Source organism: Sphingomonas sp. P3_C5, assembly GCF_056402635.1.
Map to the genome: position 1 here is coordinate 113,385 of NZ_JBFUHA010000006.1, position 56,570 is coordinate 169,954.

57 protein-coding genes and 1 tRNA gene (2 of these 58 cut by a window edge) are annotated in these 56,570 nt (G+C 64.3%); 25 read left to right on the forward strand and 33 right to left on the reverse strand.

Annotation, left to right across the window (positions count from 1 at the left end):
• Positions 1–812: the 5' portion of a LysR family transcriptional regulator gene (locus AC1DVS_RS16070; protein WP_478024654.1), read on the reverse strand. The gene continues 79 nt to the left of window position 1, outside the view; only the first 812 of its 891 coding nucleotides appear in the window; it begins with the start codon at positions 810–812; its stop codon lies beyond the left edge, outside the window.
• 105 nt (positions 813–917) lie between these two features.
• On the opposite strand from AC1DVS_RS16070, the gene AC1DVS_RS16075 reads away from it, so the two are divergent.
• Together AC1DVS_RS16075 and AC1DVS_RS16080 are read left to right on the forward strand one after the other, a co-directional pair.
• Entirely contained in the window at positions 918–1,781 is an 864-nt protein-coding gene (locus AC1DVS_RS16075) for an SDR family oxidoreductase (protein WP_478024656.1), read from the forward strand.
• 36 nt (positions 1,782–1,817) lie between these two features.
• Positions 1,818–2,291 (forward strand): AtaL-like protein, encoded by a 474-nt coding sequence (locus AC1DVS_RS16080; protein ID WP_478024657.1) that lies wholly within the window; start codon positions 1,818–1,820, stop codon positions 2,289–2,291.
• Positions 2,292–2,350: 59 nt separating this feature from the next.
• Here the strand turns inward: AC1DVS_RS16080 and AC1DVS_RS16085 are convergent, their stop codons facing one another.
• Positions 2,351–3,370, reverse strand: coding sequence for a hypothetical protein (locus AC1DVS_RS16085; RefSeq protein WP_478024659.1), 1,020 nt, complete (start codon positions 3,368–3,370; stop codon positions 2,351–2,353).
• A 123-nt stretch (positions 3,371–3,493) separates the two neighbouring features.
• Between AC1DVS_RS16085 and AC1DVS_RS16090 the strand changes: the two genes are divergently transcribed.
• Entirely contained in the window at positions 3,494–3,976 is a 483-nt protein-coding gene (locus AC1DVS_RS16090; RefSeq protein WP_478024660.1) for a MarR family winged helix-turn-helix transcriptional regulator, read from the forward strand.
• Positions 3,977–4,022: 46 nt separating this feature from the next.
• Here AC1DVS_RS16090 and AC1DVS_RS16095 read toward each other — a convergent pair whose 3' ends face one another.
• Positions 4,023–6,023 (reverse strand): putative bifunctional diguanylate cyclase/phosphodiesterase, encoded by a 2,001-nt coding sequence (locus tag AC1DVS_RS16095; protein ID WP_478024662.1) that lies wholly within the window; start codon positions 6,021–6,023, stop codon positions 4,023–4,025.
• 151 nt (positions 6,024–6,174) lie between these two features.
• Between AC1DVS_RS16095 and AC1DVS_RS16100 the strand changes: the two genes are divergently transcribed.
• The gene (locus AC1DVS_RS16100; protein ID WP_478024664.1) at positions 6,175–7,233 is read left to right on the forward strand and encodes a 50S ribosomal protein L11 methyltransferase; all 1,059 of its coding nucleotides are present in this window, start codon (positions 6,175–6,177) and stop codon (positions 7,231–7,233) included.
• Between the two features lie 23 nt (positions 7,234–7,256).
• On the opposite strand, the gene AC1DVS_RS16105 is transcribed toward AC1DVS_RS16100, so the two are convergent.
• Positions 7,257–8,975, reverse strand: coding sequence for an asparagine synthase-related protein (locus AC1DVS_RS16105; RefSeq protein WP_478024665.1), 1,719 nt, complete (start codon positions 8,973–8,975; stop codon positions 7,257–7,259).
• 48 nt (positions 8,976–9,023) lie between these two features.
• Here AC1DVS_RS16105 and AC1DVS_RS16110 point away from each other — a divergent pair, with 48 nt between their 5' ends.
• Complete coding sequence (locus AC1DVS_RS16110; RefSeq protein ID WP_478024667.1) at positions 9,024–9,197, forward strand: hypothetical protein; 174 nt, start codon at positions 9,024–9,026, stop codon at positions 9,195–9,197.
• Positions 9,198–9,290: 93 nt separating this feature from the next.
• Here the strand turns inward: AC1DVS_RS16110 and AC1DVS_RS16115 are convergent, their stop codons facing one another.
• The 9 genes from AC1DVS_RS16115 to hisI form a co-directional block, all read right to left on the reverse strand.
• Positions 9,291–9,440 carry a hypothetical protein gene (locus AC1DVS_RS16115; RefSeq protein ID WP_478024669.1) on the reverse strand — a complete coding sequence of 50 codons (150 nt, stop codon included), beginning with the start codon at positions 9,438–9,440 and terminating at the stop codon, positions 9,291–9,293.
• Between the two features lie 123 nt (positions 9,441–9,563).
• Positions 9,564–9,824 (reverse strand): PqqD family peptide modification chaperone, encoded by a 261-nt coding sequence (locus AC1DVS_RS16120; protein ID WP_478024671.1) that lies wholly within the window; start codon positions 9,822–9,824, stop codon positions 9,564–9,566.
• 153 nt (positions 9,825–9,977) lie between these two features.
• The gene (locus AC1DVS_RS16125) at positions 9,978–10,895 is read right to left on the reverse strand and encodes a hypothetical protein (protein WP_478024673.1); all 918 of its coding nucleotides are present in this window, start codon (positions 10,893–10,895) and stop codon (positions 9,978–9,980) included.
• A gap of 139 nt (positions 10,896–11,034) precedes the next feature.
• A complete protein-coding gene (locus AC1DVS_RS16130) occupies positions 11,035–12,168 on the reverse strand; it encodes a nucleoside hydrolase (protein WP_478024675.1) in 1,134 nt (377 codons plus the stop codon).
• A 142-nt stretch (positions 12,169–12,310) separates the two neighbouring features.
• Positions 12,311–13,549: a GGDEF domain-containing protein gene (locus tag AC1DVS_RS16135; protein ID WP_478024677.1), complete on the reverse strand. Its 1,239-nt coding sequence runs from the start codon at positions 13,547–13,549 to the stop codon at positions 12,311–12,313.
• 112 nt (positions 13,550–13,661) lie between these two features.
• Positions 13,662–15,464 (reverse strand): acyl-CoA dehydrogenase C-terminal domain-containing protein, encoded by a 1,803-nt coding sequence (locus tag AC1DVS_RS16140; protein ID WP_478024679.1) that lies wholly within the window; start codon positions 15,462–15,464, stop codon positions 13,662–13,664.
• A gap of 4 nt (positions 15,465–15,468) precedes the next feature.
• Complete coding sequence (locus tag AC1DVS_RS16145; protein ID WP_478024681.1) at positions 15,469–15,897, reverse strand: MerR family transcriptional regulator; 429 nt, start codon at positions 15,895–15,897, stop codon at positions 15,469–15,471.
• A gap of 170 nt (positions 15,898–16,067) precedes the next feature.
• Positions 16,068–16,586 (reverse strand): hypothetical protein, encoded by a 519-nt coding sequence (locus AC1DVS_RS16150; RefSeq protein WP_478024683.1) that lies wholly within the window; start codon positions 16,584–16,586, stop codon positions 16,068–16,070.
• Complete coding sequence (hisI, locus tag AC1DVS_RS16155; protein ID WP_478024685.1) at positions 16,583–16,945, reverse strand: phosphoribosyl-AMP cyclohydrolase; 363 nt, start codon at positions 16,943–16,945, stop codon at positions 16,583–16,585. The genes AC1DVS_RS16150 and hisI overlap by 4 nt, the downstream gene beginning before the upstream one ends.
• Positions 16,946–17,071: 126 nt before the next feature.
• Here hisI and purF point away from each other — a divergent pair, with 126 nt between their 5' ends.
• Together purF and AC1DVS_RS16165 are read left to right on the forward strand one after the other, a co-directional pair.
• Entirely contained in the window at positions 17,072–18,529 is a 1,458-nt protein-coding gene (gene purF / locus AC1DVS_RS16160) for an amidophosphoribosyltransferase (RefSeq protein ID WP_478024687.1), read from the forward strand.
• Positions 18,530–18,644: 115 nt separating this feature from the next.
• Positions 18,645–19,355 (forward strand): SDR family NAD(P)-dependent oxidoreductase, encoded by a 711-nt coding sequence (locus AC1DVS_RS16165; RefSeq protein ID WP_478024689.1) that lies wholly within the window; start codon positions 18,645–18,647, stop codon positions 19,353–19,355.
• A 201-nt stretch (positions 19,356–19,556) separates the two neighbouring features.
• On the opposite strand, the gene AC1DVS_RS16170 is transcribed toward AC1DVS_RS16165, so the two are convergent.
• The 8 genes from AC1DVS_RS16170 to AC1DVS_RS16205 all read right to left on the reverse strand — a co-directional run bounded on the left by AC1DVS_RS16170 (position 19,557) and on the right by AC1DVS_RS16205 (position 28,807).
• Complete coding sequence (locus tag AC1DVS_RS16170) at positions 19,557–20,189, reverse strand: LuxR C-terminal-related transcriptional regulator (protein WP_478024691.1); 633 nt, start codon at positions 20,187–20,189, stop codon at positions 19,557–19,559.
• Positions 20,190–20,349: 160 nt separating this feature from the next.
• Positions 20,350–21,507, reverse strand: a complete 1,158-nt coding sequence (locus AC1DVS_RS16175) for a serine hydrolase domain-containing protein (RefSeq protein ID WP_478024693.1) — start codon at positions 21,505–21,507, stop codon at positions 20,350–20,352.
• Positions 21,507–22,775 (reverse strand): class I SAM-dependent methyltransferase, encoded by a 1,269-nt coding sequence (locus AC1DVS_RS16180; RefSeq protein ID WP_478024695.1) that lies wholly within the window; start codon positions 22,773–22,775, stop codon positions 21,507–21,509. The genes AC1DVS_RS16175 and AC1DVS_RS16180 overlap by 1 nt, the downstream gene beginning before the upstream one ends.
• A 54-nt stretch (positions 22,776–22,829) precedes the next feature.
• A complete protein-coding gene (locus AC1DVS_RS16185) occupies positions 22,830–24,197 on the reverse strand; it encodes a cryptochrome/photolyase family protein (RefSeq protein ID WP_478024697.1) in 1,368 nt (455 codons plus the stop codon).
• A 196-nt stretch (positions 24,198–24,393) separates the two neighbouring features.
• Positions 24,394–24,735: a ferredoxin FdxA gene (gene fdxA / locus AC1DVS_RS16190; RefSeq protein ID WP_478024699.1), complete on the reverse strand. Its 342-nt coding sequence runs from the start codon at positions 24,733–24,735 to the stop codon at positions 24,394–24,396.
• Between the two features lie 19 nt (positions 24,736–24,754).
• Positions 24,755–25,789: a 2-oxoacid:ferredoxin oxidoreductase subunit beta gene (locus tag AC1DVS_RS16195; RefSeq protein ID WP_478024701.1), complete on the reverse strand. Its 1,035-nt coding sequence runs from the start codon at positions 25,787–25,789 to the stop codon at positions 24,755–24,757.
• Positions 25,786–27,654: a 2-oxoacid:acceptor oxidoreductase subunit alpha gene (locus tag AC1DVS_RS16200; RefSeq protein ID WP_478024703.1), complete on the reverse strand. Its 1,869-nt coding sequence runs from the start codon at positions 27,652–27,654 to the stop codon at positions 25,786–25,788. The genes AC1DVS_RS16195 and AC1DVS_RS16200 overlap by 4 nt, the downstream gene beginning before the upstream one ends.
• A gap of 112 nt (positions 27,655–27,766) precedes the next feature.
• Positions 27,767–28,807 carry a cupin-like domain-containing protein gene (locus AC1DVS_RS16205; protein WP_478024705.1) on the reverse strand — a complete coding sequence of 347 codons (1,041 nt, stop codon included), beginning with the start codon at positions 28,805–28,807 and terminating at the stop codon, positions 27,767–27,769.
• A gap of 117 nt (positions 28,808–28,924) precedes the next feature.
• Here AC1DVS_RS16205 and AC1DVS_RS16210 point away from each other — a divergent pair, with 117 nt between their 5' ends.
• The 6 genes from AC1DVS_RS16210 (at position 28,925) to AC1DVS_RS16235 (ending at position 34,235) form a co-directional block, all read left to right on the forward strand.
• Entirely contained in the window at positions 28,925–29,896 is a 972-nt protein-coding gene (locus tag AC1DVS_RS16210) for an alpha/beta hydrolase (protein ID WP_478024707.1), read from the forward strand.
• 38 nt (positions 29,897–29,934) lie between these two features.
• Positions 29,935–30,414: an RNA pyrophosphohydrolase gene (locus tag AC1DVS_RS16215; protein WP_478024709.1), complete on the forward strand. Its 480-nt coding sequence runs from the start codon at positions 29,935–29,937 to the stop codon at positions 30,412–30,414.
• 185 nt (positions 30,415–30,599) lie between these two features.
• A complete protein-coding gene (locus AC1DVS_RS16220; protein WP_478024711.1) occupies positions 30,600–31,505 on the forward strand; it encodes a DUF481 domain-containing protein in 906 nt (301 codons plus the stop codon).
• 271 nt (positions 31,506–31,776) lie between these two features.
• The gene (locus AC1DVS_RS16225; protein ID WP_478024712.1) at positions 31,777–32,871 is read left to right on the forward strand and encodes a Gfo/Idh/MocA family protein; all 1,095 of its coding nucleotides are present in this window, start codon (positions 31,777–31,779) and stop codon (positions 32,869–32,871) included.
• Complete coding sequence (locus AC1DVS_RS16230) at positions 32,868–33,371, forward strand: cupin domain-containing protein (RefSeq protein ID WP_478024714.1); 504 nt, start codon at positions 32,868–32,870, stop codon at positions 33,369–33,371. Before AC1DVS_RS16225 ends, AC1DVS_RS16230 begins: the two co-directional genes overlap by 4 nt.
• A 126-nt stretch (positions 33,372–33,497) precedes the next feature.
• Positions 33,498–34,235 carry a hypothetical protein gene (locus AC1DVS_RS16235; protein WP_478024716.1) on the forward strand — a complete coding sequence of 246 codons (738 nt, stop codon included), beginning with the start codon at positions 33,498–33,500 and terminating at the stop codon, positions 34,233–34,235.
• A 53-nt stretch (positions 34,236–34,288) separates the two neighbouring features.
• On the opposite strand, the gene AC1DVS_RS16240 is transcribed toward AC1DVS_RS16235, so the two are convergent.
• Positions 34,289–35,179 carry an IS3 family transposase gene (locus AC1DVS_RS16240; RefSeq protein ID WP_478024718.1) on the reverse strand — a complete coding sequence of 297 codons (891 nt, stop codon included), beginning with the start codon at positions 35,177–35,179 and terminating at the stop codon, positions 34,289–34,291.
• On the reverse strand, positions 35,176–35,571 hold the full coding sequence (locus AC1DVS_RS16245; RefSeq protein WP_478024720.1) for a transposase: 396 nt from the start codon (positions 35,569–35,571) through the stop codon (positions 35,176–35,178). The genes AC1DVS_RS16240 and AC1DVS_RS16245 overlap by 4 nt, the downstream gene beginning before the upstream one ends.
• 157 nt (positions 35,572–35,728) lie before the next feature.
• On the opposite strand from AC1DVS_RS16245, the gene AC1DVS_RS16250 reads away from it, so the two are divergent.
• Positions 35,729–36,166 (forward strand): hypothetical protein, encoded by a 438-nt coding sequence (locus AC1DVS_RS16250; protein WP_478024722.1) that lies wholly within the window; start codon positions 35,729–35,731, stop codon positions 36,164–36,166.
• A gap of 16 nt (positions 36,167–36,182) precedes the next feature.
• Here AC1DVS_RS16250 and AC1DVS_RS16255 read toward each other — a convergent pair whose 3' ends face one another.
• The 4 genes from AC1DVS_RS16255 to AC1DVS_RS16270 form a co-directional block, all read right to left on the reverse strand.
• Positions 36,183–36,617: a nuclear transport factor 2 family protein gene (locus AC1DVS_RS16255; protein WP_478024724.1), complete on the reverse strand. Its 435-nt coding sequence runs from the start codon at positions 36,615–36,617 to the stop codon at positions 36,183–36,185.
• Complete coding sequence (locus AC1DVS_RS16260) at positions 36,604–36,924, reverse strand: 1-deoxy-D-xylulose-5-phosphate synthase (protein WP_478024726.1); 321 nt, start codon at positions 36,922–36,924, stop codon at positions 36,604–36,606. Before AC1DVS_RS16260 ends, AC1DVS_RS16255 begins: the two co-directional genes overlap by 14 nt.
• A 137-nt stretch (positions 36,925–37,061) precedes the next feature.
• Positions 37,062–38,450, reverse strand: coding sequence for a PI-PLC domain-containing protein (locus AC1DVS_RS16265; RefSeq protein WP_478024728.1), 1,389 nt, complete (start codon positions 38,448–38,450; stop codon positions 37,062–37,064).
• Between the two features lie 177 nt (positions 38,451–38,627).
• The gene (locus AC1DVS_RS16270; protein ID WP_478024730.1) at positions 38,628–39,260 is read right to left on the reverse strand and encodes an SGNH/GDSL hydrolase family protein; all 633 of its coding nucleotides are present in this window, start codon (positions 39,258–39,260) and stop codon (positions 38,628–38,630) included.
• Between the two features lie 1,188 nt (positions 39,261–40,448).
• Between AC1DVS_RS16270 and AC1DVS_RS16275 the strand changes: the two genes are divergently transcribed.
• From AC1DVS_RS16275 to AC1DVS_RS16310, 8 genes are all read left to right on the forward strand, one after another.
• Positions 40,449–42,386, forward strand: coding sequence for an ATP-dependent helicase (locus AC1DVS_RS16275; protein WP_478024732.1), 1,938 nt, complete (start codon positions 40,449–40,451; stop codon positions 42,384–42,386).
• 284 nt (positions 42,387–42,670) lie between these two features.
• Positions 42,671–43,063 (forward strand): hypothetical protein, encoded by a 393-nt coding sequence (locus AC1DVS_RS16280; protein ID WP_478024734.1) that lies wholly within the window; start codon positions 42,671–42,673, stop codon positions 43,061–43,063.
• Between the two features lie 226 nt (positions 43,064–43,289).
• Positions 43,290–43,967 carry a hypothetical protein gene (locus AC1DVS_RS16285; protein WP_478024736.1) on the forward strand — a complete coding sequence of 226 codons (678 nt, stop codon included), beginning with the start codon at positions 43,290–43,292 and terminating at the stop codon, positions 43,965–43,967.
• Positions 43,968–44,079: 112 nt separating this feature from the next.
• On the forward strand, positions 44,080–45,288 hold the full coding sequence (locus AC1DVS_RS16290) for a hydrolase (RefSeq protein ID WP_478024738.1): 1,209 nt from the start codon (positions 44,080–44,082) through the stop codon (positions 45,286–45,288).
• A complete protein-coding gene (locus AC1DVS_RS16295; protein WP_478024740.1) occupies positions 45,285–46,301 on the forward strand; it encodes an arginine N-succinyltransferase in 1,017 nt (338 codons plus the stop codon). Before AC1DVS_RS16290 ends, AC1DVS_RS16295 begins: the two co-directional genes overlap by 4 nt.
• A 183-nt stretch (positions 46,302–46,484) precedes the next feature.
• Entirely contained in the window at positions 46,485–47,738 is a 1,254-nt protein-coding gene (locus AC1DVS_RS16300) for an N-succinylarginine dihydrolase (protein WP_478024742.1), read from the forward strand.
• Between the two features lie 65 nt (positions 47,739–47,803).
• The gene (locus AC1DVS_RS16305; RefSeq protein ID WP_478024744.1) at positions 47,804–48,013 is read left to right on the forward strand and encodes a hypothetical protein; all 210 of its coding nucleotides are present in this window, start codon (positions 47,804–47,806) and stop codon (positions 48,011–48,013) included.
• A gap of 116 nt (positions 48,014–48,129) precedes the next feature.
• Complete coding sequence (locus AC1DVS_RS16310) at positions 48,130–49,479, forward strand: ATP-binding protein (protein WP_478024746.1); 1,350 nt, start codon at positions 48,130–48,132, stop codon at positions 49,477–49,479.
• Here the strand turns inward: AC1DVS_RS16310 and AC1DVS_RS16315 are convergent, their stop codons facing one another.
• Together AC1DVS_RS16315 and AC1DVS_RS16320 are read right to left on the reverse strand one after the other, a co-directional pair.
• Entirely contained in the window at positions 49,480–51,528 is a 2,049-nt protein-coding gene (locus AC1DVS_RS16315; protein ID WP_478024748.1) for a TonB-dependent receptor plug domain-containing protein, read from the reverse strand. It abuts the gene before it with no gap.
• A gap of 142 nt (positions 51,529–51,670) precedes the next feature.
• Positions 51,671–51,747: transfer RNA gene (locus tag AC1DVS_RS16320), tRNA-Arg, on the reverse strand.
• An 83-nt stretch (positions 51,748–51,830) separates the two neighbouring features.
• On the opposite strand from AC1DVS_RS16320, the gene AC1DVS_RS16325 reads away from it, so the two are divergent.
• Positions 51,831–52,346: a hypothetical protein gene (locus tag AC1DVS_RS16325; protein WP_478024750.1), complete on the forward strand. Its 516-nt coding sequence runs from the start codon at positions 51,831–51,833 to the stop codon at positions 52,344–52,346.
• A 329-nt stretch (positions 52,347–52,675) separates the two neighbouring features.
• Here AC1DVS_RS16325 and AC1DVS_RS16330 read toward each other — a convergent pair whose 3' ends face one another.
• Complete coding sequence (locus tag AC1DVS_RS16330) at positions 52,676–53,185, reverse strand: hypothetical protein (RefSeq protein WP_478024752.1); 510 nt, start codon at positions 53,183–53,185, stop codon at positions 52,676–52,678.
• A 111-nt stretch (positions 53,186–53,296) separates the two neighbouring features.
• Here AC1DVS_RS16330 and AC1DVS_RS16335 point away from each other — a divergent pair, with 111 nt between their 5' ends.
• Both AC1DVS_RS16335 and AC1DVS_RS16340 read left to right on the forward strand, forming a co-directional pair.
• Complete coding sequence (locus AC1DVS_RS16335; RefSeq protein ID WP_478024754.1) at positions 53,297–53,437, forward strand: hypothetical protein; 141 nt, start codon at positions 53,297–53,299, stop codon at positions 53,435–53,437.
• Positions 53,437–53,607, forward strand: coding sequence for a hypothetical protein (locus AC1DVS_RS16340; RefSeq protein ID WP_478024756.1), 171 nt, complete (start codon positions 53,437–53,439; stop codon positions 53,605–53,607). The genes AC1DVS_RS16335 and AC1DVS_RS16340 overlap by 1 nt, the downstream gene beginning before the upstream one ends.
• Positions 53,608–53,625: 18 nt before the next feature.
• Here AC1DVS_RS16340 and AC1DVS_RS16345 read toward each other — a convergent pair whose 3' ends face one another.
• The 3 genes in view from AC1DVS_RS16345 to hemB are tightly spaced (each overlapping or abutting the next) and all read right to left on the reverse strand, a layout consistent with a single transcriptional unit that may run on beyond the window.
• Positions 53,626–55,851 carry a spermidine synthase gene (locus AC1DVS_RS16345; RefSeq protein ID WP_478024758.1) on the reverse strand — a complete coding sequence of 742 codons (2,226 nt, stop codon included), beginning with the start codon at positions 55,849–55,851 and terminating at the stop codon, positions 53,626–53,628.
• Entirely contained in the window at positions 55,851–56,384 is a 534-nt protein-coding gene (locus tag AC1DVS_RS16350; protein WP_478024760.1) for a GNAT family N-acetyltransferase, read from the reverse strand. Before AC1DVS_RS16350 ends, AC1DVS_RS16345 begins: the two co-directional genes overlap by 1 nt.
• Positions 56,381–56,570: the 3' portion of a porphobilinogen synthase gene (hemB, locus tag AC1DVS_RS16355; protein ID WP_478024762.1), read on the reverse strand. Its footprint extends 803 nt past the window's final position; the window shows 190 of its 993 coding nt (coding positions 804–993); the start codon falls outside the window, past its right edge; it ends in the stop codon at positions 56,381–56,383. The genes AC1DVS_RS16350 and hemB overlap by 4 nt, the downstream gene beginning before the upstream one ends.

A 56,570-nucleotide genomic window follows, 5' to 3' on the forward strand; every position in this document is an offset into this window, starting at 1 on the left:
ACACGGGCACTCAACAGCCGGCGCGAGGGATAGAGTGCCCAAAGCGTGATCTCCGATCCGACGATATTGCCCCAGTCGACCAGCGTGCCACGGACAAGATCATTGCTGACCAGCGATATCGGCAGCCGAGCCGCGCCGACACCGGTGCGCACCGCATCCAGGACCATGATCAGCGAGGAAAGCGCGAGGACCGGCTCGATCGCAATGGTCGATCGGCCATCCGTCGTTTCAACGTCCCACGCCTGCCGGTCGCTCATCGTTCGAACGACGGCAGGAACCGCGATCTCGCCAGCGGGGCGCTCGAGGTCGGGGCTCGCCACGACCACCATATAGTCATGGAGAAAAGCACGGCCGATCAGGCTCTCGTCGCGCGCGGGATTGACCCGGATCACGAGATCATACCCCTCCTCCACCATATCGACCGCCCGATCCTCGGTCGTGACTTCAAGGCGAACCTCCGGGAATTTCATCGCAAAGCCGGCGGCGATCTTCCCCATCGCCGACTGCGAAAAGACCAAAGGCGCACTGACGCGGAGCCGGCCCCGCGGCCTCTCCCCGCCCGAGGCGATCGCTGCGGCCGTTTCTTCAAGCTCTGTGAGCAAATGGCCCGCCCGCTCGAATAGTGCCCGCCCTTCTTCGGTAAGCTTGAGCGCCCGCGCGCCACGCTCGAACAGGCGGAGGCCAAGGCTCGCTTCCAGGTCCGCCACGCGGCGCGACAGGGTCGCCTTGGGACGCCCGGCCGCGCGTGCGGCCTTACCGAACCCGCCATGGCGCGCAACCAGGTTGAAATCAGCAAGGGCTAGCAGGTCCATCTGTTCCACCAGTGAGACGTAGTGTCCATATATAGCGTCTATCGGCACGATTGTGGATCACTAATTTCCGGAGATGCCAATTGGCGCAACCCAGGAGTGACCCCAATGACCATCCTCGTTACCGCAGCGACCGGAAATGTCGGCCGCAATGTCGTCGAACAACTCGTGAAGCGCGGCGCCGATGTGCGTGCCCTGGTTCGGGATCCGTCAAAAGCCAGCTTTCCCGCCGGCGTGGAAGTCATGCAGGGCGACATGCTCGACGTCGATTCCCTGCGCAGCGCCGTCTCCGGCGTCTCCACGCTCTTCCTGCTCAACGCGGTTGTGGCGGATGAATTCACCCAGGCGCTGATCGCTCTGAACGTCGCCCGCGAAGCCGGGATCGAGCGGATCGTTTATCTGTCGGTGATCCACAGCGACCGCTATGTGAATGTGCCGCATTTCGCGGGCAAGTTCGGCGTCGAGCGCATGATCGAGCAGATGGGGTTCAACGCCACCATCCTCCGCCCCGCCTATTTCATGGACAATGAAATCACGATCAAGGACGTGGTGACCAGCTATGGCATCTATCCGATGCCGATCGGCGACAAGGGCCTCGCGATGGTCGACGCGCGCGACGTCGGCGAGATCGCGGCGATCGAACTGATCCGCCGCGAGCAATCACCCGTGCCGTTGCCCCTCGACTATATCAACCTGGTCGGCCCCGACACGCTGACCGGCGCGGACGCAGCGGCTGTATGGACTGAAGTACTCGGCCGCACGATCGCCTACCCCGGCAGCGACACCGCTCAGTTCGAACAGAATCTTCGCCAGGCCATGCCGAGCTGGATGGCGTTCGACATGCGCCTGATGGCCGAGCGCTTCATCACTGAAGGCATGGTGCCGGAGAGCGGTGACGTCGAGCGTCTCACCCGCATGCTTGGACGCCCTCTCCGCTCCTATCGCGACTTTGTCGCGCAGATCACGGGCTGATCGCCCCCTCACCCACTCGATGCAAGGACCATCGTTATGATTTATTCGACCGCCACCGTCCCCGTGAACCCAGAGGGTGAGACCAGGCTCACCCGCGCCCAGGTGTGGCGGGGCCTGGAGCTCAAGGCCCGCGACGCCCGCCTGTTCCTGCCACCCGGTCTCTGCACGCGCTGCGACGTCGTCGAGGAGAGTGAAACGCACTTCGTGCGCGAAGCCACCATCGCTGGCGCCGACCTGCGCGAGATCATCGCCGTCGAGCCGGAGCGCAAGGTGACCTTCTTCCAGACAAGCGGCCCGCGCGAGGGCGCGATCATCAACGAGCTGTTCGAGGACGAAGCCGGTGAGCTCCAGCTCAAATTCTACTGCTATCTCGGCCTGCGCGGCAAAGAGCCGAACGGCCCCGAGGAGCAGGCCGAACAGGCGCAATTCGACAGCGACAATGGCTACAAGGCCGCCCTCCTGTCGACGCTGAAGCGCACCCGTGAGCTGCTGGCCGAGGGCCGGCTCTGATCTTTAGCGCTGGATAGCGAGGCTGCCCTTCCCCGGGGCAGCCTCAGGACCTTACCTCATCATCCGGCAGAAGCGCTGAGCCGGTCGCTTTCCGGGAGACCGCCCACTTTCGGCAGGGCTGATGTGACCATCCGTCTCCAGGCAACGATCGCGAGACCGACAATCAGCGCTGCGACCAGACTATGGGGCAGCAGATCGGCGGTGCCATGGAGTTCCCGATCCGTCAGGAACCCGAACACGGTATAGACGCCGAGCCCGCCCGCCATCAGCACGAAACGCTGGCTGTCACGCCACTGCCGGCCCCGCGTGAAATAAATCATCAGCGCGACGAACATGGCCTCGACCGCGATCAGCATCGCTAAGGAGACCTGCCAGGGCCAGCCGCGCAGTGCCGACCCGAAATGCTCGAGAAGCATCACGCCCGATCCGGCTGCGAAGGCGAACGCGAACAGCGTTGCAGGGTGCGGCGCGGCTCGCTCGGAGGGCGCCGCGCGGAAGCGGGGCCAGGCGAACGCAGCGGCGATCAGCATCGCCACGATCACGCCGGTGCCGATAAATTGCCCGGGCGATGCCATGAACGGCAATGATTTATAGGTGAAGTTCGCCACAGCCGCCGAGCCCGCCAGGAACAGCAACCCAAAGACACCGATCCCGACTGGCCCGAGCCAGCTTCTGTCACGCCGCGCCGGAAAGAGCGCCTCGACGAAACCGATCGGCACGGCGATGCTCCAGACCGCATGGATCGTCACGACGAACACGAGCCATGGCAAGCCAGTGCCAAGCGCGGCGACATAGCCGAAGTCGAGCAGGCGCAGATGGAGGTAATTGGGATTGAACAGGGACTGCGTGACGAACCCCTCCTCGACAAACCCATATGCGATGCCGAGCAGCGCGATCGTTACCCATCCCCCACCGCTGCGCCGTGCCGCTTCGCGGATCAGGAGCGCGCCCGATCCATACATCGCCGCCATCAGCGGCAGGATCGCGATCAGCGACACCGGCAAAGAGCCAAGCAGATATTCGGCCACCAGCGGGGCCAGCAGCCACAACGAAATCACAGGAAGCAATCGACGCATCATGTCACATCTCCAGCTTGATGTGCCATATTAGTCTAATATTAGATGATCTGCAATTAGATAATCTAATCACCCTTGCTACCCCCTGCGCGGCCCGCTAAGCCCGCCCTGGAGGAGAGTTCGGAAGTGACACTGCCCCGCGGCCAGCACGATGAGATCCACGACTTTCATGCGCAGAGCTTCGGCTATGCGCTGGCGCGGCTCAACCAGCTTTTCCGCGACAGCCTCGCCAGAACGCTGGACGGCACCGGGCTGCATATGGGCCAGGTGCTGGTGCTCGCCACGCTGCGCGCTCAACGCGAGCTGCACGGCGAGAGCACGCTGACCCAGACACGGTTGGCCGAAAGCACGGGAATCGAGAAATCCTCGCTGGTGCTGTTTCTCGACGCGCTGGAGCGTGACGGCTGGGTCGAGCGCTGCCGCCACCCACGCGACCGCCGCGCCCACATCATCCATCTGACCGACGAGGGCGCCCGCCGTTTCGAACAGGTCGGGCTCGGCCTCTACCAGCAGCAGCAGGCAAACCTGGCCGTGCTCAGCGACACCGAGAAGACCGCGATGCTCGACATGATGAACCGCCTGACCGAGCACCTCTCCGCCGCCGAATGAGGAAGCGGCGGCCGCCTGTGCACACCGGCACCGAAATCAGTTGGGATCAGGCACCGGCCCTCTGAGCGACGGTCAGCGCACGACCCATGCCGGCCGGCCATTCGATGTCGTGACTCTTGACGACCACAGGAGAGGGTTTCCCGAAATAATATCCCTGGAACAGGTCGATACCCATCGCCGAAAGCCGCTCGAACTGCTCCTGAGTCTCCACCCCTTCGGCCACGACTGAAATACCCAGCCGCCGGGCGATGAGCAGCGTGCTTTCGATCACGGCACCACCATTGCCGTCAATCGCAGACACGAACGAGCGGTCGATTTTCACCGCCGTCACCGGCAAACTCAACAGGCGCGAAAGCGATGAATATCCAGTCCCGAAATCGTCGATCGACAGGGAAACGCCGATCGCCCGCAAGCTCTCGATCGATGATCTGGTCGCGTCGATATGCTCTTCGGCAAAGACTGACTCGGTCACTTCGAGTTCGAGACGACCCGCCGGCAAGCCGGTTTGTGCGAGTATCTGCGCTACGCGAAGTGGAAAATCGCCTTCGCGCAATTGCTTGACTGACACGTTGACCGCCACGATCGGTGCATGATCGGGTGTCGCCCAGCCTGCGGCATCGGCGCACGCCCCCCGCAGAACCAGATCGCCCAGGGCGATGATCCCGTCGGATTCCTCGGCGATCGGGATGAATTCATTGGGGCCGACCGAGCCGAGGATCGGATGATTCCAGCGCGCAAGCGCCTCATAGCCATGGATAGTGCCGGCGCGCGCATTGAAGATCGGCTGATAATGAAGGACGAGTTGCTCGATTTGTACTGCCTCGGCCAGCGCCCGCGAAACGTCGAAGCGGCGCTTTTGCGTGGCGGCATAGGACACGCAGAAGGAAAGAACCTTGCCGCGCCCCTGGCGTTTGACCTCGGCGACGGCAAGATCGGCCGCCAGAATGAGCGCTTCGTGCGTGGCCGCATCAGTCGGAAACATCGCAAGACCGGCTGACAGGCCGAGCGAAACACTCTGTCCCTGAATCTCGAAAGGCTCATTGACCGCTTCGATCAGCGCATTCGCGATTCGTTCTGCCCGGGGGAGAAGGTTGTCGCCATGCCCCAGCACCATGACGAACTCGTCCCCGCCCCACCGCGCAAGCAACGCGCCGTCGGGCACCAGCCTGTTCAGTCGGCCAACGACAGCCTGAAGGATGCGATCTCCAACATCATGGCCCATCGCATCGTTGATCTGCTTGAATCGGTCGAGATCAAGGAACAGTGCCGCCGCTTCGCGCCCATCATCGGGGTGAACATTCGCGTGCATCCAGGACAAGAGGCGCCGGCGATTGGGCAGGCCGGTCAGGCTGTCTGAATTTGCTGCACTGGCGAGTGCCTCGGTGCGCTCTTCGATCCGCTGCTCAAGGTCCCTGTTGAGTGCCTGCAGGTCGCGAACCAGATCGACATTCTCGTTCTTCAACTCGATGCCGCGACGAATGGTGAGATGGTTGCGGTGGTGCACGACAAGCATGACAACCACAAACACCAGGCCCAGAAATGTCATGATCAGACCCTGGCGATCATGGTTGAAGAGCAGCAGGGATGCCGGCCCAACCATTGCCGCGATATAGATACGCCCTTCGCGCAGCGTCGCTGCCAGGATGGCCGTCCCGCCGGCCGCCATTGCCGAAAGAATCATCGAGACCATGAACTGGTCGGCGCTAACCGATCGGCTCACTGATCGGCTCACAAGCAGCGACAGCGCCGCCCATGATGCGGCAGACGCATATACGCCAATGGCGAACTGGCGGCGCCAGCGCGCCAGCTGAACTGGCGAGCCGTTGAGGATGATGTCGCGCGTGAGATGTGCGCCAAAGCCGAATCGACCGGCGCATAAAATCGCCACCGCCGCAAACCAGACCAGAGCCCAATCGGCCCCGCCCAGCCACAATACCGTCGATACGCCGCCGCTGGCGACCACATTCATGCCGACCATCGGCTTCAGGTTTTCGTAGGAGATCGCAAGCAGTTCGCGGTCGACGCCCCCGATGCCTTCTGATTTCATCAGGCCCATTTCCCCCTGCGTACCGCTACTATGGCGCATTGGTTAAATATTGGCCCAAGGGAGAACGCCCCCGGCGCCCGCCGGTCACCGCTTGCCGAGCGCCCGCATCGACCCGCTCGACGCACGTAATAAATCGCCGCAAGATCCGGCGATGAAAAAGCTCTCGGACGGACTGGCTGCGTTGCAGCCCAAGACGGAAGGCAACCAGGCGGCGATGGTGCAGCTTGCGGGTCTGATGCGCAAAGCCGGACAGGTCGAGCAAGCGGCTGCCTTGTGCCGTCGGGCATTGGCGCTGGCGCCCCACGATGCGGAACTGGCGGCGCAGGCGCGCGCCTTGCTAAGCGAGGATGTGCCTAACTGGCATTTCACGATCGTGGCCGATGCGGCGCGCAACGCGGCGTATGACACGGCGCTGCGCCGCGCGATCAAACCCGGCATGCGAGTACTCGAAATCGGCACCGGCACCGGCATCCTCGCAATGATGGCGGCGCGCGCCGGCGCTGCTGAAGTGGTCACCTGCGAAATGAACCCGGCAATCGCTGACGCGGCACGCGGCATCATCGAAAGCAACGGCTATGGTGGCGTGGTGCGCGTGTTTTCCGGTCACTCGGACAAGCTCACCCTCGCGGAGCTGGGTGGACCCGTGGACCTCCTGGTTTCGGAGATCGTCAGCAACAATCTGCTGGGCGAAGGCGTGCTTCCGGCGCACGAAAAGGCCATGCGCGACCTGATGAAGCCCGGGGCGCAGGTGATCCCCGCACGCGGGCGGGTGCGCGTCGCACTGGCGGAGGATTTGCGCGGCGAGACCGGGCGGATGCGCATGGTGGACGGCTTCGACCTGTCCCTCTTCAACGACCTGCGCGCGCCTGCCCGGTCGCATCCGGTGGGCAGCGAACGGATAGAATTACGCAGCGACCCTGGCGACCTCTTCGACTTTGACCTCGGCTCCGAGCGCGTTTGCACCCCAGCGAAAGCCAGAATGGCCGTCCGCGCCGCGGGTGGACGCGTCAACGGCATCGCGCAATGGATCGCGCTCGATATGGATGAGGACACGCACTACGAGAACCGGCCTATGCCCGGGGCCACATCTTGCTGGGCCATGATGGTCCATGCCTTGCCCGCCCCGATAGAAGCCACGCCGGGGCAAGCGATAACAATCGCCGGATCACACGATCGTCGCAGCCTCACGATCTGGATGGAGACACTGTAGGGGACCGCTGCCGGCAACGGAGATTATTCGTTTCCGCGTTCGACCCAGCGGATGAACTGCCCGACATGAACGGCGCGGTCCATCGCCAGGCGATAGGCGGTCATATGGTCCTCGGCGTCGCGCGCATCTTGCGGCCAATCAGCGATCAGCCGTTTCAGGCGCGGTAGGTCCAACAGCCTGTCAGCCAGCCGCGAGGCCTCCAGCCGCTCGACCTCCGCTTCGATCAGCGGGCGGCGCGCATTCAACGATTCGAACCAGTTGGGAGCCTGTTCGCCCGTTCTGGTTTCGTCGAGAATTTCTCGCGGCAGGCGATCGGCGAACAGCTGGCGCGCGTACCAGCGGGGCACGCCGTCGCGCAGGAACAGGGTTTCGGGAATGGTGAGGGAAAATTCTATCAGCTCGCGGTCGCTATAAGGGTCGCGCGTTTCGAGACTGTCGCCCTGCATCGCGAGCTGATCGCGGGAAATCTGCAACTGGTCGAAGATCTGATGCGCGCGCATCTGGGCGCTGGTGCCGCGCGTGCTGTAGGTCGGATCGAACCCGTCCTCGCGCCATTGCCTGCGCAGATCGAGCGATTCCATGACATCGGGGTTGAGCAGGCTGAACTGGCTGATGTCCTCCGGCGCGCGCCCGCGCAGGCGGCGGAAGGCGCGGTGCAGGCCCGGCGGCAGCAGCGGGGTCAGCCCCTGCCCCACCAGGGTGCGCGGCAGGCTGCCGCCAGCGCTGCGCGCCAATGCACGCGTCTGCCGGATCAATTCCAGCCAGCGTCCCTGGCGCGCCAGCGCTGACAGGCAAAACCGCCCGTCCCAACTGAACGTCAGATTGCCCATGACCCCCATCAGCGCCACACGATGACCGTCCTGGACGAGCGCATCGCGGATGCCACTGAACCAGCCCAGATTGTCCACGTTTCGGCAGGGCATGGGCATGATGGTCTGGAAGAAGCGCGCGGGATCGGCCTGCATCGGATGGGCGACCTGCGGCGTTACCAGCTTCAGCCGCAGCGCGGGATGCATGCGCTCCAGCGCCCGCACCTTGTCGCTTTCGTCGAGGTAGCGGTGGGAACGCACCGACCTGTCGAGCCCGGGCGGTGGGACGCCGCAATAGCAATCGAGCTCGGCCAGGCCGAGCCGCGCGGCGGTGGCAGCCATCGCGCTGGAGTCGAAGCCACCGCTCACGCAGATGGCGGCGCGCGGCATGTCGCGAAGAACCCGCGCCACCGCGCCGTCCATGAGTTCGCGACCCCGCGCGATATAGTCTTCGTCGCGCGCATAGGGCGGCGGCGCGTCCAGCCGCGGACTCCAATAATGGCATTGGTCGACACGGTCCGGCGCAATGCGCACTACGGTGCGTGACGGCACCCGACAGACGCCGCGATAGAATGTGCCTTCTCGTTCGCGGTGATTGAGCGCCAGGAAATTTGCCAGCAGTCGCTCGTCGAGCTCGCTCGGCACGTTGGGCAAGGCCAACAACGTCCCCAGATGCGAGGCAAAGGCCACGAAGTCCTTGCCCGCATGGTAAAACAGGGCGCGTCCACCCGTGCAGTCGCGGGCAAGGGTGAGTGTCCGGCGGGCTTCATCCCAATGCGCAAAGGCGAATGTGCCCAGCAACTGTGCGATCCCGGCATCGCCACGCTGCTCGAAGATCGCGCCTATACACGCCGCTTCGCCGCTGCGCGACGACATACCAGCGGTGGCGGCGATATCGGCAATATTGTCGAGCCGGCTGTCCGCCGCGAACAATGCTCCCGGCGACCATTCGCCCGCTGGGAGGGCCTGAGCGAAAACGGCGTGCGCCGCGCGTTGGAAATGGATTCGCCCGCGCTGTCGCTGACCGAGCGCAGAGGCGAGCGCCGCTTCCTGCCGATCCGAGATGGAGGCGCCATCAAATCGAATGAGGCCGGCAAAGTTCGTCATGCAGGTTCTGGCAAGCCCCTACCGCTGGCCGGCAACGACACCCATTGAAGGGGCTATGGTGAGCAGCCTGAACCGCCGATGCCAGGTGTCGGGCGAGCTAGTCCAATTCAAAAGGTCCGAGGGACGTTTAAGGCAGAGACCCTACGAATTGGCAGAAGCGTAGATATCGCCGCCGCTATGGGAGACCCCTTGCGTCTCCTCGAATTCCACAATGACCGCACGTGGCGTTTGCCAGGGCGCGCGCGCCGGAGCATCGATCCCGATCGGCTCTTGCTCATCAGTGGTCGGCACGAAATTCTCCCAACGACGGCTTGATCGGGCAGTCGGATTCCAGCGATGAAATGCGATCCGGCTTCGCCCGACCCTATCGCCTCGAGCACCTACCATGCGGCTTTGGGTGGAACAAGCGCGCGGTCAGGTTATGGAAATGGCGTCCTGGCGAACGAGGATGTCGAGGAAATCCTGGGTCTCGGCGCGGCAGATTTCGGGCGTCACGTCGAAGTCGCGGACCAGCGTTGCACACAGCGCGTCCAGCTCATGCGGCTCTGCCAGCAGGTCCCAGATCCGCGCGCCCATCGCGTTGAGACCCACATAGGTTCCGGTCTCCACGCACATCATCACGGTTTCGCCGTCCGCCTCGGCGGAGATCCATTCGCCTGGTCCGCGTATCATCATCAGAATTGCCCGAACTTCTGCTGCGGCGGAGGAAGGAAGCTCAGATCATAGCCGATGGTCGCCATCATCGGCCTGTGGGCCAGTTCGGTATCGCGCGTCTGACAAGGGGTCAATTCGTCCCGCCACGCGCCGGCCCGGCCGCGTCCCGGTTCGTCACTTGAGCAGCCCATGTTCGTGCCAATGCCGTTCCAGTCCGCCGATCATTTCCGAAATGCTCGCAAATTCCTTTGGCCGGGTAAGCACGAATACGCCCGCGCTTTTGGAGATCGCCATTGCGGCCTGCAGATAAAGCGATTGCTGATTCATCGCGGTCACCAGGAGCGGGCGATAGGCATTGCCGGTGACCGCGCGCGCGGCGTCCGCGATATTGAGCCTTGCGATGCCGCTTTTCCGCGGCGCGCGCGCTTCGCGGAGCACGTAAACGGCGCCGATCGGCAGGGTTTCACCGATCGAGGATCGCGGCGTGACATAATGTTTGGACAGGCCGTCGCGGACCGGATTCCCAAGGCGGTCGATCAATCCCAGCGCATCGGCAGCCTCTTGCCAGAGCTTAAGCTGCCGACCATCGCTATGGGTGACCGGAGCATCCTTGTCATCGCGCCCGATGACGCTGATGTCATCGTTGAGCAGCGGGTAGCCGGCATTGCCAAGTGCCGCCGCCATGGTGGATTTGCCGGCCCCTGACCTTCCGCAGAACAATATGGCCTTGCCGCCGACCATGACCGCGCTGGCATGCAGCACGGCCTGGCGGCGCTGGTGCAGCAGAATGCCGAATACCGTGCCGGTCACGAAGATCGCAATGTCCGAGGACTGTCCGTGGTCGCATGGTTCGAAAACGATGTCGCGTCCCGCCTGAAGCAGGAAACGCGCGACGCCGGGGATGCGGAGAAGGAGCTGATCGCCGGCAATCTCCCAGGTCGGGCCAGAGGAGACAGGACACGCCAATGTCAGCGGCACCTGCCCGCGTCGGATATGAATATCGGGCGCAGATGCGCTTTTCGCCATGGCGGCCATGTGTGGTGGCGAAAGCTCGCTGCCGACCGTCAGTCCGGCAATCCTGAAATATTGCACGGCGGCTTTCTTTGTAGATTTTTTCTGGCGACCCGTCGTCGAATAGCCGAGGCAGGCCCCAACGCATAGCTACGCCTTCAGCGCGGGCTGAACGCTGCTTTCAGGTGTCGGTCGGCCACAGCGAATGGGCGCTCGCCAGTCACCGCTTGCCAAGCGGCCGCATATACAGCGCGCGCATATCCGCTTCCATCCGCGCCCGATCGACCTCGAACACCACGGTCTGCGCCCGCTCGCCGAGATGCGGGCGATAGGCCTCGGTCCAGGACAGGGTGTCGCCATAAGCGGCGGTCTGGCTGGTCTCGAAATCCACATAAAGGCTCTCGGACCGGGTCACGATCTTCGGGTCGAGCCACACCATCGCCGCCAGTTCGTCCCACATAGGAAAGCCAGGCTCGAGCGCTGTCTGGAACATGTCGGTGAGCGGCGTGCCCGCCGGCTTCAGGCTGGTCAGGAAGTCGCGCGTCCACTGCGTGCCTGTCGAGGGATCGACCGGGATCATCGTTATTTTGGGCCAGGCCGCATGGGCGACGATCCGCGCTGCCTCAGGGTCCCAGCGGATGTTGAACTCGCGGCGCGGCGCATTGACGAATTCGCGCGCGAACTGCTCAGCCGATGCGCCTGAAAGCGCCTGACGCGGGAGCAGGCTGCCGCCCATATAGACCAGCTCCTTCACATTGGCCGCAAAGCTTGGGTCGAGGCTCTGCGCGATCGCGATATTGGTCATCGGCCCGGTTGCGAACAGCGTGATCTCATGCGGATGCGCGCGGACCATCCGCACCAGGAAATCCGCGGCGATTTCGGTCGAGGCCTTGCTGGTCGGATTGCCCATGGGCAGCTTCGGCACGAACTCGGGCGATGGGTTGCCGGGGTGCGATTGCAGCGTGTCCCCCGGCCAATAGTCAGTCCACGGCCCCTTGAACACGAGCCGGCCATATATGCCCTCCCAGCGCTTCGTCGCCTCCTGGCTGTTGAGCAGCGGATAGGTCGCTCCGGGCACGACCGGGATATCCGTCCGGCCGAGGATCTCGAGGGTGCGCAGCCCATAAGCGGTCGCGGTATCGCGCCATACCGATCCGCTGGTGGTGGTGAGGCCGAGCACCTCGACACCCGGCGCCTGCAGCAACAGCACCGGCACGCCGTTCAGCCCGATCAGATCGTCGTCGATCAGGACGAGGCGTTTGGGCGCCGGGCTCGCGGCAACCAGCAATGCGCCGCCGAACAGGAGGGCAAAGGCACGGATCGCGCGACGGCATTGGAGAAAAAGGCCAGGCATCGGGCAGGGTCCCCTTGGGCGGGTATGGGAAAACCTCTCCCCGGATGGCGCATGGCGGCGCTTCTTGAGCCCAGAATGGTTCCGAGCCGAAGCGGCGTCAATATACCCTATTTCTAACGCAGGGCGCTCACTCGAGCGGCGGCTAGGCGGCCAGCCTCACAAGATTTCGCCCATCCTTCTTCGCCATATAAAGCGCGATATCCGTCCGCGACAGAAGATGGGTCGAATCCTCACCTTTGGCCCGCACTGCGAGCCCCGCGCTCAGCGTCACCTCGATGACTTTCCCCGACGGAAGCACGAACGGCGTATTGGCAACCGCGAGGCGCAGCCTCTCGGAGACCGTCTCGGCCTGAGCCCGCGTGGTTCGTGGCATCAGGACCCCGAATTCCTCGCCGCCGATACGACCGACCAGGTCGCTGCCGCGGAGCGCCTGACGGATGATCGCGGCAACCGCGCGCAGCACCTCGTCACCCGCGGGATGGCCATAATTATCGTTGATCCGCTTGAACCGGTCGATATCGAGGATCGTCACCCAGAGCTGCGCACCGCTTCGCTCGGAGAGTTCCGCCTCCGCTTCCAGCGCTTCGAAAAAGCAGCGGCGATTGGCGAGACCAGTCAGCGCATCGGTGTTGGCGATCCGATGGAGGGCAGCGGCGGCCCTAGTCGCCCGCGCCTGGGCGCGGATGGCGAGAATACCGACCATCCCCATGCTGGAAAGCACAAGGAAACCGATCGCGATCAGCCCATAGCCATGGGCCGCCATTCGCTGGTCGGCGATATTCATATCGAGTTTGCGCGTGGCGAGGAGACTTCGCTCCCGTTCCTCGATCGAGCCAATCGATCTGAGCACCGCGTCAAACCCTGCGCCCCTATCCTTACGGACCATCGCGATGACGTCGCCGTGTCGGCCCTGCGTTTCGAGGTCGGAGGCTCGGCCGAGCAAGGCATAGTAATTGGCCAGATCGCGATTCAGCGCTACGAGGTTTTCGCGTTGTCTGGGATCGTCGGCAGTCAATCCGCCGAGGTTCGCGACAGCTGCCCGCGTCTGGCGTTTCCCGTCCGCGAAATCGCGCAGCAAAGCGCGATCGCCGGTCAGCAGATAGTTGCGCTGGCCGCGCTGCGCCGAATAGACCGAAGTGCGAAGATCGCCGGCCGCGATCAGCACGTTGAGCGTATGCACGTACCAGCGCTCTGCCTGCTGATGCTGGGAGGTCGAGCGCACCCGGTTGATGACAAGCGCCGCGGTCAACGAGGTCATCAGCGCGAGCGCGAGCGCGAGCAGAATCCACAGACGACGCGTCGTGAAGTTGAAATGCCTCGCGAACAGGAAGAGCGCTTCGATCGGCCTTGGGCCGCGATCGGAACTTCGTCGCTCTTTCATCCCCCCGCCCTACGAGGGCTGGGTTGACGAATGCTGAAGATGTCGACCGAATTAACCAAACCGCCTTAATATATATCAAGTCGATATCGCGCGCCGCGCTGCGCCGATCGCCTCAGGCAGCGACGAACATCTCCGGCGGCAGCGCCATCACCGCCTCGGCCCCGCCCTCGATCTTGCGGCGGAAGGCGCCGGCATCGGGCATGATCCGCTCGGCATAATAGCGCGCGGTCGTCAGTTTGGCGTCGAGGAACGCGGCGTCGCCCTCCCCCGCCGCCTTCAGCTTCGAAGCGGCCATCGCCATGCGCAGCCACATCAGCCCGACCGCGACGATCCCCATCAGATGCAGATAGGGCTGAGCGCCCGCGCCCACATTCTCGGGGTTCTTCATGCCGTTCTGCAGGAACCAGAGCGTCGCCTGCTGCAGCTCGCCATTGGCCTTTTCGAGGCGTGCGGCAAAATCGGCGGTGACGGGATCGGCCTTGCCGGCCGCGACATCCTCGGCGACGACCTTGAAGAAAGCCTGCACTGCCCGGCCGCCGTTCATCGCGAGCTTGCGCCCGACCAGATCCATTGCCTGAACGCCGTTGGTGCCCTCGTAAATCATCGAGATGCGAGCATCGCGGACATATTGCTCCATGCCCCATTCGGCGATGTAGCCATGGCCGCCATAGACCTGCTGCGCATTGGTCGCGATCTCATAGCCCTTGTCCGTGCCATAGCCCTTGATCACCGGCGTCAGCAGCCCGATCAGGTCCCCAGCAAGCTGACGCTCTTCCTCGCTCGCAGCGGCGTGCTCGAGATCGACCTGGAGCGCGCCCCACAGGCACAAAGCGCGGATACCCTCAGTCAACGCCTTGGCGTCCATCAACATCCGGCGGACGTCAGGATGGACAAACAGCGTGTCGGCCTTTTCCTGCGGGTCCTTCGCCCCGGTCAACGCCCGGCCCTGGCGGCGGTCATGCGCGTACTGGACTGCGTTCTGATAGGCGGTTTCAGCGACGCCGAGACCCTGCAGCCCAACACCGAGCCGGGCCGCGTTCATCATGATGAACATCGCGGCGAGGCCCTTCATCTCCTCACCGACCAGCCAGCCGGTCGCGCCGTCATAGTTCATCACGCAGGTCGAATTGGCGTGGATGCCCATCTTGTGCTCGATCGATCCGCAGGTGACGGCATTGCGCTCGCCGAGCGAACCGTCCTCATTGACCAGGAACTTCGGCACCACGAACAGCGAGATGCCCTTCGAGCTGTCCGGCGCGCCCGGCGTCTTCGCAAGCACGAGATGGATGATGTTCTCGGTCAGGTCATGTTCGCCCGACGAGATGAAAATCTTCGTCCCGGTGATCGCATAGCTGCCCCCAGGCTGCGGCTCGGCGCGGGTGCGGATCAGCCCGAGATCGGTGCCGCATTGCGGCTCGGTCAGGTTCATCGTCCCGCCCCATTTGCCCGAGACCATGTTGGGGACGTATTTCGTCTTCTGCTCTTCGGTGCCCTTCACCAGCAAAGCCGCGATCGCGCCGTGGGTCAGCCCCGGATACATGGCGAATGCCATGTTCGACGAGATCATATATTCCTGGAACGCAGTCGAGACGACGTGCGGCATCTCCTGCCCGCCGAACTCGGACGGTGCGGAAAGCGTGCCCCAGCCCGATTCAACGAACTTGTCATACGCTTCCTTGAAGCCCTTGGGCGTCGAGACCGATCCATCGTCGTGCCGCGTACAGCCTTCGAGGTCGCCGCTATGGTTCAGCGGGAACAGCACTTCGGCCACGAACCTGCCGCCCTCGTCGAGCACCGCATCGACCACATCGGGCGTCGCATTGGCGAAGCCGGGCAGGTTCGCATAGCGATCGAGCCCAACGACATGCTCGAGGATGAAGCGGGTGTCGCGCACGGGCGGGGTATATTGCGGCATTGGATCAGTCCTTCAGGCGGCCTTGCGCGCCATTGGTTTCGAGCAAGGTGATGAAATCGTTCAGCTCTTCGATCGCGGCATCGATATCGCGCTTCTGCGATTCGAGGAGCGCGACCCGTTCGTGGCAACGCTCGATCGTCACGGCGCGTTGCACCTGCCGACCATCGCCGATGTCATAAAGGTCGATCATCTCGCGAATCTCGGCGAGGCTGAAACCGACGCGCTTGCCGCGCAATATCCAGGCGAGCCGCGCCCGGTCGCGCTGCGAATAGATCCGCGCAGTGCCGCGCCGCTCGGGCGCGATCAGCTGCTCGTCTTCATAGAAGCGCAGGGCCCTGGCCGTCACGCCGAACTCGGCTGACAGATCGGAAATCGAGAAGTGGTCGCGATCGGGATGGCGGTCGATCGCAGCATAGGCAGCGACTGTGGACATGGGCGGAAACTACCTGCCCTTTACGTGAACGTCAAGTGCAGCCATTGTGCACCCGCCTTCCTTCGTCATGCCGGACTTGTTCCGGCATCCACCGTACCGCTTCATCATCAACCTGTTGGTTTGCGGCCCGGTGGACCCCGGAACAAGTCCGGGGTGACGGGGACAGATGACTATTCCCCACTGCTACAAAGCAACCGCCCCTTCGAATCCCGCAAGGTAGACGCCTCGGAAACCGACTCGCTCAGCCGGCTCACGTCGAGCCCAGCCAGCGAAGCGCGGCGCAGGCAAAGCTTCTGGCACGCCTCGGGCAGCCGCCCAGGAAACACGATCCGGTCGCCCTCGAAACGCGCATCGAAGCTGCAGCCGTCGATCTGGTCGAACTCGACATGGAGATGCTCGCCGACTCGGGTGACCACGCCCGATCCGCCGCAATTCTGCTGGTCGCCATAATCGACGAACACGCCGATCCGGTACGCCGTCGCGCTCGGCACGACGCAGACGCGGTCCGTATCGCGCGCATAAAGGCCGGTGATGTCGCTGTTCTTGGGGTCGGGAATCACCCCCGCCTCGATCGCCGCCGCCTCCAGCCCGATCGGCGCCGCCGTGTTAGTGCCGGAGTCCGCCTGTTTCCCGGAACCCCAGCAGCCAACGAGGAGCAGTGGCAGAAGGATCGCAAGCGCCCGCTTCATTCCGCCGCCACCAGCCGATCGCCCTCGATTCGCCGGTAGAAGCAGCTCCGCTCGCCGGTGTGGCAGGCGGGGCCTGCGGCATCGACGATCAGCCACACCGCATCCTGGTCGCAGTCGATCCGGATATCGGCGACGCGCAACACATGCCCCGACGATTCGCCCTTCTTCCAGAGCGCACCGCGACTCCGCGACCAGAAATGCGCCTCTCCGGTGGCGACGGTCGCCTTCAGCGCCTCGGCGTTCATATGAGCCAGCATCAGCACCTCACCTGAGACGCGGTCGGTGGCGACCGCGGTGATCAGGCCGGCGGCGTCATATTTCGGGTCCAGCACAAGGCCGGTGTCACGGGAATCGGGCATGGAATCTCCCTTAGCCGCTCTCCCCGCCCACAGGGAGGGAGATAAAAATACGATCTGTGTTACAAAAGCGCGACAAGCCCGGATCGCGTCCCTATATGGCGGGCGAAGCAACCCCCAAAGGGCACCATGCTGACAACCAATCCGTTCGATGACGACAAGCTGCGCGAAGAGTGCGGCATCTTTGGCATATCCGGCAGCGATGGCGCCGCCGCACTTGTCGCTCTGGGCCTGCATGCGCTCCAGCATCGCGGGCAGGAAGCCGCCGGCATCACCAGCTTTGACGGGTGTGAGTTCCACACCCACCGCGCAATGGGCCATGTCGCTGGCAATTTCGACCGCGACGACATCATCCAGGCGTTACGCGGCAACGTCGCCTGCGGCCATGTCCGCTACTCGACGACGGGCGAGACGGCGCTCCGCAACGTCCAGCCGCTCTATGCCGATCTCGCCTCGGGCGGCTTCGCCATCGCGCATAACGGCAATATTTCCAACGCGATGCGCCTCAGGCGCGATCTCGTCCAGCGCGGCTCGATCTTCCAGTCGACCTCGGACACCGAGACGATCATCCATCTGGTCGCGACCTCGACCTATCGGACCTTCGTCGACAAGTTCATCGATGCGCTGAAGCGCGTCGAAGGCGCCTATTCGCTGATCGTGATGACGCCCGAGGGCATGATCGCCTGCCGCGATCCGCTCGGCATCAGGCCCCTCGTCATGGGCAAGCTAGACGGCGCGATAATCTTCGCCTCGGAGACGGTCGCGCTCGACGTGGTCGGTGCCGAGTTCGTCCGCTCGATCGAGCCAGGCGAACTCCTCATCGTGCGCGGCAACGAGATCAGCTCTCATCACCCGTTCGTGCCGGTCTCACCCCGCCCCTGCATCTTCGAATATGTCTATTTTTCACGCCCCGATTCGATCTCGGAGGACCGCAGCGTCTATACCGTCCGCAAGGCGATCGGCGCCCAGCTTGCGATCGAAAGCCCGGTCGAAGCTGACCTGATCATCCCGGTCCCCGATTCGGGCACCCCCGCCGCGATCGGCTATGCGCAGGAATCGGGCATCCCGTTCGAGCTCGGCATCATCCGCTCGCATTATGTCGGCCGCACCTTCATCCAGCCCGGCGACAAGGTCCGCCATCTCGGCGTGAAGCTGAAACACAATGCCAACCGCGCGCTCATCAAGGGCAAGCGCGTAGTCCTGATCGACGACTCGATCGTGCGCGGCACCACCTCCCTGAAGATCGTCCAGATGATGCGTGAGGCCGGCGCCGCCGAAGTCCATATGCGCATCGCCAGCCCGCCGACCCGGCACAGCTGCTTCTACGGCGTCGACACGCCAGAGCGCGCCAAGCTGCTCGCCTCGAGCAAGAACGTCGCCGAGATGAACGCCTATATCCAGGCCGACAGCCTCGCCTTCGTCTCGATCGACGGCCTGTACAAGGCACTCGGCGAGCCGCAGCGCGCGGACATCCGCCCGAGCCACTGCGACGCCTGCTTCACCGGCGAATATCCAACGACACTGACCGACCAGGACGATGTCGCCACCGTCGACCAGTTCGCCCTCCTCGCAGAGCGGGTGAGCTAACCTCCGCCGTCATGCCGGACTTGTTCCGGCATCCACCGTGGTGCAAGCGCCGCCGCGTCCGTGTTTGCGGGCCGGTGGACCCCGGAACTAGTCCGGGTGACGAAGAGAGAAGAGAATGACCGACCTCCCACTCGCCAACCAGATCGCCCTCGTCACCGGCGCCAGCCGCGGCATCGGCGCGGCCACCGCCAAGGCACTCGCGGCGGCAGGCGCGCACGTCGTCCTCACCGCGCGCACCGCGAAGGACCTCGAAGCCGTCGAGACCGCGATCTTCGAGGCCGGCGGTAGCGCCACCATCGCGCCACTCGACCTGACCGAAGCCGACAGCATCGCCCGGCTCGGTGCCGCGATCGGCGAGCGCTGGCCGGCGCTCGACATCATGGTGCTGAATGCAGCCACGCTCGGCAGCCTCGCTGCGGTGCCCGCGATCGACTCGAAGGAGCTGGCCGCGGTCCTGACCCTCAACGTCAGCGCCCAGGCCGCGCTGATCGCCGCGTTCGATCCCATGCTGCGCAAATCGAAGCGCGCCCGGGTGATCGGCATCACCTCGAGTGTCGGCCGCAACCCGCGCGCCTATTGGGGCCTGTACGGCGCCTCCAAGGCCGCGTTCGAGACGCTGGTTGCTGCCTATGGCGACGAGATGCAGCACATCAGCAGCATCCGCACCGCCATCCTCGATCCCGGCGCGACCCGCACCAAGATGCGCGAGCGCGCCTATCCCGGCGAAGATCCCGCCTCGGTGAAGGCGCCCGAAGTGGTGGGGGCACGCATCGTCGAGCTGATCGCCGGTGATTTCGAGACCGGGCATTTCGAACGGGTCGACTAAGATCGAATTCGATCGAGAATATTCAGCCCCTCCCCTTCAGGGGAGGGGTTGGGGTGGGGCAGCGTCGGGCGAGGCTCGATGCCTCGCTCGACGCTTCGACCTTGGCGATGTGTCTTTTGAGCGCGCAGACGCGCGCCCCCACCCCTTTCCCCTCCCCTGAAGGGGAGGGGCAGAAGTCTTCCATCCATACCTGGCCAAAATTCAACTCATCCCCTTCACCTGCGCCATGATCGCCAACGGCCTGTCCTCATTATCAGCAAAGAAGGCCATCCACTCCTCGGTCCCGTCGTCGTGTCGGTGGATCATATGCGCCGCATTGGTGAACACCACGCCGCGCGATTCAAGCGCAGCCTGCGCAGCGCCAATATCCTCCACCCGAAAATAGAGGATCGAGTCGGCTGACTCCTTCTCCCCTTCGGAAAGAAACAGCCGCACCCCGCCACAATCGAAAAAGGCGAGGTTCCCGAAGGAATAGAGATGCTCGAGCCCGAGCACCTCGCCATACCATAGGCGCGCCGCCGCCACGTCCTTCACGGTGCGGGCGATCTGGCCGAGACGGCCGAGCTTCAGTTKGTCAGTCATGGCAGACTCCCTGGCAAAGAGATTGCTGTCGCGCCGCACCCCATTCCAGCGGCGAAGCTCGGCGCGCTTTGAAAAACCGAGCTTCAGCAAGGCGTTGGCGACATGATATTTGACCGCGTCGAGGCTTATGCCCCGCCGTTTCGCGATCTCGCTATTGGTCATGCCATGTCGCACCGCCTCGACCACGCGCCACTCGGCGGGCGTGAGGATATCCGGATGCGGCGGCCGGCCACGGTCTCTCGGCGCTGTCATGAAGGGACTTTATCGCGGGTGAGGACGATTTACCCTCCCCCCTATTCTTCTCCCCTCCCGCTTGCGGGAGGGACTGGGAGAGGGCGTGTCAAATGCGCTGACTCCCATGAACAGGCCCTCCCCTAACCCCTCCCGCAAGCGAGAGGGGGATAAGAAGGCGCTACTTCGCCGCCGCGATCAACCTCTGCCCGAACGCCAGCCGCTGAGCACTCGCCACCCGATCACTCGCCTTGGGCGCCGCACTCACCATCGCAACCACCGTCTTCGTCGCCGGATCAATCAGAATGCCCTGCCCAAAAATCCCCACCGCGCCAAAGCGCCCGCCCGGATAGGTCCACCACTGATAGCCATAACCAAACCCACCAGGCGCGACCGTCGCATGCGGGCTGGTCGCGGCTGCGAACCACCCCTTCGCCGTCACCCCATGCCCACCTTCGAGCACGAACTGGCCGAACCGCGCATAATCACGCAGCGACACCGAGAGACAGCACCCACTGACCTCGGCACGCGTCTGGTCCGTCATCCAGAAGCCGTCGCGCTCCATCCCGGCCGGCTTCCAGATCTTCTCCTCGGCATAGGCCACGAGCGACTTGCCCGTCGCGCGCCGCACCAGCACGCCGATCAGATTGGTCTCGCCGGTCTTGTAGACCCATTTCGTCCCCGGCGCGGTGTCGCGCGGCAGCTTGCGCATGAAATAGACGGTCGGGTCGACCCCGGCCGGCACCGGCTCGAGGAACATCCGCGCCACGTCGGATTTGGGATCGGTATAATCCTCGTTCCATTTGACGCCCGAAGTCATGGTCAGCAGCTGGCCGACCGTCACGCCGTCATAGCCACTGCCCGCCAGCTCGGGGACGTAGCGCGTCACCGGATCATCGACCGATTTGATATAGCCGTCCTTGAGCGCAGCGCCGACCAGCGTCGAGGTGAAGGATTTGGCGACTGAAAAGCTCGTCCACCGCCCTTGCTCAGTCAGCCCCCGCGCATAGCGTTCGAGCCGGACCTTGCCGTTCTGGAGCACGATCAGCCCGGCGACATTCATCGAGCTCATAAAGGCGTCGACATCAGCCGCCGGTATCGGCAGCGGCACCCCTGCCGGCAGAACGCGCGCATGCGCGGACGCCTTGATCGTGTTGCCTGGGAACAGCTTCTCCATCGCCGGGAAATTCGCGTCGCGCTTCTCCTGCGACCAGAACAGGATCTCGGCACCGACCTGGCGTTGCTGCGCTTCGCTGGTGGCAACCTGCCCACTGCCCTGCACCGGCATCAGCGCCGCGCCCGCCAGCGCGAGCGTGCCGATCATCAACCGTATCCGCATCAGTCCCCCCTCATCAGCGTGACCTGGACGACGTCGATCCCGCCGCCTCTGAATCCGCCTTCGCAATACATCAGATAATAGCGCCACAGATCGACGAAATGACGGTCGAATTCCGGCGGCAATTGCCTCGCCGCCACCGCCGCGTCGAAGCGCTCCCGCCAGCGCAGCAGCGTCTCGGCATAATGCTGCCCGAACCGCACCGGATCGCGCCAGGTCAGACCCTTGGACTCCGCGATCGCGCGGAAGCGCTTCTCCGAGATCAGCAGCCCGCCCGGAAAAACGAAGCGCTGGATGAAGTCGACATTGCTCGCATAGGTCTCGAAAATCGCGTCATCGATCGAGATCAGCTGGATCGCCGCCCGCCCGCCGGGCTTGAGCGAACGCGCGATCGTGGCGAGATAGTCGGGCCAATATTCCTGCCCGACCGCCTCGACCATCTCGATGCTGACGATCGCATCATATTCACCCGTCACGTCGCGGTAGTCGGTGAGCGAGACCGTGACGCCCCCAAGCCCATCACGCGTCATCCGCGCCTCGACCGCCGCCTTTTGCTCCTTCGACAGCGTGATGCCATGGACCTTGCGCCCCTGCTCCGCCGCGATCTCGGCAAAGGAGCCCCAGCCGCAGCCGATCTCGAGGATGGTGTCGCCTGGCCGGGTGCCTGTGCGATCGAGCATCGCCTGCAGCTTGCGGTGCTGCGCGCTTTCGAGCGACTGTGGCGGCGAGATCGGCTCGGCGAACCACGCGCTCGAATAGGTCATGCCCGGGTCGAGCCACAGGCTGTAGAAATCATTCCCCAGATCATAATGATATTCGATATTGCGCCGCGCGCCCTTGCGGTGATTGCTGCGCAGCCGATGCCACGCGAGTCTCACCAATCTCACGACCCCTCCAGCCCTTGCCGCTTCCCCGAGCGAGATACGGTTGCGCATGAATAGGTCGAACAGCGGCACCGGATCGGGGCTGCGCCATTCGCCGAGCGACCAGGCGATATACCAGCCGGCCGATCCGCCCATCGCCAGCCGCGCCAGCGCGCGCCAGCTCACAATATCCACAATGGCGACGGGCCCCTCGCCCCGCCCGCCGAGCAGCCGCCTCGTGCCGTCCGGCAAGCTGGTCTCGATCATGCCCTCTTCCAGGCCCTGGTCGATCCGGTCGAGCAGCCGGTGGAGAAGCCCGGTAAAGGGGGCAAGCAGCCGATCCCCGACGCCGGCCATGCTCGCCCGCGCTGTGAAACGACGCCCGCGGTTTGGCGTGGATGCATTCATATCGGCGGCGTCATGCACCGCCGCGCGGCGCTGGAAAAGAGAATTCCTTAACCCTCACCGCAGCTTTCTCGCTGCCTCCAGCGCCCGTTCCCTGCCCTCGCGGTGCCCGATGATCTTCGCCGGATAGCCTTCGGGCCGGCACCCCATGGCATCCGAATCATGGATCGCGGCATCCCCGAGCCCGGCCAGTTCCGGCACCCAGGTGCGGATATAGGCTCCCGCGTCGAACTTCTCCGACTGGACGAGCGGCGCCATGATCCGGACGAACATGTTCGAATCCACGCCGGTCCCCGCCACCCATTGCCAGTTGACGCTGTTGCTGCCGTAATCGGCATCGACCAGCGTATCCCAGAACCACGCCTCGCCGGCGCGCCAGTCGATCAGCAGATGCTTGATCAGGAAACTCGCCGCGATCATCCGCACCCGATTGTGCATCCAGCCCGTCGCCCAGAGCTGGCGCATGCCGGCGTCGACGATCGGATAGCCGGTGCGCCCCTGCTGCCATGCGCGCAGATCGGCGTCGGCGGCGGAACCGGTCCGCCAGGGCAACCCGTCGAGCGCGGCACGACCGTTCTTCGCGCCATAATCCGGGAATTGCACGATGACGCTCTGGGCATAATCGCGCCAGGCGATCTCCTTGAGGAAGGTCGTCGCATCGCCCTTCCCGCGCGCGACATGGTGCCAGATCGTCGCGGGCGAAATCTCGCCGAAATGCAGATGCGGCGACAGCCGCGAACTTCCCTCTTCCGAAGGCAGGTTGCGCGCGATGTCATAAGCCGCGGCCTTGAGCACGAAGTCATCGAGCCGCTCCTGCGCGCCAGCCTCGCCCGGCATCCATTCCGCGCGGAAGCCCGCAGCCCAGTCGGGCTGTTCGGGCAACAGCTTCCAATCCTCCAGCCGATCACTCTCCGGCCACGCGTCAGGCGCCGGAATGTTGTGAGGCGCCGGCAGTGGCTCGGGTGGCGCCATCTGTTCCAGCAGCGCGCGCCAGAAAGGCGTGTAGATCTTGTAGGGCTGGCCAGCGCCCGTAGTGATCGATCCGGGCGGCGCGAGATAATTGCCGTCGTGGCAAACCAGGTCGAGCCTCTTCGCAACCGCGCGCTCAGCATTGCGCCACCAGGGTTCGTAGTGGCGCAGGCAATGCACCCGCGTCGCGCCGGTTTCTTCAGCGAGCGCGGCGAGGATGTCCTCGCACTTGCCCCGCTTCAGGATCAGCCGCGACCCCTTTTTCCTCAAGCTCGCATCGAGGGCGGCAAGGCTGTGATGCAGCCACCAGCGAGACGCAGCACCCATCCGCCGGTGCTTCGGCGTCTCGTCGTCGAGGATATAGACCGGGATGACCGGGCCCTCGGCCGCAGCGGCAACGAGGGCCGCCTGATCCGCCAACCGCAAGTCGCGACGAAGCCAGAGAAGGGTCGTCACTTAACTCCCCTCCCACTTGTGAGTTTCAGGTCGGTCAGGCTCCCAGCCTGACCTGAACGATGCGGGGCATCGTTCACCTGAAACTGGGCTGGGGGAGGGCCTGTCAACAAATCAGCAGTCGTGAGGAGGACACGCCCTCCCCTAACCGCTCCCGCAAGCGGGAGGGGAAAAAGAAGGAACCATTCCCGTCCGACGCTCAATCGCCCTTGCCGGGCTCAGCCGAGAAATAGGCCTCAAACTTCCCCGCCACGCCCTTGAACGCCTCGGCGTCGCGGGGTTTCTGGCCAGCATTGGTAGTCTCCACCGGCCAGAGCGCGGCATACTTCTTGTTCAGCTCGATCCACGGCGCCGCGGCGTCCTCCATATCCGGCAGAATCGCTTCAGCCGGGCATTCGGGCAGGCACATATTGCAATCGATGCACTCGTTTGGGTCGATGACGAGCATGTTCTCGCCCTCGCAGAACGCGTCCACGGGGCACACGCTGACGCAATCCATGAACTTGCACCGGATGCAGGCATCCGTGACCACGAACGTCATGACCGCCTCCCGGCGTGAATTAAATAACGTGCGGCTGCTTCTCGACCTGCCAGGTCTGGCCCTGCGACAGCAGCTTCTGCAGATCGGGCTTCTTGCCCGCGCTCGCCTGAGCGTTCTGCGCAACAACCGCGCTCTCGAAGGTTGGCGCCGGATCGTCATAAAGCACGCCAAGCGCCATCGGGAACGGCCCGAACGGCATCTCGACCAGCATATGCGCGATCGCCTTATTGGTCTGATCGTGCACGATGACATGCGCCGCAGCCCAGTCGCCATCGACCACATCGACCACCTTCAGCACCAGCTTCTCGGTGTCGAGGCTCAGCCCCTTGGTGCCGCCCGCGAACAGCAACGGCTTGCCCTGCTCGACCCAGAGCTGGCTGCCGGGCGCATTCGCCTTCTCCGTGAACGGCGCGAACACATCGTCATTATAGACGATACAGTTCTGGAAGATCTCGACGAACCCGGTGCCCTTATGGGCATAAGCCGCCTTCAGCACTGCCGGCAGATTCTTGTTCACGTCGATCGCCCGCGCCACGAACCGCGCGCCCGATCCGAGCACGAAGGCGCAAGGCGTCAGCGGCCGGTCAAGCGAACCGAAGGGCGTCGAGGGGCTGCGCGTGCCGACATGGCTGGTCGGTGAGTACTGCCCCTTGGTCAGGCCGTAGATCTCGTTGTTGAACAGCAGCACCTGGCAATCCAGGTTGCGGCGGATCAGATGCATGGTGTGATTGCCGCCGATCGACAGCGCATCGCCGTCGCCGGTGATGATCCACACATCGAGATCGGGATTGGCCAGCTTCACGCCCGTAGCCACCGCCGGCGCGCGGCCATGGATGGTGTGGAAGCCGTAGGTTTCCATATAATAAGGGAAGCGCGACGAGCAGCCGATGCCGCTGACGAACACGGTATTCTCAGGGCGCGCGCCGATCTCCGGCATGGTGCGCTGCACCGCCTTCAGGATCGCGTAATCGCCGCAGCCCGGGCACCAGCGCACCTCCTGGTCGGTCTCCCAATCCTTGGGGAGCGTCTTCGCGACTGGGGTCATGTCGTTCATGCGAGTGCCTCCTCGATCGCCGCTTCGATCTCGGAGATCATGAAGGGCTGACCGGAAATCTTGTTGAGCGGCTTGGCGTCGACCAGATACTGGTCGCGCAGCACCGTCTTGAGCTGGCCGGTGTTCATCTCCGGAACGATGACCTTCTCATATCCCTTGAGCAACGCACCGAGATTGCCCGGCATCGGCCAGATATGGCGGATATGGATATGGCTGACATCCAGCCCCTTCTTCCGCGCCCGCCGCACCGCCTGATGGATCGGCCCGAAGGTCGAACCCCAGCCGACGATCGCCAGCTTGCCGCCGGCCTCGCCGAGCTCGACCTCCTGGTCGGGCACGTCCACGCCGAGCACCTTGTCACGGCGCATCTCGGTCATCGCCTGATGGTTGGCCGCGCCATATTCGATATTGCCGGTGCCGAGCTGCTTCTCGATCCCGCCGATGCGGTGGAGCAGGCCGGGCGTGCCGGGCTTCACCCAGGGCCGCGCCCGCTTCTCGTCGCGCGCATAAGGGAAGAACCCGCCTTCCGGCACTTCCTCGAGATAGGTCACCGGGAACGGCGCGTAATCGTCCATGTTCGGCACGAGCCAGGGCTCGGCGGCATTGGCGATATAGCCGTCGGTCAGCAGCATCACCGGCGTCATATATTGCACCGCGATCCGCACCGCTTCGATCGCGCAATCGAACGCATCGGCCGGCGAGCGCGCCGCGATCACCGGCATCGGCGCATCGCCGTTGCGGCCGTAGACCGCCTGGTAGAGATCCGATTGCTCGGTCTTGGTCGGCAGCCCCGTCGAAGGCCCACCACGCTGCGAATTGACGATGACGAGCGGCAGTTCCGTCATGATCGCCAGTCCCATCGCCTCGCCCTTGAGCGCGATGCCCGGGCCAGAGGAGGAGGTAACGCCAAGCTGCCCGGCATAGGACGCACCGATCGCCGAGGCGATTGCGGCAATCTCGTCCTCAGCCTGGAAGGTCGTGATCCCGAACTCTTTCAGGCGCGAGAGGTGATGCAGGATCGCCGACGCCGGCGTGATCGGATAGCCGCCGAAGAACATCTTCACGCCAGCGAGCTGAACGCCGGCGACCAGCCCGAGCGAAATCGACTCGGCACCCGTCACCGTGCGGTACAGGCCCGGCTCAGCCGGTGCCGCCGCAACATGATGCTGCTTCATCGGGCCCGCCAGCTCAGCGGTCTCGCCATAAGCGTGACCCGCGTTGAGCGCAGCGATATTGGCCTCGGCCAGCACCGGCGCCTTGGCGAACTTCGCCTTCAGCCAGTCGACGATCGGCTGACGGTCGCGATCGAACATCCAGAGCGCGAGCCCCAAAGTCCACATATTCTTGCAGCGCAGCGCCTCCTTGTTGCCGAGCCCGAACGGCTTCACGGCATCAAGCGTCAGCTGCGAGATATTGAACGCGAGCAGCTGCCACTTGGCGAGGCTGCCGTCGTGCAGCGGATTGGCGGCGTATTTCGCCTTGGCGAGGTTACGCTCACCAAACTCGCCTTCGTCAGCGATGATCAGCCCGCCGGCCTTCAGCGCATCGACATTGGTCTTGAGCGCGGCCGGGTTCATCGCGACCAGCACGTCGGGCACGTCACCCGCGGTATCGATCGCGGTCGACCCGAAATTGATCTGGAAGGCGGAGACGCCGAACAACGTTCCCTGCGGCGCCCGGATCTCGGCCGGGAAATCGGGGAAGGTCGCAAGATCATTGCCTGCCAGCGCGGTCGAGAGCGTGAACTGCCCGCCGGTCAGCTGCATGCCGTCGCCGGAATCACCCGCGAAGCGGACGACGATCGATTCTGCGGGTGGGTGCGCCGATGCCTCGGCGGGGGTCAATTCGTGAACGGCGGATGCCATCAAGCACTTTCCTAGGAATATATAATGCCCCGCCCTTTATGCCCCGGGCGCTCGATGGCCAAGGTAGTTCGATCGTGGGCGCGTGCAAATGCTTCTTTTCAAGAGGTCCTGCTCATAACGGGCCATAGCTGCGATAGCTGCTGTAGAAATCATTGTCCCAGGCAAAGCGGGTGAAGGACATGCCGATCGTCTGGTCGAGCCCGTCGACATGGTGCCACCAGCCGATCGGCAGGAACACGGCATCCCCCGGGCCGATCTCGCATTCGAGCACCGCCGGCTTGCCGTCCCGCGCCGGGCCGGGGAGCAGATCGTCGCTGCCCCACGCGCTGAAGCAATGGCGGTGGTTGCGCATCAGCGGCGTATCATGGCTCGCCGCCATCCGCACCCGCTTGCGCCCGCGGATCTGGAGCAGCAGATTGTTGGTCAGGTCATGGTGCCACGGCGTTACCGTGCCCTTGGGCCCGATCCAGATGAACCCCTGGCGTGCCCCGCCAGGCTCGAGGATTCCGGGCATCTCCCCCACCTCAGCGAACAACGGCGCGAACGCAGCGCGATTGGCGTCGCTGTTATTGGCGGTGATATAGAAGTCGTTGCTCGGCTCGTCCGAGCGCAGCCGCCGCGCCAGCTCGGAAAAGGGCTGGAAGCTTCCATGCGCATCGGCATTGCCCTCATAATCCCGGTCGCGCTCGCGCTCCCATTGCACCCGCACCGGCCGGTCGCCGAGCGTCGTGGCGAGATGATCGAGCGTCCACTTCTCCCGCGCCGGCCAATGATCGATCAGCCCGCGCAGCACCACCGGCCGGTGCGCCCGGTAATGGTCGCGGTAGAAAAGCTCCGCATCGGGCCGCTCGAGCACCGGGATTTCCTGCCCCGAAGGATCATTGGCGGCGAGCCGGGCGCGGTTCTGCAGCACCCATTCCCATTTGCCGAGCCGATCCTGCAGCTTGCGCGCACCAAGCAGATACGGGCTCTTCGCCGCGCGGCTCACCTCGGCTTGAACCAGCGCGAGCGGCTTGCCCGCGATCGCCGCGAGCTGCTCGGCAAGAAATGCCGGATCGGCGCCGTCGAGCAGCCGCTCGGCGATCACCCGCCGGAAATCATCGTCGATCGCGATGCCCTGAAGCGCTGCCTTGCGCCGGTTCTGCTTTGCCATTCAGCCCATTCCAATCGGCACCAACGCCGCCCATCTGGATTATGGACGACCACGGCCATCCTGCCTAGGGAGGCGCAGCACCGGCCACGCGCAAGCACCGGAAAATGGGAGAATCATGTGACCGAGCCCTTTGTCCGCCCCGATGTTCTCGCTTTTCTCGGCTTCCTGAATTCCATGCCCGGCCCGAAGATGCACGAGCTCGACGCACCCGCCGCGCGGGCGGTCTATGCCGCGATGAAGGATGTCGCGGATCTGCCGATGGGTTCGCTGGCGACCGTCACCGATCTCGCGATCCCCGGCCCCGCCGGCGACATTCCCGCGCGGCTGTTCGATACCAGGGTCGATCGCGAGCCTGGTCCGGCGATGCTCTTCTATCATGGCGGCGGCTTCGTGATCGGCGACATCGCGACTCATGCGAGCTTCTGCGCCGAGATCGCCCGCGTGCTCGATGTGCCGGTCGTCTCGGTCGATTACCGCCTCGCACCGGAAAATCCCTGGCCCGCCGCCCCCGATGATTGCGAGGCAGCGGCGCGCTGGGTCGCGGGCAGCCTGGCACCACTCGGCCGCAAGGTGACGAGCCTGATCGTCTGCGGCGACAGCGCCGGCGGCAACCTCGCCATCATCACGGCAATGGCGCTCCGCGACACGCCCGCGGCGGTGCCGGTGGTCGCGCAATTCGCCATCTATCCCGCCACGGATATGGCGAAGGAATATCCCTCCTACAGTCAGTTCGCGGAAGGTTATCTCCTCACCCGCGACAGCATGGACTGGTTCAACGTCAATTATCAGGCCGAGGCCTCGCATATCCGCACCTCGCCACTGGTCGGCGATCTCGCCGGCATGCCGCCCGCGGTGGTGCTGACCGCCAGCCTCGATCCGATCCGCGACCAGGGCCGCGCCTATGCCGCCGGGCTGGCCGAGGCCGGCGTGCCGGTCATATTCCGCGAGGCCAAGGGCAATATCCACGGCTTCGTCACGATCCGCCAGGCGATTCCCTCGTCACAGGGCGATGTGGCGGGCGCGCTCGCGGCGCTGAGAAGCGTGATTGCGGAAGCCGAGGGCGATCGCGTAATGGCGCAGGCAGCTTAGCCCGACCCGTAACGGGAAGAGCTCATGGAGGAGCAGATATGACTGACCCGACCACTCTCCCCTACCGGCCCGGTGCCGGAATCATGCTCCTCAACCGCGAGGGCAAGGTCTTTGTCGGCCAGCGGCTCGATTCCGCCGTCGAAGCCTGGCAAATGCCGCAGGGCGGGATCGACGATGGCGAGGCCCCCCAGGACGCCGCGCTCCGCGAACTCGGCGAGGAAATCGGCGTCGCACCCGACAAGGTCGAGTTGATCGCCAGCGCCCCGGAAGAGATTTTCTACGATCTCCCGCCTGAGCTCGTCGGCCAGGTCTGGAAGGGCAAATGGCGCGGGCAGCGCCATAGCTGGTTCCTCTATCGTTTCCTCGGTGAAGACAGCGACATCGACATCGTCACCGCCCACCCTGAATTCCACACCTGGCGCTGGGTCGATCCCGCAGAACTGCCCGGCCTCATCGTGCCGTTCAAGAAAGAGCTGTACGAGAATGTGCTCGCAGCGTTCGCGGAGCATCTGAACTAGCCAAGCCCACCTCCTTACCCCTTCCCCGGCGAAGGCCGGGGCCCAGTTGGGGGACATTAGTGGTGAACGCTGCCCTTCGTTACTTCGGCCTTCCCAACTGGGTCCCGGCCTCCGCCGGGAAAGAACAGGGAAGAAGGATCAGCTCAATGATTGCGGTAACAGCACCCCCGCGCTAATCCCCCGAGATGCTCGTGCCCCTAGCCCTGCTCGCCGCCCCAATGGCCCCCGCCACCGTCGCAGCCACCGCCGAGCCGGCCCCAATTCCTCCACCCGTCAAGGCAATGCTCGACGCAGCCATCGCCTCAGGCAACGACGCCGAAATCGCGACCGTCGCCAAATACGCCCGCACCGCAGCCCCCCAATCCGCCGATGCAATCGCCGCCCTCGTCGATAGCTGGCGCCACGAGCAAACGGCAAAGCGCGAGGCCAGGATCCGCGACGCCGGCCCGCTCGATCTCTGGCGCGGCAAGGCAGAACTCGGCGGCTATTTCACCACCGGCAACACCCGCGACGTCGGCGCAAGCGCAGCGCTCGACCTCAGCCGCGAGACGCTCCGATGGCGCCACAAGCTCCACTTCGCCGCCGATTATCAGGAGAGCGCCGGCGTCGTCAGCCGCGAGCATTATCTCGCCTCCTACGAGCCCAACTTCAAATTCTCCCCACGCGGCTATGTCTATGGCGCCGCGCAATATGAGAGCGACCGCTTCCTCGGCTATACCAGCCGCTATTCAGCCTCGTTCGGCGCCGGCTACAGCGCGATCAAGCAGCCCGACGTGAAGCTCGATCTCGAACTCGGCCCGGCTTACCGCGACACCGATTTCACTGACGGCAGCCTGGAAAGCAGCGTCGCCGCGCGCGGCTCGGTCGCGTTCGATTGGAAGCTCTCGCGCGCCATCTCGCTCACCCAGAATGCCTCGGCCTATATGCAGAAGGTCAACAGCACGGTGAGCAGCACCACCGCCCTCAATGCAAAGCTGATCGGCCCCCTCGCCGCCAAGCTCTCCTACGCCGTGCAATATGAAAGCATGCCGCCCGTGGGCCGCGTCGGCACCGACACGACGAGCCGCGCGTCGCTGGTCTACAGTTTTTAGAAGCGGATCGATCGACATAAATCAGCCCCTCCCCTTCAGGGGAGGGGGAAGGGGTGGGGGCGCGCGTCTGCGCGCTCAAAAAGACTCTTCGCCCAGCTCGAAGCGCCGAGCGAGGCATCGAGCCTCGCCCGACGCTGCCCCACCCCTACCCCTCCCCTGAAGGGGAGGGGCTGAACTCCACCGACCAACGTCGTAGTTCCCACCCTCGCCGCAGAGGTATACGCTAAGGCGCCAGCGCAAAGACTGGCCGAACACCACAGGAGAGACCTGAATGGAACTGGGCCGCCGCGATCTCATCCTCGCCGCCGCGTCGAGCGCGCTCCTCGCGAGCGGCGCCGCACACGCAGCCCCGGACCGCCCGCTCGGCTACGCAATCGTCGGCCTGGGCGGTTACGGCCTCGGCGTGATCATCCCGCAATTCGCCAATTGCGCGCACAGCAAGCTTGTGGCGGTGGTCAGCGGAGACCCGGCCAAGGCCCACCGCGTCGCCGCCGAGCATGGCCTGCCGGACCGCTCGATCTATTCCTACGAAAGCTTCGACCAGATCCGAAACAATCCGGACGTCGACATCGTCTATGTCTGCCTCCCCAATTCGATGCACGCCGAGTTCGTCATCCGCGCCGCCCGCGCCGGCAAGCATGTCATGTGCGAAAAGCCGATGGCGATGTCGGCGGCCGAATGCGTCAAGATGATCGCCGCCTGCAAGACCGCCAACCGCAAGCTGATGATCGGCTATCGCTGCCATTTCGAGCCCTTCAACCTCGAGGCGATGCGCCTCGCGCGCAGCGGCGCGGCCGGCAAGATCCGCTATGTCCGCTCCGAACACGGCTTCATCCAGGGCGACCCGTCGCGGTGGCGCCTCAAGCGCGCGCTCGCCGGCGGCGGCTCGCTGATGGACATGGGCATCTACGCGCTCCAGGCCGCCCGCTACATGACCGGCGAGGAGCCCATCGCCGTCCAGGCGATCGAATCGACTGACCGCACCGATCCGCGTTTCCACGAGGTGGAGGACCAGATCGACTGGCAGCTCCTCTTCCCCTCGGGCGCGGTGGGCGCGTGCAAATCCATGTACAGCGCCAACCAGAACCACATCATCGCGATGGGCGACAAGGGCCGGATCGAACTCGAGCCCGCCACCCGTTACGACGGCAACCATATGTGGACCGGCCGCGACGGCCGCGAGCACGAGATCACCCCGCCCCCCGGCCCGGCCAAAACCCAGTTCGCCGGCCAGCTCGATCACCTCGCCGAGTGCATCGTCAGCGGCCGCGAGCCGATCGTCTCCGGCGAGGAAGGCCTGCGCGACATGCGCATCATCGACGCGATCTACCGCTCGGCCCGCGAAGGCCGGAGGATCCAGCTGTGAAGCGCCTCCTCCCCGCCACCCTCCTGTCCGCCACCCTCCTGTCCGCCGCGCTTATCCTCTCCTCGGCGGCCCCCGCGCAAACCACGACCGACCCCACCGGATACGCCACGGCGGCCGAGATCCCGGCCCAGGTCGAGGCAATGCGCCAGGCCATGAAACCCGGCCAGGGCTTCATGTGGCGCCCCCTGGTCCGCGGCGGCGATGCAGTGGCGGCGCTCGAATATTGGACCAAGCCCGGCAAGCCAGCCGTCCACCCCGACCAGGCCGAATATGTCCTGGTCGTAGCCGGCGAAGGTACGATGGTGTCGGGCGGCAAGATGGTCGATCCAGCCACCAAAAACCCCACCCTGATCGAAGGCAGCCGCATCGAAGGCGGCACCACCCGCACGCTCCACGTCGGCGACGTCTTCCTGATCCCCTCGGGCACGCCCCACTGGTTCGGCATCACCGGAGACCGCCTCGTCCTGCTCGGCACCAAGATCGCCCAAGCGGCGCACTGATCGCAGCGCGCTGCTCTCGCGGGCAATAAAGCTCGCGGCCGGCCGAGTGCCGGCCCCGTAACAAATTCTGGCGGGCCCTGCCCCCGCCTGATATCGTCCCCCAACGTTTTCCCGGGGGCAAGCGACATGGCGACAGCATTTGGCGGCGGCACAAAGGATGGCGGGCTGACCAGCCCGGCCGGGCGGGACCGCGGCTTCTTCCTGATCATGGCGATGGTGATCGCGGCGACGGTGGTGAGCGGCTTCACGCTCAACTTCGTCACCGGCCGATCAAGCCTCGCCTCGCCCTGGTGGGTGCATGTCCACGGCCTCACCTTCATGGGCTGGCTGTTGATCTACCTCACGCAGAACCTGCTGGTCTGGCGCGGCGACCTGGCGCTGCACCGCAAGCTCGGCCGGTTCGCCGCCTTTTATGTCGGCTGGATGGTGCTGGTCGGGCTGGGCGTGAACGTGCTGAGTGCGATCAACCACCGCATCCCGCCCGTGTTCGAGCCCAATGTCTTCCTGGTGATGGACTGGCTGACAGTGCTGACCTTCGCGGGGCTGACCTGGGCCGGCGTGCGCAACCGCAACCGGACCGACTGGCACCGCCGGCTGATGCTGTGCGGCGCGATCCTGGTGATGACGCCCGGCGTCGGTCGGCTGTTGCCGCTGCCGCTGCTGGGGACGTGGATCATCTGGACGATCTGGCTGGTGATGCTCGTCTATATAAGCGCCGCGATGATCTATGACCTGGCGACGCGCGGCAGGGTCCACCCGGCCTATGTCTGGGGGTTCGGCACGATCACCGTGGCGATCGCGCTGATGCGCCCGCTCGCCTTCACCCCGCCGATGCTGGCGCTGACGGCCAGGCTGCTGGGGTGAGTCGGGTCTGTTTCGGGGACACTATTGGAGTGCACCCCTGCGTTGAGACACAGCTAATTGAGTGACACAGCGATATTGCCATAGTTTTGATGGTTGGTGGAGTGGCCGAGTTCGGCTTCGAACTCGACCGGCGGCTTGTACCCGAGCGCTGAGTGAAGGCGCTGGGTGTTGTAGACGGTGTCGATGAACCGGCCGATGTCGCGGCGGGCGTGATCGAGGGTCGCGTAGGCCTTGCCGTTCACCTCTTCGGCTTTCAGGGTTTTCATGAAGCTCTCGGCCTTGGCGTTGTCGTAAGGGTTGGCGACGCGGCTCATGCTGATGGCGATGCCGTGCGCTTCGAGGCGTCGGCCATAGTCGATACTGGCATATTGCACGCCACGGTCGCTGTGATGGATGAGCGTGTCGGGAGCGGGATCGCGTGCGGTGATCGCCATGTCCAACGCCTCGATCGCCAGCCTTGCCTCGAGGTGGTCGTCGATCGCCCAGCCGATCACCTTGCGACTGAACGCGTCGAGCACGACCGCGAGATAGATGAAGGCTTCGCCGAGCCGGACATAGGTGATGTCGGCGACCCAGATCTGATCGAGGCCGGTCGGCACCAGGTAACGGATCAGGTTGGGCACGATCGCAAAGCCGTGTCGGCTGTCGGTGGTGCGCGGGACGAACGGGCTCTTGCGCAGACACAGCAGATTATCCTCGCGCATCAGCCTGAGCACCCGCTTGGCGTTGACGATGTGCCCCTCACGCCGCAGCTGGGCGGTGATCCGGCGATAGCCATAATGCCGATGCGCCAGGCTCAACCGCTGGATCGCATCTCGCAGATCGGCATCCGCGCGCGCCGGCGCATGCTCCTCGAAGTGACGGTAATAGCCGGCGCGCGACACACAGCCGAGCTGGCACAGCCGATGGATAGTGGGACCGCCTTGCGTCTCCTGCGCGGTCATGGCTTCGATGATCGCGTAGATGTGGGCACGGTGCCGCTCGGGCTGTCCGCGTCCGTGAGTCGCAAGGCTCTGCGAAAAAAATCCAGGTCAACCTGCTGGCGACCGACGAGGCGCTCAAGCTCGGCGACCCGTGCCTGAGCCTGCGCCAGCGGGTCGATCGGCGTCGCGCGCTCAGGTGGTGGACTCAAACGACGGCCTCCGGGCTTGGGGCCGCGCTTGCGATTAAACCCTGCTACGCCCTGCTCGCGGTAAGCCTTGGCCCAAGCGTAAAGCAGCTTGCGACGCACACCCAACTCGGCAGCCAGCGCCGTAGCCTGCTCGCCAGCTTCCAGGCGCAACACCGCCCGTTCCTTGAACTCAGTCGTGAATATCCTTGGCGTTCGGTTCGACACGTTACCTCCTCGGCTACCGTGTCACCCAATTACCGTGTCTCACTCAAGGGGTGCAGTCCACTATACTAAATAGATTAGTATAGTGTCCCCGAAACTGGGCTGCCGGTTCGTCACGGCTCTGGCCATCAACGCGCACTCGCGATAAGGCCCGGAAATCATGACATCCAGCCGCCTGCGCCGCGCCACCATGGTCGGGCTTCTTCTCCTTGCAGGCTGCACGCCGTTTTCGGACATGGTGCATGATGAGACCCTGGATGGCCCGTATCGACTGTCGGCCATAGATGCGGATGAAGACATGTCCATCTGCTGGTCGGGGCCAGACGGCATATGCATCGGAGACGGCCTTCCCGGCCCCACGGTGTTCGCAGCGGGCTATGATAAGGGCTATCTCGTCGCCGCCGTCCATCCGCAAAAATCCCCGGCCCCGCCGGATCGCTCAGTGACTCACTATTATTATGTGATCCGGTCTCCGGACGAAGCGCAGAGATTGCCGTACAGCGGCATCAGGGGACCGTTCGACGAGGCCACCTACACTGCAGAAAAGGCGCGGCTGCACCTTCCCGAATTCACCCGGGTGTTCGAGAACTTACGATAGCTCACCGGGAGGCGGGTCACCCGCCAACCGGCCGAAACTCCCGCCGAAACACGGCCGCGCGGATCCGCGTATAATGCTCGCCTTGGAAATCATAGAAGACGAAGCTGTTGAGATAATAGCGGTCGCCGAGCGCCATTGGCCGAGCCGCGAAATCCGGCGCATCGCATGTCGCGAGGAACTCGGATTCGATCTCGGCCGCAAGCGTGTTTCCGCTCGCGAAGCACTGGACGATCTCGATCGTGCGGCTGACCTGCTGCTTCACCTCGCGGTAGAAATCGATGATCGCCTCGCGCCCGATAAGCTCAGTGCCGTTGCCGATCACCAGCCGGACATCGGGCGCATAAAAGCCGCGCAACGCATCCCAGTCACTGCCGTTGAAGGCGTGCAGATAGGCGCGAAACCGCGCTTCGGCCGTCATGCCGCGCATGCCCGCGACATCAGCGAGCCTCACCCTGGCCGCGAATGTCCCGCCAATATTCGTCTTTCACATCGGCATCGATCTCGATCGGCACGGTGCTGCGGTCATAAAGCCGGTCACGGCCATCCTTGCGCGGCCCGGAAATCCAGAACTGCGCGCGGGTCTCTGCGTCGAAATAATTGGCTTTGAAGCCCTGCCCTCCGAGCCGCTGGAAGGTCCGCCCTGAATAATGAAGCGACAGGCCAGATTTCGACAGCGTGACGCGGCCAATCCGCGCGGGCCCATTGAGGCCCTCTGACTTGTCCTCAATGTACATGATGCGCGTCTTTTTGGCGGTCATTGGGGATGCCTTTCAGCCGCATTTCTAGCTGATTTCAAGCGTTACTTTGGGTTTCGCTGATACACGCAACAACCCTGTTCGCGCACAATCCCTTTGCTGTCAGGCAATCCCTCTCGGCTAGCTGATAAAGTCCGCGCTCAATCCCGTGCGCGCTGCTCGGTCACCTCGATTGCGGTGTCGACCATGCAATTGTCGACAAAGTCGTTGAGGAACACGAGCAGATGATCCGGCGACAGCCGCTTGGCGGCGTTGGCGCGCAGCCAGGGATTGGTCGCGGCATCCATCATCGCCTTGGTCGCCAGCAGGGGTGAGGAGGCGTCGCTCGACGTGGCGATCGAGGCCGCGACGACCTTACCGATATTGGTCGCTGTCGCCTGCATCTGCATCATGACATAGTCGGTGGTCGGCGGCATTTCCCGCTTCATCCCCTCAAAGGCCTTGATGATCGGGCCGGGCGTCAACGTGGCATAGGCCCCGCTCCAGCTGTTGTAGAAGCGCGTCTCGTCTTCGATCTGGTTGAGGAAGATCAGGCGGGTGTTGTCGCGGATCAGCGCCTCATAGCTGCTTGCCAGATCCCTCACGCCGCCGATACCGATCGGTTTCGAGAGCTTTGCCCTGGGGATCGCAGTCTCCAGAGCCTGATCGACAGCCTCCGCGGTCGGCTTCATCGCGTTGGTGGCGAAGCCCTGGGTATTCGCGCTGACCACCACGATCTCGCCGGGGTTCTCGTCGAGCCAGCGCAGCACGTCCACGAGAAATTCTACATAGGGATAGCCGGGGATCAAGCCGTGCTGGTGATAGAGCTCCTTCGGCGTGATGCCGCTGATCGTATGGTGCATCCAGCCCGGGCGGAAATCGAAAAAGCGGGTGCCGATGTCGAGCTGCGTCCGGATATTGTCCTTCTGCGTCATCGAGAGATTGGCGATGGCGCGCGGCCCCAGGGCGGCCGCGACTATGCCCAGGCCAAATGCTGCGGTCGTCGCGAGCAGGAACGCGGGATGGCTGATGACCCTCCTGACCATGCGCATGTCGAACATGCCGGCATCATGGGAGCCGGGCAGCGCGAACCGGGCGAAGGGCCCGCGCGCGACGCGCGGATTGCGCTTCGCGAGATCGCCCATCCAGCGGCGCTGATCGCGCGTCGCATAGATGTAGAGCTGATGTTGGTTGGTCATCCCCGAGACCTTGCCCGATCCCGCGTCGTACAGGCCCCAGCAGACGGTAGGATTACCGATCCGCGGCGGCGTGTTGAACATATTGTGCATCGTGCCCCTTTTGAGGTTGCCGTCCCACGAGCTGATGTCCTCCCACTGCCTGAACATCTCCTTGCCGCGATCGGTCGTGACCCATTCGAGCCTGCCGGTATATCTGGTCAGACCGCGGATGTTTTTCGACTGGATCTGGAAGTTGTTGTGCTTGAAATTGGCTTCGGGGCCGTGGGAGCGATGAATCGCCGGCACGGCCAGATCGGTCCGGAGACTTTCCGAATCCGAGTAAAGATAATAATCGACTCCTTTCGCGTACATGATCTTTTCCTTTCGCCGATGCGGATCGTTTCGCACGCGAAATATGACCCCGAAAGTCGGTTACAGCGTTATCGAAGAATTATGCCGATAAAGTGGAACCAAAGTTGTGGCATCGCTCTCTAATTCGGTGGACATTGGGGGATTTCGGTGACACGTGTCCCCATATCTCCCCACACATCAAATCCACACCGCGGAGCGGCTGCGCTCCTCCGCGCCGTCGGCAACGAAGGACGCGATCGCCGCCGCGATCTTGTCGCCACCCTGTTCGGAGGGTTCGATCGGATTGGCGAAGTCCGCCAGATTGGTGCACACCACGCGCAGATCGATCAGGCCAACGCCGCGCGCGAAAGCCAGACGGGTTATCGCATCGTTGAACAAGGCCAGCGCCGCGTTCACCCGCCGCCCCTGCGGCTCGGGATAATGGGTGTCGTAAATCGTGCAGACCGCCGTCGGCAGGCGCCGCGCGGCGACCGCGTCCAGCATCACCCGATAGGCGGTGGCGAAAACCGCCTGCGCATCGGCAAGCCGCTCGAGCGCCTCGCCGATCGAACGGGTGGGCGCGTTCAACAGGCTGGCATGGCCGAGCGCGTCATTGCCGCCCACCGAGACGACCAGATGGGTCGCATCGCCGGGCAGGCGCTGCAACTGCCGGGCCGCGACATCCCTGGTGACGTTGCCGTCCACCGCCAGCAACGTCGCCGTGCCACTGTCGCCCAGCCGGCGCCGGAGTTGATGGACGACATCGGGTGCCGGGGTGACATAGGCGCGATTATCGAAGACTGAGTCTCCGAGGAGGACAACATGGGTCATGTGCGTGCGCCTTCCATGCGAGGGCGCCGAAGCGTGGGGACGGCAAAAACCGCCGCCGCAACGGGAAGGCGCAGATTGCCCTGGTGAGAAGGCAGCAAAGTCTCCTGCATCGCCTCGCTACTCTTCCCCGTTCTGGCCCGTGCCGGGACTGTCCGGCGCCTGTCGCTTACGCGCTTTTTTATTGGAGTGCATGATATGAAAACTGCGGGCAAGGACATCCGCGGAACCGGAAGCGTGCAACGCTCGACAATCGATCGCAGCAAGCAGCCGGAGTTACGAGTTAGGGGGTTTTGCCACGTGGCGTCGTAGTTGGCAGCGCAGTATGTGCTGGGGTTGCTGGGCAGGCGATTGGTCTAGGGGGCGCTTCAGGAGCTCTGGGCACTTCCGCTACGAGCGGCCTTAGAGTTGTATGAAACAGCGTTATTTCGTCCGTGCCCGCCAAGTACAAAATCGCTAATAGAGAGAATGTAATATAAATTTGCGGCCCGATGGCCCAATTTGTAAAAACATTGGTTTTGCTGGCCGCTAAATTTGAATTGTCCTTTGGAGATTCTATCCCGCACCGAGCCAGGGCCTTTTGACCTTCCCGAACGTAGTGCCACGCAAGTTGGCTGTCAGCTGCTGTGCGCTTGAACGCACCATAGACGTACCAGCCGTATATTAAGATAAGGACTAAGCCTGCTAACCAGCTTAAATGAGTAAAACCGCGGTAAGTTGCGGCGACGAGGAGAGCCCAAATACTCAGACTCATTCGTAATTCATTCGTTCTACGAGCGTCCAAGCGCGCGGAAGCGAACCTTGCTAAGGTATCGCAAGCTGCGACAAGCTCTAGGTCATCGGACATTTTTTTTATGGCCATCGGTCACCCCTTTTGATCAGACACGCCACTTTGCACGTCGTGATTCCAAACTGAGTAGCATGAGGCCAATTTGGCCGCCCGATGATATATATCCATATTTAGCAGGATTTCGGATTTCGGGAAGTCGAGGAATTACGGAACCCTCGTAACTCTGGTTTCAAATTAATACTTCGTCCCTTATTTGAACCAGATTGAGCATCCTCGCAGATGCCAAGTTAGCGATGGGTATATCAGTCAAAATGGATCATATTCGTCATAGAAATGATCGCAACAATCTGTCGTCTGCCAGCCTGGCATGTTAGCAGCTCTATAATATTTAGGAGTGTGGAATGGCTTGGTCAGACGGTCTCAATCCCTTATCGCCGGCATATGGCATCGCGGCGAGCGCCAATGCCCGCGTTCGGGTAATCGCGGGGCCGGGGACGGGCAAATCCTTTGCGATGAAGCGGCGCGTGGCGCGCCTTCTCGAAGAGGGCGTCGACCCTAGGTCAATCCTGCCAGTGACCTTCACCCGTGTCGCCGCGGAAGATCTTCACCGCGAACTTGTCGGCATGAACGTGCCCGGTTGCGAGGCGCTGAACGGTGTCACGCTGCATAGCCTTGCCTTACGAATCCTGATGCGTAACCATGTGCTTGGCGCCACCGGTCGTATTCCGCGACCGCTGAACGATTTCGAGTTGAAACCGCTCGAAGCTGATTTGGCCGAGGCTCACGGCGGCGTCAGGGAACTGCGCAAGAAGACTAAGGCATTCGAGTCAGCGTGGGCACGCCTTCAGCACGATGAGCCGGGTTATGTGCAGCATCCGGACGACCTTGCCTTCGAGCGCGATCTCTACGGCTGGTTGATCTTCCATCGGGCAATGTTGATCGGGGAAGTGATCCCCCAGCTTTATTCTTACCTGCATGCCAATCCGCTTGCCCACGAGCGGTCCGAGTTTCACCACATCCTCGTCGACGAGTTTCAAGATCTGAATCGAGCCGAGCAAGGGGTCATCGCCCTGCTATCCAATGCGGCTAATGTCTGCGTCGTCGGTGACGACGATCAATCGATATACAGCTTCAAGCATGCCCATCCGGAAGGCATTCGCACTTGGCTTGCGGAAAATGCGGGTGCCGACGATCTGACTTTGGACGATTGCCGGAGGTGCCCGACGCGAGTGGTCGCGATGGCGAACGCCCTAATCGCCTGCAACGTAAACCGACCCAATCCCCGTGCCCTGACCCCCCTGGCAGCAAATGGCCAAGGCGATGTACGGATTCTGCAATATGTTACACTTGACGATGAAATTACCGGCGTGACCAACCTGATCGTCAACATGGTCGCGAATGGTGTGCCGCCCGGCGATATTCTCGTCCTTGCGCAGCGCGGCGTGATCGGAACACCGATCTACAATGCGCTTCATGCACAGGCTGTTCCCGTGCGCTCCTATTACGCCGAGGCAGAGCTAGACGCGCAAGGGGCTCAGGAACGGTTCGCCTACCTTAAGCTTCTAGTTGATCGTGAAGACCGCGTCGCGTTGCGTTGGCTAGTGGGTTTGAACAGTGCGAACTGGCTCTGCGGCGGCTATCGGCGATTGCGGGGATTTGCGGACGCGCAGGCGATCTCGCCGTGGCAAGCGCTTTGCGCACTCGCCGATGGTCTTGTACGAGTCCCCCACACCGGCCCTCTCGTCAGCCGGTTTCGCGTTATCCGGGCCGAGATCGACCGCCTAGCGGCGTTGCATATCGATGCCGGCACAGGCGGCATCGTGGAAGAGTTTTTTCCTGACGGCGACGATGGCGTGCGCGATCTTCGTGCACTGGCACTTGGGTTGGTGGAGGGCGATCCCGCGATTGCCTTGGATCAGTTTCTGTCTGACCTTTCCGACGCGATTACCAAGCCTGAAATCCCGACAGAAATTGAGGATGTCCGGATTATGAGCTTACACAAAAGCAAGGGCCTTTCCGCGCCCGTCACAATAATTGCTGGTTGTATCGAGGGTCTCTTGCCAAAGCAGCCGCGCGATGGTCTGACCGCTGCCGAAACGCTGGCGGAGATCGAGGAGCAGCGCCGCCTCTTTTATGTCGGCATATCGCGCGTGAAATCCTTGCCTACCGCCGGCAAGCCGGGAACGCTTATTCTGACTAATTCACGCATGATGCCGTTGGCTACCGCCATGGGCGCAGGTATCGCGCCGGCGCAGGTCAACTATGGCGATGCCCATATGATCGCTTCGCGATTCATCCGCGAAATGGGTGCCTCGGCGCCGGCACCGGTCGCCGGCTGAGCGTGAGCGTACGGACTGCTCGCTCCATCGGCGCACGCTTATTCGGATTTCACCTTAATCGTCTTCATGCGTGGGAGATGCGCTACGCTCTTAATGCTTCCCCAGATTCGACTGAATAGTCTCGGCTCCGCCCCAATTTCGACACCACGCCTCACAATCGCTTCCCTGCGAAGGTGGACAAACCTTAACGACCGCGCCGCTAAACCCACTGTCGCAGGCCCCGAAGATGCACACGATACCATGCGGACGAGCCGTCCATATGTCCGCACGGCAAGGGAGATTATATGGCTACCGATGACAAGCTGTCGGCCACCGGCAATAACATGCGTGCGCTCATCATCCAGATCATCAATTCGAGCGATATGCCCGTCATCATCAACTACGGACAGCTGACGGGCGGTGAATGGGATGGCCCCGATCCCATGCCGGGGAACATGATCGACGCGGGCGAGGTGTCTTTCGTCAATGGCGGGAACCGTGACTCACTCGGCGGTACCATCCAGCTGTCGCCCATATCCGGCGGGACGATCACCATCACCTGGTCATGGCCGTTCGGCGGGGCTGTGACCGGCAGCGCCAGCGGCACCTCGCTCATGGACCTCTCGCTGAAAACCGGCATCGTCAACAAGCAAAGCATGACTCCAACGCAGCAGATATTCATCGGCAACGCCACATAGCTGGCCCAGGCGCCGGGATTGACGGCGAAGCTAACGGACTGCTTGGCCGCGCCTGCTACAGGCTGCGGGGCCTTTGTGACAGTTTGCTTGCATTGTACATATAATATTGATTTATAACGATAATTATTATGAACACGCCCCACAAAACCCCTGTCAGAACCCTACTGACATTTTGTCCGCCCCCACCTTGATTCAACCCCAACCCCACCCGCGCTATCCCAGCGCCATGATCTACAAACCAGAATTCGCCGAACAGGCCAGCCACATGTGTCGCCTCGGCGCCACCGACGAAGAGCTCGCCGAGTATTTCGAGGTCTGCGTCCGCACCATTTATCGCTGGCGCAACACGCATGAGGAATTTGCCGACGCGGTCGTGGTCGGCAAGCACCATGCCGATGCCCGGGTCGAGCGCGCGCTCTATTCGCGGGCCGTGGGGTGCAGCGTCGAGCGCACCAGGGTCTTCAGAAACGCCGGCGACGAAAAGCCGGTCTGCGTGACCTATCAGCACCATTACCCGCCCGATGCCAACGCCGCGCGGCACTGGCTCAGCGTGCGCCAAGCCGAGACATGGGCTGCCCGGAAAGAGGAAGAGGCGGAGGACACCGAGCAGGACGAGAGAATCTGGAAGGCTCTTGCCCGTTCAGACGCGTATGAGGATGCCCTTTCCGCGCCCCGTGACGCCGAATATGAGCAACCCCGCCCCATGGCGCCATACGAGGCGCCACCAGAGGCCGATGTACCGCCGCCTCGGCCGGGGCCGGAGCCCGAGCGGGATCCGGAGCGAGACACCACATGGGAGCGCCCCACCCGCGAATGGAACGGCCCAAGCCCCATATGGGACCCAAAGCCCATCCCGCAGCCATCGCCCTGGGGTTCCGAGGACAGCAGGAATCGCCCGCCATGAACACCGCGCCGCCAGCGCGGATTCCGGCAGCGCCGCCCGTCCCCGCCCGCGCACCGCTTTTCCGCCCCGCCATGGTTCCCGAGCCACCAGAATGCAGCTACCACTTGCCCGCATGACCGGACTCACCCCCGCGGAACGAGACGCGATCGACCGACTCGCTGATGCCCCGATGCTCGCCCAGGTCCAGTCATGGGCCGCGATCAACAGCGGCACGCGCAATCTCGATGGCGTCGCGACAATGGCCGGAATGCTCGCCGACGCCTTCGCCGCCCTGCCCGGCGACATCGCGCTGGTCGATCCCGCGCCCGTCACCAGCGTCGGGGCGGACGGCACCACAGCCAATCTCCAGCACGGCCGCCACCTCCACCTCAGGGTCCGCCCCAACGCGCATGTCCAGATGCTGTTCACCGGCCATATGGACACCGTCTATCCCGCCGATCATCCCTTCCAGGCGCTGACCTTCCGCGACGATGGCACGCTGAACGGCCCCGGCGTCGCCGACATGAAGAGCGGCCTTTCGCTGATGCTCGCCGCGCTCAAATCGGTCGAGGCGTCCCCCCTCGCCTCGCGGATCGGCTATGAGATCGTGATCAATTCGGACGAGGAAACCGGCTCCTTCTCCTCGGCCGCGCTCCTCGCCGAGGCGGCCCACGGCAAGGTCGCCGCGCTCACTTATGAGCCGGCCTTGCCAGACGGCACGCTGGCGGGCGCGCGCGGCGGCACCGGCAATTTCTCGATTCTGGTGCGCGGCCGAAGCGCCCATGCCGGCCGCAACCCGGAAGAGGGCCGCAACGCGATAGTCGCCGCCGCCGATCTCGCGCTCCGGCTGAGCAAGGCGGGCGGCCCCGGCCTCGCGGTCAATCCGGCGCGGATCGAAGGCGGCGGCCCCAACAATGTCGTGCCGGATCTCGCCATCCTCCGCGTCAATTTCCGCCCCGCCGCCCAAGCGGATATCGACCGCGCCCGCGCCCAGATCGACGCAGCGGTCGCCACGGTTGCCGCCGAGCATGACGTGGCGATCGAAGTCGATGGCAGCTTCAACCGCCCGCCCAAGCCGATCGACCCCGGCGCCGCGAAGCTGTTCGATCTCGTGAAGCACGCCGGCGCCGATCTGGGCCTGGCGATCGGCTGGCGCGCGACCGGCGGCGTGTGCGACGGCAACAATATCGCTGCCTGCGGCGTGCCGGTGGTCGATACCATGGGCGCGCGCGGCGGCGCGATCCACTCGCCCGACGAATTCCTGATCGTCGACAGCCTCGCGGAACGCGCGGGCCTGTCGGCGCTCACCATCATGCGCATTGCCGAAAAGGGGGGCTTGTGACGTTTCGTATCCGCGCCGCGCGCGACGAGGATCTTCAGCCGCTCTACGAGATGGCCAAACTGACCGGCGGCGGCTTCACCAACCTCCCGCCCGATCGCGGCGCGCTGAAGGCCAAGCTCGATCGCAGCCATGAAGCCTTCGCGCGCACCAACGACGATATCTCCGACGATCTGTTCGTGCTCGTTCTCGAAAACGCGGCGACCGGCGATGTTCGCGGCACCTGCCAGATCTTCACCCAGGTCGGCCAGCGCTACCCATTCTACAGCTACCGCATCGGCACCCTCACCCAGCACAGCGCCGAGCTCGGCCGCACCTTCCGCGCCGATATGCTCTCGCTCACCACCGATCTCGAGGGCTGCAGCGAAGTCGGCGGCCTGTTCCTGCATCCCGGCGAGCGCGCCGGCGGCCTCGGCATGCTGCTCGCGCGCAGCCGCTACCTCTTCATCGCCCAGCACCGCGCCCGCTTCGCCGATCGCATCCTCGCCGAGCTGCGCGGCATCATCGACGAAGCCGGCGGATCGCCCTTCTGGGATGGCCTTGCCGGCCGCTTCTTCGGCATGAATTTCCAGGACGCCGACCAGTTCAACGCAGTCCGCGGCCACCAGTTCATCGCCGATCTCTTCCCCAAGCACCCGATCTACATCGCCATGCTGACCGAAACCGCCCGCGCCGCGATCGGCCTCCCCCACCCCTCGGGCCGCGCCGCGATGCGCATGCTCGAAAATGAGGGCTTCGCCTTCGAGAATTATGTCGACATCTTCGACGGCGGCCCAACCATGACCGCCCGCACCGACACCGTCCGCACGATCCGCGACGTCCGCCCGGCGCGCATCTTCGCGGTAGATGACGATGGCGGCGCCCAGTCCCTGATCGCGACCGGAAGGCTGGCGGAGTTCCGCTGCGCCTATGGCCGCGTCCGAGACTGCGGCAACGGAATCGCGATCGACAAGGCCTGCGCCGCAGCACTGGCGGTAAAGGAGGATGACAATGTCAGCCACGTCGGACGGCTGTGAGCTTCTTCTAAAAGCCCCTCCCCTTCAGGGGAGGGGTTGGGGTGGGGGAGTGCCTCAAGTGACGCCTCGGCGGGGGATAGAGTCCCCCACCCCCAACCCAGTGTCAGGTCGGACATGCTCCCAGCATGTCCTGAACAGCGCGGGGCGCTGTTCACCTGACACTCCTGAAGGGGAGGGGCTTAGATGATCCAGGAAATCAACTTCGACGGCCTCATCGGCCCCAGCCACAACTATGCCGGCCTCAGCCCCGGCAACCTCGCCGCCACAAACAACGCCGGCAAGATCGCCGCCCCGCGCCGCGCAGCACTGGAGGGCATCGCCAAGATGCGCGCCAACCTCGCGCTCGGCCTCCCCCAGGGCATCCTCGTCCCCCTCGCCCGCCCCGATCACATCTGGCTCGAAAGCCTCGCAACCACCTATGCCGAGGCAAGCGACCATCTCCAGGCCCAGGCCCTCTCCGCCTCGGCGATGTGGGCGGCGAACGCAGCCACCGTCTCCCCCGCGCCCGACACAGCGGACGGCCGCTGCCACCTCACCGTCGCCAATCTCGCAACCATGCCGCACCGCAGCCACGAATGGCCCGGCACCCTCGCCCAGCTCCGCCTCGCCTTCGCCGATCCAGCCTTCGCGGTCCATGCGCCCGTCCCGCCACCGTTCGGCGACGAGGGCGCGGCCAATCACATGCGGCTCTGCGCGGCGCACGGCCAGCCGGGCGTCGAGGTGTTCGTCTATGGCGTCGCCGGCGGCCCCTTCCCCGCCCGCCAGCACCGCGAGGCGAGCCTCGCCGTCGCCCGCCGCCACCGGCTCGATCTCGGCTACACCCTGTTCGTCGAGCAATCCGAAGCGGCCATCGCAGCCGGCGCCTTCCACAATGACGTGGTCGCCGTCGCAAACGAGCGCGTCCTGTTCGCCCACGAACAGGCCTTCGCCGACAAGGATCGCTTCTACGCCGATCTGCGGGATCGCCTGCCAGAGGTCGAGATCGTCGAAGTCCCCGCCTCCCGCGTCAGCCTCGCCGACGCGGTCTCCTCCTATCTGTTCAACGCCCAGCTCGTCACGCTCGCGGACGGCGGGATGGCGCTGATCCTCCCGGAGGAAGCCCGCGAGAACCGCAATGTCTGGGCCTGGCTGCAGGAGATGGTCGCCGGCAACGGCCCGATCCGCCGGCTCGAAATGGTCGATGTCCGCCAGTCCATGGCCAATGGCGGCGGCCCCGCCTGTCTGCGCCTGCGCGTCGTCGCCGATCCCGCCTCGGTCGATCCGCGCTTCCTCGTCGACGATGCGAAGCTCGATCTGATCGCGGGCATCGTCGAGCAATATTGGCCCGAGCAGATCGCCCCCGAAACGATCGCCGATCCATCGCTGATCGGCGCGATCGAGCGCGCCCGCGACGCCCTGTTGGAAGCGCTCAATACTGTCGAATTAATTGACAATTAACCCTTTTCTTTAAACCGGAATCGCGGGAATCCGGGATTGGCCCGCCTATTGCTTAACATCCAGGCATGTGGACCAAATTCGCCCGCCTCTTCGTGATCAAGTCCAGGTTCGAGGCCTTCGCCGTGATCTACGGCCTCGGCACGGGCGCGGTGGAGCGCGGTGTCCATTACCTCCAGCAATATCCCGGCTTCGGCGGCTGGATGCTCTTCTCGGTCTGCCCGATCGCCGTGTTCATGGCCGGCGGCCGCATCCTCGATTCGCTCGACCGCGGGTGACGCGCTCCCCCGCCGGAACGACATGGTTGGCAGCCCGGGAAGCAGATTGTTTCGGTACCGCATTCACGCTACCCCAAAGGCCGGCGGCGTTGCCGCCGAGACGGGGAGAATTCTAAGTGCGGTTGTTCGCCGGACTGTTCCTGCTGCTGGCGGGTCAGGCATTGCTCGCGGCTGTCCTGCCGGGAGCCGTCCTCGTCTGGAATCTCGATCGCGGTAACGAGGCCTATCTCGATGGCCAGGATCGCCAGCTCCTCACCGCCTACACCGCGCTGACCGCAACCGAGATTCGCGCCGGCGCAACCCCCGCCCAGGCGCTCCAGCAAACCGAGCAGGCGCTGAAGGACGCTCAGGCCGCGGGCGACTCCGCCCCGCCCCTGGTCGGCCGCGTCGCGCTCTACACGCCCACCGGCGCCCTGATCGCGGGCCCAGCGCCCGATCAGGAAGGAGTCCGCGCCGAGCGCCAGGTCACCGTCAACGGCGCGGTCGCCGCCATCGCCAAGATCGTCCGCGCACCAGCCTCCAACGCCGCAAGCTACGCCTTTGCCCGCGATCAGGTCGTCGGCATCGTCGCGGTGATGAGCCTCATCTTCCTCATCCTGCTCATCGCCGGCTATGTCATCGCCAGCCGCTGGACCGGCCCGCAGCTCGCCCTGTTCCGCGCCAGCCGCGCGATCGCCCAGGGCGATTACGACGCCGACGTCACCGAGACCGGCCCGTCCGAAACCCAGTCGACGATGCGCAACCTCGGCCGCATCGCCCGCTCCTTCGACCGGCTCGAAACCGCGCGCCGCACGTGGCTCGTCTCGGTCTCGGAGGAGCTCCGCAAGCCGGTCCATGCCCTCGCCGACAGGCTCGCCTGGATCAACACCAACGCCCCGCCGGCTCACCCCGAGAGCTTCGAGGAAGTGGTCGAGGGCGTCCGGCGGCTCGGCGAGATGGCCGAGGATCTCCACGCGGTCGCCCTCGCCGATCTCGGCCGCCTGCCGGTCACCTTTACAACCGTCGATCCCCGCGCGCTGATCCACAACGCCATCTGGACGAGCGGCAAGCGCGCCCAGGCCCAGCGCGTCACGCTCGAGCCCGGCAACCTGCCCCAGATGACGGTGCCGGTGAAATGGGACGGCGCCCGGATCGAACAGCTCTTCACCGCCCTGATCGAGAACAGCCTGCGCTACACGCCCGCCGGCGGCCGGATCATGCTCGGCCTCGAAGGCCATGGGAACGCGTGGCGGCTGATCATCGACGACAGCGCCCCCGGCGTGGATACCGAGCTGGCCCAGCGCCTGTTCGAGCCCTTCTACCGCAGCTCGACCGAGCCCGGGGAGTCCGTGATGACCTCAGGCCTGGGCCTCGCAACCGCCCAGGCGATCGTCGAGGCGCATCACGGCCGTATCGAGGCCGGTCCCTCGCCGATCGGTGGCTTGCGGATCATGGTGATCCTCCCCGCCGCGCCGCCGACCGCGTAGCTATCCGTTGATGCGTACCCCGATCCACAGGGTACGCGGCGTGCCGAGGTCCATCGACCCCGCCTGATTGCGGGTGATGATCGTCGCATCGAACAGGTTCTCCGCCCGCGCGACGATCGCGAAGTGCTTCCCGATCGGCATCCGTGCAACGGCATCGACCGTCCAGACATCGGGCAGCACGTCGGTCTGCTTGTCGTCCTCATATTGCTTGCCGACATAGCGCACCGTCGTCGACAACCCAGGCCCCTCTTTCGGCGCCCACGCCAAAGTCGCGCTCGCCGTATGCCGCGGACTTTGCGCCGGGATGAAGCCGTTCAGCCCCGATTGAAGACTCGAGGCACGCACATGCGAGTCACTGAACGCATAGGACCCGTCCAGCGAGAAGGCCCCATGCCGCGCCTCCGCCGTCACCTCGATGCCCTTGGCCACGATCGCATCCACATTCTGGCGCTGGCGCACATTAGTGCCAGTCGTGACATTGGCGATCGCCCCATCGAGCCGGTTGTAGAACCCCGTGACGCCGATCGACACACCCGGCAGCGGGGTAAGATCAATGCCGCCCTCGACGCCCTTGAGCTTCTCCAACCCCAGCTTCTCGTTCGCATTGGTGGTGACGGGAAAGACGACGAAGGGCCGGTACAGCTCGTTGAGCGTCGGCAGCCGAAATCCGGTATAGCCCGCCACCCGAAGCGCAATCGCCTCACTGGCATGAAACAGCGCGCCAACCCGCCCGGTGCCCTCAAAGCCATCACGATCGGCAAAATGCTGGTCCTTTCCAACCGAGCCGCTCGCCGCCACCTCGCGGATGAAGCCGTTGGTGATGGTCCACCGATCCCCACGCACGCCGCCGGTCAGCACCAGCCTGCCGATCGTCCAGTCATCCTCGACGAACGCCCCGATCGTGCTGGTATCCCCGCCCGCATTCCGCCGCGTGCTGACCGCGCCGGCCGTATAGGCATCCTCGAACAGCTCGCCGTCAGCATAGCGCGCATCGACGCCGATACGGAGAACATGGTCCCCACCCACTGGCGGGCGAACCTCGATCTTCCCACCAAGCCCCGTCGACGGCGTATTGCGCTGGTCGAGCGTCAGCTTGAAGCTGGTCGCGCTGATCACCTTGTTGGTGAAGTTGCGCGCCTGGACATAGGCAAGCGCATCGATCGCCCAGTCGCCGCGGTGGATCAGCCTGATGCTGGCGTCCTCGCCCTCCGAGCTGCTGTCGGCGCCCTGAAAGCGCAAGGTGCGGTTGTCGCGAAAGACGAGGCCCCGCGCCTGGATCTCTGTCTGGCTGTCGATGGGCGCCACCACGCGGATGCTGCCGGACCAGTCCCTGAACCTTGCCCTCGCATCGGCGCGCGTGCTCTGCGAGGCCGGCGTGGTGAAATAGCCATCGCTCCGCTCCCATTTGCCCGAAGCCGAGACGAAGCCGCTCCCCACATCGGGCGAGTAGCTCCCCGACACCACTTCCGAGTTGAAGCTGCCATAATCGGCACTGCCCGAAAACACCGGCAGATCGGCCCGCGTCGCGCTGGCAAGCTCGATCGTGCCAGCGACGGCACCTGCACCGAACGCCCCCGCCCCGCCGCCCCGGGTGATCCGCACGCCTGCCAATCGATCGGCAGCCAAAGCGTTGAACGGGATGTACCCGAAGAACGGATCAGCGATCGGCACGCCATCGAGCAGCACCAGCGCCCGGCTGGATGCATTGCCTCCAAGCGACCTGAGCGTGACACCCTGCGCCGACGGATTGGCCGATCGGCTGTCCGAACGGCGAAACTGCTGCAGCCCCGCGACATCGGCCAGCACGTCCTCGACCCGCCCCGATGCGTCGCCCGTCAACCGCTCGCGCTCGATCACCACCGATCCATAAGCCGGCGTGCCGGGCGGCAGCGGCAGGCTGCTGCCGAGCACGACAATATCCTCCGCCTGAGGCCCGTGCGCCGGTGCGGCATCCTGAGCGAAAACGGGGAACGGCGACACAAGCGCAACAAGCGGCAAACCGTAGAGTAAACGCACCGATCTGATCCCGTCCGAAAGCGAAGCGCGCATCCTATATGATTCGGAAGCGGCGTTTTGATGCCACTAGGCATTTCAGCCCACGTCGTCTCGCCCAATCGTGCGGCCTGCGAGGCCAACATCCGGCGGGGCGGTTGAGGCCCCGCCGGGGAATGGCGGACTGTCTGGAAAAAATTGGCGCACCCGGAGCGATTCGAACGCCCGACCCTCAGATTCGTAGTCTGATGCTCTATCCAGCTGAGCTACGGGTGCGCGGGAAGCGAGGCCATAGAGGCGTCTTTGCCGGGACGCAAGTGCGTTGCGCACTGCTTCTCCACCGCATAGAGCCTTGGAGCATGAAGCGCCTCACCCCCCTCGCCTGCGCCACCTTGTCCCTTGGCCTGTTCATGACCGGGTGCGCGGCGGACGATGCGGTGCATTATCCCTCGCTTCTGCCGAGACCGATCGAATCGCGCAGCGATGCCGAGCCGGTCGCACCCCCGCCGCCGGTCGCGACCCCCGATGCGCCGACTGACGCGAAACTCGCCACGCTACGAACCGCACTAGGCGAATCGGCCACCGCCTTCGCCCCCGCTGCTGATCGCGCCGAACAGGCCGCAGTGGCCGCCAAGGGACAGGCGGCGGGCAGCGAAGCCTGGATCACAGCCCAGACCGCGCTGGCCGAACTCGACGGCTACCGCGCGACAACCTCCGCGACCCTGACCGACATCGAGGAGATGGCGATCGAGCGCGCCGCCACCCTGCAGCCCGCCTATCCAGCCATCGAAGCGCTCCGCACCGTCGCCGAAGCCCAGCTCACCGCACAGTCAGCGCGCATCGCTGCGATCCAGGCGATGCTGCCGGCCGCCTGAGCACCGCGAGGCTGGCTGTTATTGAATGACGGCCAGCTATCAGCCAGCAAAACAACCAATGGCAGCCAGCCGAACAGCCAGGTAACAGCCAGCACACCGGCCGGAACAGCCAGCCGGGCATGCACATCATCGACAATGCGAAAGAGCGAAAAGCGCGAATGACGGGCGCGCCTCGACGCTCGACTCCGGCCAGTGGGCTCCTGCGCCATTATCCCGGAGGTTTGAATCAGCGCCACTCACGACAGGCGGCGAAAAAAGGTGGGCAGCGGTCGGTGACGCTCTCCAGTGGCCCGGACAAGCGCCGGCAGGCACCTTGCCTGAGGCAGTCCCTAGGACATCTCCAACCAACGCTCGAGCCTGACGATGCGGTCACCTTCGAAGAATATGTTCCATTGTTCGAAGCGAGGATAATAGCCGGCGTCGTAGTGCAGCGGGATGGGCACCATATGGACATCCTCGACACTGTTGTCGTCCGAGGCGTCCATCCAGACCGAGCGCGAGACCGCCGCACCGAAGATCGATCGCGGAGCGGGCGGACGCTTGTAGCCGAAACTGCCGTGATTGAGCCACGCAGGCTTCTCATCCGGCTTGCCGTTGAAATTGCGCAGCGACTCGAAAAACGCCGGCAGCGCATCGCGCGTGACCGGCTTGCCGTGATCGATCAACAGCGGCGGCCCATAAGCGAGAAAGCCGGGAACGTCGGCCGTATTGAACATGGCGAGGATCTTGAGAAATTCGCTACGCGCCGCCCTCTTGCCGATCGTGCGCGTGGCCGGCGCGGCCCCCGCCATGAACGGCGCGACGAGCGTCAGGGCGAACAAGGTCCGGCGATCGATCATTCCTAGGTTACCTCCTCCTGTGAGCAGGTTGCGCCATTGTCTGCGCTTGGTCGAGGGTGGTCGTTGCGCATTTGATGGTTTGCGATAGGTGCTACCCGGAAGGACCTGAGAGTGGCGAGCGCGATTATCGAGGTAATGGGCGCACTTTTTGCCGACGGGCCGGTCTCCGAAAATGCGGAAGGTCGTCGCTCACGTTGGATCGCTCTCCTGCTGATTTTGGGACCCATCCTCGTATTTGCCTGGATTGCGTGATGGCCTTCGAGGTCATCATCGGCCTGGGGCTGGCATGGTTCGCGTTCGCCATCCCCTACAACATCCGAAAAATTTGGGGCTATATGGACGGCGTCAAAACAGACGCTTCAGAGCGGGCGGTTCGCAAATCACGCGGGTTCTGGAAGAAGCGGACCAAGCTACGCGACTAGCCTAGTCTCGTTCACGCCCTAATGAAACGCCTTCACCAGCGGCAGGATGGTCGAATAATCATCGCTCCACGGCGTGAACCCCGGATAGCGCGATAACGGCTTCCAGCCCGCATCCCGCGCCTTCAGCGTCGTCAGCACCGCCGGATCGCGCGACAGTGCGACCCAGAAGGACACCGCGCGTGGCGGCTCGACCTCGGCACCGGGGAAATAGAGCAATTTGGCCGAATGCCAGCCGCCCGCCCTTGCCGCCGCGGAGACGACCGGTTCCAGATCGAGGAACTTGTTCGAGATATGCACCAGCAGCACGCCGTGTGGCGCGAGGACGCGGCCATAGGTGTTGAACGCCTCGCGCGTCATCAGATGCATCGGCACCGCGTCCGACGAGAAGGCGTCGAGCGTCAGCAGGTCGAGCGAGGCAGTCGGCTCGACCGCGAGATTGAGCCGGGCATCGCCGACCTCGATCGTCGCGCCAGGCAGGCAGTCGCTGAGGAAATGGAATTGCCCGGTGTCGCGCGCGATCCGCACCACGGCCGGGTCGATCTCGTAGAAGCGCCATATCTGGCCGGGCTTCGCGTAACAGGCGAGCGTCCCCGCCCCCAGCCCGACCACGCCAATCCGGGCATGATCGCCGTACAGCGCCGGCACTGCCTGCATTGCCTGGCCGACGCCCGATCCGGGAACATAATAGGCGGTCGTCGTGCGCTCGCGTGCCGCGCTGCCGAGCAGTTCGGTGCCGTGAACTGTGGTGCCATGCTTCAGCTGCCGGATCGAGGGATCGCCGAGCACGGTATAGACCCCGAAATAGCTGCGCGTCCGCGCGCCCGGCTCCATCGAGAGCAGCAGCGATCGATAGCCACCGAACGCCACCAGAGCGCCTGCCAGCACCACCAGAAAGGCACCCCGCGCGCCAACTACGCCCAGGCCAATCACAACAACAATCAGGAAGACCACGCCCTGCAATGGGCTTGCGCTGTCGACGCTCGCGCCGGGCACATTGAGGACCGCCAGCACCAATAAAGCCATCAGGAAGGCGACGCCAAGAGTCGCAATCCGGCGACGCTGCGCATCATGCGCCCATAGCTGCGAAACCCGCTCGGCGAGGAAATTCTGAGGCACCAGCGCGCCCGCCGCGAGGATCAGGATCGGGAACTCCCAGGTCCAGTCGAACACCAAAGGCGCGATCAAAGCCGCAAATATGCCGCCGAGGACGCCCCCTACCGACATCGCGAGATAGAAGCCGGTGAGCCGGTCAGGCTCTGGCCGCAGCCGGTACATCGCTGTGTGGAGCGCGACCGAGGCCATGAACAACAGCAGCAACGCAAGCCCGGCGTTGAGATAGGGCCTGCCCTGATTGCCGCCGACGAGCACGCCGCCGACCAGCAGGATGACGACCGGCGCGATCCGCGTCAGCAGATCGGCAGGCGCCCGGTTCGCCGCGAAGGCGATGGTGAAGCTCAGCAGATAAAGGCCGAGCGGCAACACCCACAGCAGCGGCATCGCGACGACATCAGTGGTGATATAGGTCGAGGTCGCAAGCATCAGGCCCGAGGGAACGAAGGCGAGCAGTATCCAGAGCGCGACACGCCGGCCCCTCGGCGGCGGACTCGCGGCAATCGGCCCCTCGACGACCGCCATCTTCATCTTCGGCAACATCATCGAGCAGACCGCGACGAGCAGTGCCACGATGATATAGCCGAAGGTCCACAACCGGCTCTGTCCGTTCAGCGCGAGGCCGGGTTCGACCAGCAACGGATAGGCGATCAGCCCGGCAAAGCTGCCGAAATTGGACGCGGCATAGAGCGCATAAGGGTCCTGCCCCTTGCTCGCCACGCTGAACCAGCGTTGCAGCAGCGGCGCCTGTGCCGAGATCGCGAAAAACAAGGGCCCGATTGAGGCGCCGAGCAACCAGGGCACCCAGATCGCGGGCTGTGCATTCACCGGCAATTGAGTCGCCATCAGCCCGATCGGCAGCCAGAAGGCAGCGACGATAAGCACGGCGAGGTGGATCGCCGCCTGAAGCCGCACCGTCACCCGGCCAAGCAGATGCGCATAGGCGTAACCGCCAAGCAGCAGCGCCTGATAGACCAGCATCGCCGAGTTCCACACGGCCGGCGCGCCGCCGAGCCTGGGCAGCGCCATCCGCGCGACCATCGGCTGGACGAGGAACAGCAGGAACGATCCGGCAAGGATCGTCACCACGAACAGCAATCGCCCGAACCGCGCGGGCACCGCGATGCGCGCCATCAGGCGGGCCGGGCGATGCGATACAGGATATGGCGCCTCAACGGGCTGCCCTCGGCCACCAGCGGATGATCGAACTCGCCCCCCACGTCACGCTTCATCCCGATCCGCTCCATCAATCCCCAACTCGCAGCATTAGCTTGCACGGTAATTGCTACTATTTCGCGAGCATCGGTATTGGCCCAGGCCCAGTCGAGGCTCGCCTGCGCGGCTTCGCGGGCATAGCCCTGCCCCCAATGGTCGCGCCCGAGCCGCCAGCCGATCTCGACCATATTCTCGATCGGCGTGTCGGGCGCGCCGCCCTTCAGGCCACATATGCCGAGCACGGCACCGTCCTCACGGCGCTCGATCACCCAGAAAGTATAGCCGAGTGTCTCCTGCCAGTTCGCCAACCGCCCAAGCATCGCCTCGAACGCGGCATCGTCCTCGACCGGGAGCAGATAGCGCATGACTTCAGGGTCGTTGCACTGCGCACGCAAGGTCGCGCGGTCGCGATCCTCCCACTGACGCAGGATCAGGCGCTCGGTCTCGATCACGCGTTCAGCAGCCTTGCAGCATGCGCCGCATGATAGGTGAGGACGCCGGAGCAGCCCGCGCGCTTGAAGGCCATCAGCGTCTCGAGCACGACCGCGTCGCGCTCCGCCGCGCCGGCGGCAACGGCTGCCTCGATCATCGCATATTCGCCGGACACCTGGTACGCGAACACCGGCACCTGAAACTCG

Bases quoted from the DNA above. Each gene is read 5' to 3' on its own strand.
- AC1DVS_RS16075 (WP_478024656.1), top strand. From the start codon at position 918: ATGACCATCCTCGTTACCGCAGCGACCGGAAATGTCGGCCGCAATGTC.
- AC1DVS_RS16080 (WP_478024657.1), top strand. From the start codon at position 1,818: ATGATTTATTCGACCGCCACCGTCCCCGTGAACCCAGAGGGTGAGACC.
- AC1DVS_RS16085 (WP_478024659.1), bottom strand. From the start codon at position 3,370: ATGATGCGTCGATTGCTTCCTGTGATTTCGTTGTGGCTGCTGGCCCCG.
- AC1DVS_RS16095 (WP_478024662.1), bottom strand. From the start codon at position 6,023: ATGAAATCAGAAGGCATCGGGGGCGTCGACCGCGAACTGCTTGCGATC.
- AC1DVS_RS16100 (WP_478024664.1), top strand. From the start codon at position 6,175: ATGAAAAAGCTCTCGGACGGACTGGCTGCGTTGCAGCCCAAGACGGAA.
- AC1DVS_RS16120 (WP_478024671.1), bottom strand. From the start codon at position 9,824: ATGATGATACGCGGACCAGGCGAATGGATCTCCGCCGAGGCGGACGGC.
- AC1DVS_RS16130 (WP_478024675.1), bottom strand. From the start codon at position 12,168: ATGCCTGGCCTTTTTCTCCAATGCCGTCGCGCGATCCGTGCCTTTGCC.
- AC1DVS_RS16135 (WP_478024677.1), bottom strand. From the start codon at position 13,549: ATGAAAGAGCGACGAAGTTCCGATCGCGGCCCAAGGCCGATCGAAGCG.
- AC1DVS_RS16140 (WP_478024679.1), bottom strand. From the start codon at position 15,464: ATGCCGCAATATACCCCGCCCGTGCGCGACACCCGCTTCATCCTCGAG.
- AC1DVS_RS16145 (WP_478024681.1), bottom strand. From the start codon at position 15,897: ATGTCCACAGTCGCTGCCTATGCTGCGATCGACCGCCATCCCGATCGC.
- AC1DVS_RS16150 (WP_478024683.1), bottom strand. From the start codon at position 16,586: ATGAAGCGGGCGCTTGCGATCCTTCTGCCACTGCTCCTCGTTGGCTGC.
- hisI (WP_478024685.1), bottom strand. From the start codon at position 16,945: ATGCCCGATTCCCGTGACACCGGCCTTGTGCTGGACCCGAAATATGAC.
- purF (WP_478024687.1), top strand. From the start codon at position 17,072: ATGCTGACAACCAATCCGTTCGATGACGACAAGCTGCGCGAAGAGTGC.
- AC1DVS_RS16165 (WP_478024689.1), top strand. From the start codon at position 18,645: ATGACCGACCTCCCACTCGCCAACCAGATCGCCCTCGTCACCGGCGCC.
- AC1DVS_RS16175 (WP_478024693.1), bottom strand. From the start codon at position 21,507: ATGCGGATACGGTTGATGATCGGCACGCTCGCGCTGGCGGGCGCGGCG.
- AC1DVS_RS16180 (WP_478024695.1), bottom strand. From the start codon at position 22,775: ATGAATGCATCCACGCCAAACCGCGGGCGTCGTTTCACAGCGCGGGCG.
- fdxA (WP_478024699.1), bottom strand. From the start codon at position 24,735: ATGACGTTCGTGGTCACGGATGCCTGCATCCGGTGCAAGTTCATGGAT.
- AC1DVS_RS16195 (WP_478024701.1), bottom strand. From the start codon at position 25,789: ATGAACGACATGACCCCAGTCGCGAAGACGCTCCCCAAGGATTGGGAG.
- AC1DVS_RS16200 (WP_478024703.1), bottom strand. From the start codon at position 27,654: ATGGCATCCGCCGTTCACGAATTGACCCCCGCCGAGGCATCGGCGCAC.
- AC1DVS_RS16205 (WP_478024705.1), bottom strand. From the start codon at position 28,807: ATGGCAAAGCAGAACCGGCGCAAGGCAGCGCTTCAGGGCATCGCGATC.
- AC1DVS_RS16215 (WP_478024709.1), top strand. From the start codon at position 29,935: ATGACTGACCCGACCACTCTCCCCTACCGGCCCGGTGCCGGAATCATG.
- AC1DVS_RS16220 (WP_478024711.1), top strand. From the start codon at position 30,600: ATGCTCGTGCCCCTAGCCCTGCTCGCCGCCCCAATGGCCCCCGCCACC.
- AC1DVS_RS16225 (WP_478024712.1), top strand. From the start codon at position 31,777: ATGGAACTGGGCCGCCGCGATCTCATCCTCGCCGCCGCGTCGAGCGCG.
- AC1DVS_RS16235 (WP_478024716.1), top strand. From the start codon at position 33,498: ATGGCGACAGCATTTGGCGGCGGCACAAAGGATGGCGGGCTGACCAGC.
- AC1DVS_RS16240 (WP_478024718.1), bottom strand. From the start codon at position 35,179: ATGACCGCGCAGGAGACGCAAGGCGGTCCCACTATCCATCGGCTGTGC.
- AC1DVS_RS16250 (WP_478024722.1), top strand. From the start codon at position 35,729: ATGACATCCAGCCGCCTGCGCCGCGCCACCATGGTCGGGCTTCTTCTC.
- AC1DVS_RS16260 (WP_478024726.1), bottom strand. From the start codon at position 36,924: ATGACCGCCAAAAAGACGCGCATCATGTACATTGAGGACAAGTCAGAG.
- AC1DVS_RS16265 (WP_478024728.1), bottom strand. From the start codon at position 38,450: ATGTACGCGAAAGGAGTCGATTATTATCTTTACTCGGATTCGGAAAGT.
- AC1DVS_RS16270 (WP_478024730.1), bottom strand. From the start codon at position 39,260: ATGACCCATGTTGTCCTCCTCGGAGACTCAGTCTTCGATAATCGCGCC.
- AC1DVS_RS16275 (WP_478024732.1), top strand. From the start codon at position 40,449: ATGGCTTGGTCAGACGGTCTCAATCCCTTATCGCCGGCATATGGCATC.
- AC1DVS_RS16280 (WP_478024734.1), top strand. From the start codon at position 42,671: ATGGCTACCGATGACAAGCTGTCGGCCACCGGCAATAACATGCGTGCG.
- AC1DVS_RS16285 (WP_478024736.1), top strand. From the start codon at position 43,290: ATGATCTACAAACCAGAATTCGCCGAACAGGCCAGCCACATGTGTCGC.
- AC1DVS_RS16290 (WP_478024738.1), top strand. From the start codon at position 44,080: ATGACCGGACTCACCCCCGCGGAACGAGACGCGATCGACCGACTCGCT.
- AC1DVS_RS16300 (WP_478024742.1), top strand. From the start codon at position 46,485: ATGATCCAGGAAATCAACTTCGACGGCCTCATCGGCCCCAGCCACAAC.
- AC1DVS_RS16305 (WP_478024744.1), top strand. From the start codon at position 47,804: ATGTGGACCAAATTCGCCCGCCTCTTCGTGATCAAGTCCAGGTTCGAG.
- AC1DVS_RS16315 (WP_478024748.1), bottom strand. From the start codon at position 51,528: ATGCGCGCTTCGCTTTCGGACGGGATCAGATCGGTGCGTTTACTCTAC.
- AC1DVS_RS16325 (WP_478024750.1), top strand. From the start codon at position 51,831: ATGAAGCGCCTCACCCCCCTCGCCTGCGCCACCTTGTCCCTTGGCCTG.
- AC1DVS_RS16330 (WP_478024752.1), bottom strand. From the start codon at position 53,185: ATGATCGATCGCCGGACCTTGTTCGCCCTGACGCTCGTCGCGCCGTTC.
- AC1DVS_RS16340 (WP_478024756.1), top strand. From the start codon at position 53,437: ATGGCCTTCGAGGTCATCATCGGCCTGGGGCTGGCATGGTTCGCGTTC.
- AC1DVS_RS16345 (WP_478024758.1), bottom strand. From the start codon at position 55,851: ATGGCGCGCATCGCGGTGCCCGCGCGGTTCGGGCGATTGCTGTTCGTG.